The sequence below is a fragment of the Leptolyngbya sp. FACHB-541 genome (assembly GCF_014695875.1).
In the GTDB taxonomy this organism is placed as follows: Bacteria; Cyanobacteriota; Cyanobacteriia; order Elainellales; family Elainellaceae; genus JAAUTN01.
Window position 1 is genome coordinate 1 of record NZ_JACJPC010000102.1, and the last position, 56,975, is coordinate 56,975.

A 56,975-nucleotide genomic window follows, 5' to 3' on the forward strand; every position below is an offset into this window, starting at 1 on the left:
CGTCTAACAGCATTTCAGGCCCTCCAGAGTCAGCAGGGTTAGCATAATAGCAGAGTTGTTCCCGTACTCTACATCTCTAGAGTGACGGGTATGCTATTTTCCCGCAAGTCCCTAAATCACTGCTAGCATCCGTGTTGTAATACCCTCCTAGTTCAACGCTCCAGAGGAAGTCGTCAAATTCTGTTTGGAGTTTGACGGCGTGAGTGAGGTAGGAGGATTGCGGGTTAGGGAGGGCTTGGGTGGCTTGATCAAGGTCGAGTAGAGCTTTGATGAATAGGGCATAGTCTTCGGACTGAGCTAAGACTGCTGGTTTGCCGTTGTAGTTGAGCCGCTGGAAGCGATCGCCCACCCGTTGATGATTCAAAATAAAATCGGCTGCTTGACTCGCCAATTTCAAGTAATCCGGCTTTTGTAGCACCGCAGCGGCTCTTGCCAGTCCTGAAATCATCAGGCTGTTCCAGGCGACGATTATTTTTGTATCTGTCACTGAGGGAATGCGTCCTGCCCAGTTTTGGGATTTGGCTTCCTGGTTGTTTTGAGCAGGCGGGAAGGTAATTACGGTTTCCGGCAGTGCGCCATAGCGGACAGCAAATAGCTTCTTCAGAATTAGCTCTGTCGTGTCGCTGAGTTGTCGGTTGGCGACGTTGCAATACATTTTGTCCTTCAAAATTGCCATCGGCAGTGATGGTAAACTGCTCTGCTAGTTCATTCAGTTCCGCTTCACTGAGCAATTCTGATAGGTCTTGGTAGTGCCAGACGTAAAACACGCCTTCCTCTGGTTCTAGATCAGAGGGAGTGACGAAGCTGTCAGCATCCTGAGCGGCGTAGAAATAGCCTTGAGGGGAAGTCATTTCTCGCTTCAGCCATTCGACGGTTTGGGCGATCGCCCGCTCAAAGGCAGGTTCCTCAAACCCAGCCCCCCAAAGGTTTGCTAGATACTCAACAATCTGCCCGTTGTCGTAGAGCATCTTTTCAAAGTGGGGCACTGTCTAGGTCGAGTCAACGGTATAGCGATGAAATCCGCCTGCAACGTGATCAAAAATTCCACCTAGTGCCAGGTCTAGCCCTCGCTGCTGACAGGCTGTAGCTGCATCATATCTAGAGTCGGCAAAATGAAACCGCACGCCTCGCAAAGCTGCTTCGGCGTAGGGGATCATAGGGAAACTGTTGCCCATGCCTCTAGAGCTAAGAATTCCAGCGCTGTACTCCAACCCTAGCCGCAGCAGATCTTTTCCGAGTTCACCTGCCGCCGACTGCACCGCTGCACTCTGTAAATTTGCCAGGATTTCTGCTTTGACAGACTCTACTTTCTCCGTCTCGCTGTCATAAAAGCGGCGAATGGCTTGAAGCACCTGAAGGAATCCCGGTCGCCCGTACTTTGCCTCCAGCGGAAAGTAGGTGCCCCCATAAAAAGGCACGAGATCGCCTGGAGTGAGAAATATATTTAACGGCCAACCACCTTGCCCGACCATCATCTGCAGTGCTTGCATATAGATGCTGTCGAGGTCGGGACGCTCTTCCCGATCTACCTTGATCGGTAGGAAGTTAGCATTCATATAATCGGCGATCGCCTCATCCGAAAACGCCTCGCCCTCCATCACCGTGCACCAGTGGCAGCTAGAGTAGCCGATGGACAAGAAGATCGGTTTGTTTTCTCGCTTTGCCGTCTCCAGGGCTTCATCGTCCCAAGACCACCAGTTGATTGGATTTTCGGCGTGTTTGCGGAGGTAGAGGCTCTGTGCCTGAGCAAGACGATTTGGCATGGGGGCAGTTAGAACTCGTCGGGGGTGTCTTTTCCGAGTCTAAGAAATTTGACTCAATTCAACATGCATCCGACTTTGCTTGACACTATCCCTTTAAATTAGGCATTATGGTTAACTGGTTGTTTACTTGCTCGGATCAGGTTCTTCAAAGCCTTAAAACTGGTGTTTAGCTGAGAGATATAAGCCAGTTACCTGTACGGCATCCATTAGGACGAATTTTATGGCTTACGCAATTATTGAGACGGGCGGCAAACAGTTACGGGTTGAGCCGGGTCGCTTTTACGATGTCGAGCGCCTTGCAGTTGACGAAGATGAGCAGGTCACAATCGAGCAAGTTCTGTTTATCGATCAGGACGGAGATGCTTCCGTGGGTCAACCTCTAGTTGAGGGTGCCACAGTAGAAGCAACTGTGCTACGTCATCTGCGGGATCGCAAAATCATTGTCTACAAGATGCGTCCCAAGAAGAAAACGCGCAGAAAGCAAGGACATCGTCAAGAACTAACCCGCTTGATGATTCACTCCATCAGCTTGAATGGTTCTGTCATCGCAGGTGACAGTCCAAAGGCAACTTCTTCTAAAGAGACTGCTTCTAAGAGCGCTGAAGTTGAAGCAGATGCAGCAGAGGAAGAGGCACAGGATTCAGAATCCTGATAGCCCTTTAGTCTCTGATTTGCTTACGGGAAACTGGTTCGCCAGTTAAGCTTAAGTTAGATAAATACGTGTAGATAGCGATCGCAGGAACGATTATGGCTCATAAGAAAGGAACAGGTAGTACCCGTAACGGTCGTGACTCTAATGCTCAACGCCTGGGAGTCAAGCGTTATGGCGGACAGGTTGTCAGAGCAGGAAACATCTTAGTGCGTCAACGTGGCACTAAAGTTCATCCCGGTTCAAACGTAGGTCGAGGCAACGACGACACGCTGTTTGCTCTGATTGATGGAGTCGTCACATTTGAGCGTCGGGGTAAGAACCGCAAGAAGGTAAGCGTTTACCCAGTTGCAGTTTCCGAACCCGCAGCAGTATCAGCATAGGCTCGCGTAGTAAATACACTCGCGTAGCAAATACAATTCGATCAAGTCCGAGTCTGTCATGTCCTTTCATGGCAGACTCGGACTTTTTTATAGGTTGATGGCGATCGCTAAAATTCATTACATTTATGCAAACTATCCGGATGGGAACGTGAAGGGCAAGAATTCAGGAATTTATGGGTGAAATCCTGAATCTTCATTTACCTCTACCCGAACAAAAATGTTTGCAAACTTTGTCAGCAGCGCTTTACGGAACGACCTAGATGCCAACCTTGAATTTTGTGTACGCAATGCCCTAGCAACCGGAGAACTGTCTCCCGCTACCCATGCTTACATTCAGCAAGTAAGTGGCACAGCCAATTTGACAAGGCGCGATCGCACACTTCTAGCTATCTTGAAAGATGCAATCCGAGACGGTTGTGTGCAGCAGGTAGAACCAAATACTCAACCTTAATACTCAACCCTAGTGTTTCACTTTCCACATACAGCTTGAAATCAAATTCGTAGTGATATGAGCCACGATGGGAACCAGCAAGTTTCCTGTTTCTAGAGCGCTGATTCCCAGTACGCCCCCAATAACTGCCGCCCAAATGACGTAAGCCCACTGCTGTGAACCGCTGTAGTGAAGCACTCCAAAACAAACGCTAGAAACAAAAACCCCAAAAGGATTTAGCCCGATCGCAGGCAACATCACTCCACGAAACAGCAATTCCTCGCTTAAACCGGGCAGCAACCCCAGCCAGATCAAATCAAACCAAATTAATGGTTTAAGCACCAATTCTAGATAATAATCGGCACTCTTTTGATAGCTAGACCAGAGGCGATAAACAATCGCACTAGCGGTCGTGATCCCCAATCCTATCCCCAATCCTATCAGTAAGGCATTGACGGATAGATTTACCGCTAACAGGGAAACAGAGTCAAATAGTAGCCACAGTCGGGCGACAAGCAACAAAATGATAGCTGTCACCGCCATTGCTACCAGGATTTGCACACGGGTTAGAGACTCTACAGTTGGGTCTTGAGGAAGCTGCTCAGTCACAATAGATAGAAAAATTAAGAAAGTTGAGTGCTTACAAAGATAGAGTTTGCGAAGAACGTCTTTTCTATTTCAAATCTATTTCAAACGAAATCTATTTGAAGCAAAATCGCTCAACCCAATGACTTTACTCGCAGTACTCGCAAGATAGCGCAAGATCAGCCAGTTGGGACTCAAAACCAGGATTCAGAAAGTTTTCTTCTTAGCAATTTTTCAATCTGTTACGGGTAATAGACCTACTTTTCAAAGCAGCTCTATTGAGCCCATTTGAGGTTGCAAGGCAGCGGGGCTGATGCCAGCTCGATGGGACACCAGTACACCTAATGCTTCCAGATAAGAATTGACCTGAAGGGCTGAAATTCCTAAAGCGTCTGGATAAGACTGCATCCGAGTTTTGTTATCGTGAACTGCAATGATCTGGGCAGTGTGACTCAGACTGAGAACAGCGCTGCCACCACAGGCACTCGACGGAACAATCAGCGCATCCACCTGATCTGCCCACAGGTGATCGGGTTGAGCTAAGGATTGGGCTGAGGGTTTCACAAACTGTGGGGCACGGCTCAGACCCACTAAAACGCAGGGTAGGAAGGTGTAACCCAACTCCTCGGCAGCTGAGCGTGGAGACACCTTTGGGTCAAGCGGCAGGGGAGAAAGGGCCGGAGCATGGGCACAAGGGATGTGGAAGGTTCGTACTACCAGATGGCTAATCACTGCCTCTGCACCTGCCAGGGGGTCAACGCCCTGACCGTGACGATAGGCTTGCAAGGCTTCACTTCCTGTGTCATCGGGAAACCGAGCAACGACAGCGATCGCCTCTGCACCTGCCTGTTTGATCAACTTCTCCGTTGCTCGCAGCAAACTATCTGGATGCTGAATCGTTCCCCAAGTTGCGCCAGAGGCAGCCTGACGTAGCTCTACCCCCAATGGCATATCAGTCACAACATAATCAGTCAGAGATAGACCTAGTGTGGCTCTAGCGGCATCTGCAACTTGAAGGTGCCTTAGCCGCAATTCTGGTTCAATTCCCTGATCCAAAACCAACCCTACTCGGTTTTGATGGACGGGTCGCAATCCCCAGTTGCCTGCTGCAAACTGATCTAGCCCATACCCCTCTACATAGAAAGCGTTGGGTAAGGGCCAGTAAAGCTGTGCGCCATTGAGGACATTAGGATGAGTAATCAGGCGATCGCTGACCTGGGCGATCGCCCGAGCCACGGGCAGTGCATCCCCTGCGTATCCCCCAACAGATGCCCCGATCCCTGTCGGAACAATTAAAACAGTCGTATACAAACGCTGGCTCAAACAATCAGCCCTGTTGCGCTAGAGTTACATCCTCTGTCGTGACAACTGCTTCAACCCGTACCTTTTGGGTTGCTACATCTACAGCCGTCACAGCCCAACGCAGCGGCTCTCCCCGCTTTTGCAGCTCAGCCTCAATAGCTCGATGCATTTCAACAGGCGATTCTTGAATCGCAACCTCGGCGTCAATAAAATGAGTCGTCATATAGCTAGATCAACTGAATGAACTGAATTGAAAGATGAGTGAGTCAGCCGAGCCAATTATTGTCGAACGGTTACTCACTGTCAAATGTCGTTTACCATCCGTGTGCCATCGAGTAGCGATCAAACAGTCGGTCTACGACTGGTGATAGCAACTTATAGCAGCTACTTGCGCTGTTGAAACTGTCCAAACTGGAGGTGATAGACGACCTCTTCTTTTTCGGTCTCAATTTTTAGATCAGAACGAGGATAAGCTACACACAGCAGCGCATAGCCCTGCTCTCGGATCTCAGGACTGATCCCCATGCCGTCGCTTTGGTCTACCGTTCCTTCCAAAATTTGAGCCGCGCAGGTCGTACAGACTCCTGCACTGCAAGAATAGGGCAAATCTAGCCCTGAAGCCTGAGCAGCTTCCAAGATTGTTTGATTTTCGGGCACTGTCAGGGTTTTAGTTGCGCCTTGGTGGTAAATCTCGACAGTATGCGTCTTAGTCATAAATCATTAAATGGTCAGATTGAATTTTGCCTGTTGGTTGCGTCTTTTAAACTGCGGCTTCTCTATTCTTTCACGGAATTTCCAAGACTTGTCTTTATAATCCGTCCGTTAGGGTTTTAGACCTAGGGTTTTAGACTCGCATAAGCCAAGAATAGGCTGACTTAAATTTCAGCTCTTATGAACTTATAAATCTTAGATTTTTTGATAAAGAGTTCCACCAAAGAGTAGTCAAGAACGATTTGGCAGGCATATAATTCGGGCAAGTCGTAAGTAACTTTAGAGCGATTAACAGCCTATATTCTTGCTTTTTCTCTAGAAGCAGGCTTTTTTTCGCAAATTATCTCGCGTTTCAGCCAGGACTCAATACCGTGAAAGGATGAAGCCTACCTAGCTTGGTTCGCTCGAACGGTAGAGGGAGTTAGAGCTTTATTCTGCTTAAACTAATAGTTAAGTTATAAGCTCCAGCCGAGGTAGTTTAACGTCCTTCGAGTCCATTCATTCTATCGTGATGCTGCCCTACAAACATTCTAAGCTTCGTGTTCTTGTTGCTGATGACCATGAACTTGTGCGTTTTAGCCTAAAGCTGGCGCTACAAAGACAGCCTCATATTGAGTTAGTCGGTCTGGCTAGCAATGGTCAGGAGGCGATCGAGATGGTACAACAGCATCGACCCAATGTGGTAATTCTCGATCTCCAAATGCCGATTATGGATGGTCTAAGTGCCTCTAACCACATTAAAAGTCTGTATCCCAATGTCCAGATCCTTGCTTATTCATCAGTGAAAGATCCACAGGTGGAGGTGATGATTCAAACTGCTAAAATTGATGCCTTTTGTGAGAAGGCAGTACCGATTCAAGAGCTAGTTGATGTTGTTAATCAACTGGGTGAACGCGCTATTAATCGTTAACGCAGGGTCAAAAATATTAGAAAAGCACCATACTCTGCTAAATCTTTCAGCCTAAGGTTTGAAGGCTAAACTTCTTCAAATTTTAAGGTAGTATCCTTGAAGCATCAGGCGCGATCGCATTACAAGGCAGAAGTTATTTTGCTTGCTCTCTATATACCTGCGCTAATTCGTTAATTGATTCAAATTGATACTGTTCCTAGCAAAGCTGCATATTTTGGAGCCTAACTCGCGTAAACGGGTTAACCTCCAAAATATGCGGCTTTAAGCTTTAAGGGGAATTGAAATAACCTGAATTACGTTAATTAAGCTCACTTTCAGGAAAAGTTCGTTTGAATTCGTCAATCAGGTCGTCGATCTCTTCAAGTGCCTGATTAACGTCAATTCTCAACGTGCCTAAGTCTGGCTGTTCTAACAATCTCAGCAGAGATTCACGCTTACTTTCAATTAGCTTGATTCTTTCACGAAGGGTTTGGGGGTCTAACATCGATACTATTCTCCGCTGATGCTGTTCTGGGAATAAGTTGGATGCTTCTTTGAAAGAAGAACCTTTGGTAAAGGGCGATCGCCACATCAGGTTCCTAAGAAATCACATCCAGTGGTCATTGTAGCTGGGTTGCATTCATCCCGTCATTCAGAGACGATGAACAAGTGCATGGCAAACAACCGCTGAATTTATCTTAGGCTGCGAACTTACTAATTATGTTGCGTCAAGTTTCTCTAGGAACGTTAGGTTTAATTGTGGGCGGTATTTTATCTGTTACGGGGTTTGTGGCCTATTTCTCAGCCAATGCCACTCTAAATCTAGTTGGCTTCTTTTACGGCATTCCAATTTTGTTAGGCGGACTGGCGCTCAAAGCTGCTGAGCTAAAGCCTGTGCCGCTTGTTACTGCCTCACCGTCCGTTGTGGCATTACGAGAACAGCAGGCTACCTCGACTCAAAATCAGATTCGCAAAGATGTGACTCGCTTTCGCTATGGGCAAGAAGCGCATCTAGATAGCTCTCTGGAGCATTTAGGACTCAGTCCCACGGATGAAGAACGGCCTGTTCTCGAACGTTTGCGAGAGGAAGACATGGCAGGAGCCTATGCGCTGATTCTAGAGTTTGAGTCGCCGCTGATTTCGTTTGAAACTTGGCAGAAAAAGCAAGACAAGATGGAGCGTTTTTTTGGGCCGGGCTTACGGGTTGAGCTAACCCAGCCAGAGGAGGAACGGGTCGATGTAGCGCTCGTTGCTGCGACAGCCGAGCCCCCCACCCAGGCATAGTCTACTTCTCTAGACGCACTACGTACCATTGGAGAAATTCGTCTGGGCCGACATCCAGTTCACAAGAGGTTTCCATCAGGTATTGAGCCTGCGCGTCTACGCTATCGAACCGCTGTAAGTCTCTAGGCAAGTCGTCCTGCCGCTGTGCCAAAACTCCTTTGAGTTTTTCAAGTAGCTCTGCTGGCGTAAAAAACTGTTCAGGCTGGTTGGTTTCCAGTACGACATATGCGTCTTCCTGATACATGATTGGGTCTGGCATTTTGGCTCCTCTAAACTTCGAGGGTGTTCTTTAAAAATTTTGAGACGTGAAAACGAATCTTTCACGTCTCAAAATTTTTGTGGCTTCATCAATGCCTACTCATCTTCTGCAAAGACGTAGCGGTAGAGATCTTTGGGGTCAGGTTCGGGGCTATCCAATCCAAACTGCACCGCCTCTTCGATCGTTGCTTGAATGCGGCGATCGATTTCCTTTAGCTCGTCCTGATTAACCAAATTTTGCTCGATCAGGTGTGCCGCAAGTTTCTTGATCGGGTCGCGCGAAAACCAGAACTCTTTTTCGGCTTTAGAGCGCAGTTCGTCTGGATCTGCCAGGGAGTGTCCGCGAAAACGGTAGGTGAGCGCTTCGATCAGCGTCGGACCTTCGCCAGCACGGGCACGGGCAACTGCCTCTTGAGCGACAGCCCGCACCGCCAAAACATCCATACCGTCTACTTCCACCCCGTGCATTCCAAACACGCTAGCTTTTTTGTAGATCTCTGGCTGAGAAGTGGCTCGTTCGTGCGCCATGCCGATCGCCCACTTGTTGTTTTCCACCACGTATAAGATCGGCAACTTCCACAAAGCCGCCATATTCAGGCATTCAAAAAATTGACCGTTGTTGGCTGCACCGTCGCCAAAAAAGCAAGCTGTCACCTGATCAGCCGTGCGATCGCCCAACGCCTCTTTTCTATATTTAGATTGAAAAGCTGCGCCTGTAGCGACAGGAATTCCCTCAGCCACAAAAGCGTAGCCGCCTAGCAGGTTGTGTTCAGCAGAAAACAGGTGCATTGACCCGCCTCGACCTTTACTACAACCCGTCACTTTGCCAAATAGCTCAGCCATGATCTCACGGGGCGGAACTCCAGCACTGAGAGCATGAACGTGTTCTCGGTAGGTGCCGCAGACGTAATCATCTGAGCGCATCGACTTGATTACACCCGTCGAGACTGCTTCCTGCCCGTTGTACAAGTGGACAAACCCAAACATTTTGCCCCGATAGTACATTTCGGCGCACTTGTCCTCAAAGGTGCGCCCTAAAACCATATCTTCGTAGAGCCGCAGTCCTTCGTCACGGGTTACAGAGGTTGAAGCAGCCGAAATAACTGGTAATGTTCGTTCTTGAACCATTGATTTACAGTATCCTCGCGGAATAGCGCATTAATTCTTTATACCCTGACGGGTGGCTGATTTTAGAATGGGGATTAGAGGCTGAGGATTTAGGTGAAGAGTTGCGTGACCATCCTTCATTCGCGACATTTCTCTATCTTTCTCGATGTGCAATCTTCGTTTATATGCAATCCTCATTTATGTGCAATTTTAACTAGCCCTGCTCCCTAACCCCAAACCCCCAAGCCCCAAAAATCCAAGTTAACATCCCAACTGGGTAAAACTTATGTTAAATTTAGCCGTTTTTTGACTATGCTGAGGAGTAAATTTCTGCAAACGATGCCAGTTATGATAGTGACACTATCCTGATGGCACGTGATGCCCGTTTTAAAGGCATGTAGTGGTTGCTGATGGCTTGGATGCGATACCTTTATCTGATCGAGTTGCTCGTTGCTGGGGAAGTGGACTGTGCGAATTCCGCTCGACTATTACCGAATACTAGGCTTACCGATTCAGGCCACTGCTGAACAGTTGCGGCAGGCTCACCGCGATCGCGCGCTCCAGCTTCCTCGCCGGGAATATTCAGAGGCGGCGATCGCTGCCCGCAAGCAGCTTTTGGATGAGGCTTATGCCGTCTTGTCTGACTCCGACCAGCGGCGCGATTATGATGCAGGCTTTTTGGCAAAATCCTACGATTTGGAAGCGGGCAGAGTTGATGCGGCTGATGGGAATGTTGGGGGAACAGCGATCGCCACTGACCCTACTGCTGACCCTTACACTCCCAGCATTGAGATTCAAGACAGTGAACTGGTTGGCGCTCTGCTCATCTTGCTTGAGCTAGGCGAATATGAATTGGTGCTAAAGCTAGGTCGTCCTTACCTTAGCAGCGGCAGCGTTCCCCTTAAGAATGGACGGTTTGGCGAGCCCGATATCGTTTTAGCTGACATTGTGTTGACGGTTGCCTTCGCTTGCCTGGAACTAGGGCGAGAACAGTGGCAGCAAGGGCAATACGAAAATGCTGCAGAGTCACTTGAAACGGGACAGGAACTTTTGCTGCGAGAGGGCGTTTTTGCCAGCGTCCGGGGGGAAATGCAGTCTGACTTATTCAAGTTGCGCCCCTATCGCATCTTAGAGTTGTTAGCCCTGCCAGAGCATCACGAAACCGAGCGACGACAGGGGCTGAAGCTGCTGCGCGACATGCTGCAAGATCGAGGCGGCATTGATGGCACGGGTGACGACCAGTCAGGGCTAAACATTGACGACTTCCTGCGGTTTGTCCAGCAGTTGCGCGGTTATCTCACGGCAACTGAGCAGCAAACGCTATTTGAAGCCGAAGCACGTCGTCCTTCCGCAGTAGCCACCTACTTAGCAGTCTACGCATTGCTAGCAAGAGGATTTGCCCAACGTCAGCCCGCTTTGATTCGTCGAGCCAAGCTGATGCTCATTCGCCTGGGTGCCCGACAGGATGTGCATCTAGAGCAAGCGGTCTGTGCGCTGCTGCTGGGGCAAACTGAAGAAGCTAGCCGCGCTCTAGAACTGAGCCAGGAATATGAGTCGCTAGCCTTCATTCGCGAACATTCTCAAGGGTCGCCTGACTTACTGCCAGGGCTGTGTCTGTACGGCGAACGCTGGCTACAAAACGAAGTCTTTCCCCACTTTCGTGACCTGGCACGACAGCAAGCCTCCTTAAAGGATTACTTTGCCGATGAGCAGGTGCAGGCTTACCTGGAGGAATTGCCCAATGAGCCAGAACCCGCAAACCAGTGGACATCGGTTAAGACGGCTACTGTACCTTCCTATAGACAAACACCTGTCGGGCAGGCAGGCAGTATCTCTGATATTCGGACACGCACTGTTGGGCAAACAGTAGGGCAAACGGTAGGGCAGAATAGCATTTCGACTGCTACACCTGCGGCGACTGCGACCATCGACTCTAAAGCAGCCTACGCGGAGACAGGTACGAATGGGACAACGATGCCAGCAGCAGAGCGGGTTTCACAACTCTCACCAGACGCAAAAAACGGAAACGCCACTGCGAATGGGGGCAAGGGAGGGCGACCCCTTACGGGTATTGCTTCGCGATCGCCTTCTACCCCTAACCCTGCTGAGCGGAAGCGAGGGCTAATTTCAAATGGACTTTCATCCACTGAAGCAGAACTAACTCCAGCCCGCCGGATAGGAGGTAATCGCCGTCCCAAACTCGATCGCCTGCTATTCATCGCCGCGATTGGGCTGTTGAGTTTTGTTATTCTGGGATTTTTGCTTAGCCGAGTTTATGGCTTGCTGTTCAACCGAGGTCCCTCATTACAGGGAGAGCAGCTTCAAATCCAGATCAGTCAGCCACCCGTACCCATTCCAGAAGTAACGGCTGAAGCGCAAACGCCGAATGATCCGAATGCGCCGATGACTGAGGAAGTCGCCCAACAGGTGATTGCGACTTGGCTATCCACCAAGTCGCAGGCTCGTGGCTCAGACTATGCGATTGATCAACTCAGTCAGATCCTGACGGGAGAAGCGCTATCTCAACAGCAATACTTTGCGGAGGAACTACGGCAAACTAGCTCATATTGGGAATATGAGCATGAGATTGTCTCAGTACAGGTTGAGGGAGCCGAACAGAGTGGAGTCGGAAGCGCAACCGAAGGCGCAACCGAAGGAGAATCTAGTGCTACACCTGATGCATCCGCGGTCGGCAGCGCCAGCCCAACCGACACCGTTCCAGCGAGTAGTGCCAGTTCAGCCGAAGCTCAGATCGTGGCAGAGGTGTCTGAGGTCGGCGAACTTTATCAGAACGGTCGGGTTAACCTCAGCCAATCCTATGACAGCACGGTGCGGGTACGTTATGACCTGGTACGCCAGCCAGAAGGGTGGCGGATCGAAAGTATTGAGCAGCTTTGATTCGCGGGGCTTTTCTGAGTAAGCTACTTTGTAGCTGATATTCTGTATCTTTTACACGGCATGACAGATACCCTGTTTCAGGCTTACGTTCCGCTGCTGTTTTGGACTGGACTAGGGTTACTGTTATTTCGCTTTTTGCCTGATTCGCTGCCCCGTTTTTTGGGACGCAGCCTTTATTGGGTTGGTATTCCACTAGAAATTCTGGCTCTAGCACGGCAGACCAACTTTGCCGATCAGATTGGCTTAGCACCCCTGGCAACGATCGCCATTCTAATCTGCGGGTTAGTTTTAGCCTGGACTAGTCTTCAGATTGTCAGAAAAACTGCCTCTAACACGCGTTTGAATAGCGGTGAAACGGATGCTCCTGTACAGGAGGCGATCGCAGAAAAATCTCTACACGCGATCGCCACTTCCTCTATTACTGAACAACCCGCCGTCAATTTTTGGGAAGCGCGATCGCGTCAAGGCAGCTTCATTCTGTCATCCATGTTTGGTAATACAGGCTTTGTGGGACTGGCGATCGCCCCTGCTTTTGTCTCAGAGGATTATTTGGGCTGGATTGTGTTTTACAGCATTACCCACAATGTAGTCGGCACCTATGGAATCGGCGTGTTTCTGGCAAGCTATTTTGGGCGATCGGTGCATCAAATTAGTTGGCGCACCCTGGTTCGAGATATCTTAACCGTGCCGTCGCTCTGGGCATTCACAGTGGGATATCTGACTCGTGCGGTCGAGTTACCTTCCATCCTGGAGTCAGGGCTGCATTCCTGTATTTGGGTAATTATTCCAACCGCGCTGCTGCTGATGGGGATGCGGCTAAGCCAGCTTCAGGGGTGGAACAGTTTACGGCTAGCACTGGTGTCAGCCGTTCTTAAAGTGTTTGTAGTTCCGAGTTTAGTCGGTTTAGTCGCTACGCTAGCTGGATTGTCAGCCGAGCCACGACTGGCACTGGTGCTGATGTCAGGAATGCCAACAGCCTTTGCCGGTTTAATCTTGGCTGAGGAATATGAACTCGATCGCGATCTGATTGCGAGCAGCATTGTTCTAACAACAATTATGCTGTTTGTGACGATCCCCATTTGGCTATTTTTATTTGGCGATCGCCCTATTTTCTAAAGCAATCGAAACCTTAAACGTAACGATCTATGACAGAAGTTTATCGTGATCCCGTTCAGATAAACTTTCCTAACTAAGCGATTATGCCAAGTTAGGGTCGGGTTAATCTGAAGGTATAGCAGGAGACAGAAACTCCATTTATCAAGCTACAGACCAAACACAGATCTATTTCATGCATCAGCGCTTCAGCACCATTTTGCTGAGATTAGGTTTCTGTCAGGCTATTTAATTTGCAGTTAGGTTTGCTTCGTTTCAAATAGGCAGTGAAATAAATTCCTGCCTCACTTTCTGTACCCATTTTATTTAGAACGGGAGTGAGCATCCTATGAACGAAAGAGTATTTTCTGGCTCACGAAATGTGGCGATCGTCGGTCCCTATCTCAGCGGTAAAACCACACTATTAGAGAGTTTGCTATCAGTAACGGGAGCAATTTCTCGCAAAGGCAGGGTGGTTGATGGCAACACCGTCGGGGATAGCACTGCTGAAGCCCGCGATCGCCAGATGACTGTAGAAGTTAATGCCGCCAGTACTGAGTACGGCGGCATTAATTTTACGTTCCTCGATTGTCCAGGTTCGGTTGAGTTTGCTCAAGAAACTTACAACGCTTTGATTGGTGTGGATGCAGCGGTCGTTGTGTGTGAACCGGATTGCGATCGCGTCCTCAACCTTTCCCCCCTATTTCAATTTTTAGACGATTGGGAAATCCCCCACCTGATTTTCCTCAACAAGATGGATCGCGCCCACTCCAACATTGCCGAAGTGCTTCAGGCATTGCAGTCAGTTTCCAGCCGTCCATTGGTGCTGCACCAGTATCCAATCAAGCAGGGTGAGCAGATTACAGGCTTCATTGATTTGGTGAGCGAACAGGCTTACCAATATCATCCCGGTGCCCCTGCCGATCCAGTGCCGTTACCCGATGCCCTTAAAGAGCAGGAACGGGCAGCCCGTACTGAAATGCTGGAAACCCTAGCAAACTTTGACGATCACCTCTTAGAAGAACTCTTAGAAGAAATTGACCCACCCCAGGAAGAAATCTGGCAAGACCTGAAGATGGAACTGGGCGCAGACCTGATCGTGCCTGTGTTTGTCGGCATGGCAGAGCAAGATTTTGGCGTGCGGCCACTACTGGATGCCCTACTGCGTGAAGCCCCTGCCCCCGAAGCAACCACTAAACGGCGGGGCATCACGATGGCTGGAGCCAATCCATTAGCACAAGTGCTCAAAACCTATTGCACTCCCCAGGGCGGCAAGCTCTCTCTTGTCCGAGTTTGGCAGGGTGCTATCAATGATGGAGCAGTTCTTAACGGGGTACGAGTTGGCGGCATCTATCAGTTGATGGGACAGCAGCAACAAAGCCTAACCGAAGCAGCAGCAGGGGCGATCGTGGCGCTGGGTCGTTTGGAAGGCATTAAAACTGGGGATACGCTCAGCACTGACGCGCAACTAGCCAATGCCTTACCTAAAGCAGAACGAATTGACCCGGTCTATGCTTTAGCGCTAACTCCAGAAAAACGCAGTGACGAGGTAAAGCTGAGCAGTGCGATCAATAAACTGGTGGAGGAAGATCCCTCTCTGGTGTGGGAGCAGCACGGCGATACGCATGAGGTGATTCTCTGGGGACAAGGTGACATTCACCTGCTGGTGGCGCTCGATCGGCTGCGGCGCAAGTATGGCTTGCCGCTCTCAACCCATCTGCCTCAGGTGCCCTACAAAGAAACGATTCGGCGATCGGCTGCATCGGTGCATGGTCGCTATAAGCACCAAACGGGCGGTCACGGGCAATTTGGCGATGTTTACTTGGAAATCAAGCCGCTGGAAAGAGGTGAAGGGTTTAATTTCAATGAAACGATTGTTGGTGGAGTCGTGCCTAGACAGTACATTCCCGGAGTGGAAATGGGAGTGCGGGAATATTTGACGCACGGTCCACTAGGTTTCCCAGTGGTGGATGTAGCAGTGACGTTGACGAATGGTTCCTATCACTCTGTAGACAGTTCTGAGCAGGCGTTTAAGCAAGCGGCTCGAATTGCCATGCAGGAAGGGTTGCGACGCTGTGAACCCGCTTTGTTAGAACCCGTAGTGGCGATCGCCATCTCCGTTCCTACCGACTTCACCTCCAACGTGCTGCGCCTGATCAGCACCCGTCGGGGACAAATTTTAGGCTACGAGGCTAAACCCAACTGGCGCAGTTGGGATGAAGTATCTGCCTACCTGCCCCAAGCTGAAATGCATGACCTGATTGTGGAATTGCGATCGCTCACCCAGGGCGTTGGTTCTTTCCGCTGGCAGTTTGCCCACCTCCAGGAAGTACCCGATAAATTGATGGATCGAGTACTAGCAAAGAGTGGCAACGGCAACGGTAAGACAAATGGGAATGACAACGGTAACCACTAGTAAGGTTCAAGAGTCTTGTGGGATGGACATCCTGCTCATCTAAATCGAGCAGTTACCTTCTTATTTCTCTCGTTACCAGGACGGAGCCTGGTAACCCAATTCAGAAGCTCCAGATTCCTTTGACTAAGAGAAACTGGAGCTTCCTCCATTAATCGGCAAGGGTTCATTCGGGCTGCGATGCTCCAACGAGCGATCGCCAAGGCAATTCAAGAAAGGAACTATTGTACAACCGTTAATGCTTGGTAGGGGCAAACTGCCGTTCGCCCTTGAATTAGGGCTGCAATATTTTCTGAAAAAGCTGTTGCACTTTTTCCCAGGCATCAGCAGCGGCTTCAGGATTGTAGCTACCCCGCTGATCGCAAAAGAAACCATGATCAGCACCCGGATAGCGAAACACCTGATGAGCAATGCCGTGCTTCTGTAGCTCTGCCTCAACCTGATCGACCTGCTCAACCGGAATGCTGGCATCTTCCATGCCAAAAAAGGCGTAAAGGGTGCCATTAATTTCAGCAGTGCGACTGACTGTCGGAGCACCCCCACCTAGGGTCATTGTAGTCACCCCTGCCCCATAAAAGGAAGCTGTTGCTTTAATGTCGGGCAGCGTTGCTGCCAAGTAAGCCACATGCCCACCAAAGCAAAACCCGATACAGCCGATCGCCTCCGACTTAACTTGAGGCAGCATCTTTAAATAGTCGATCGTTGCCTGAATGTCTGCCAGTAACTCTGTCGCTTTAGTCTTGTCTTTATATCCTCTACCGACTTGAATCGCTTCGGCGGTGTAGCCGGTTTCAAAATTGGGTTTGAGGCGTTGATAGAGAGCGGGGGCGATCGCCACATATCCTAATCGAGCAAACCGCTCCGTCACATCGCGAATGTGGCTGTTTACCCCAAAAATCTCCTGCAATACAATCACCGCCGGAAACGAACCCATTCCAACTGGCTCAGCCTGATATGCTGAAATCTTTAAACCTTGACTTTGGACTTCCGCGTGAGAAGTCCGAATTTCTACACTGGTCACGGCATCTCCTACCTGCGTCATGGGAATCTAGAATAGAAGTGGCTCCACGTCTGCTCTCCTTGAAACAGACGCTACTGCCTCAAAAAAATGAACACCCCAACCAACAGGAATTGAGCATTACCCAAAACCACCTGTTTAGGGAGCTCAACTGGATGAGGTATTTATTCAACAACAGAGGTACGCTGGTCTACAAATCCCTTCTTCATTAGCTGCATTTTGCCGTAAATAGCTTTTGCAGCTTGAATCCACTCCTAAAATAAACCCCTTCTTACTCACAAGAATAGTAAGAATTACGATATCAAGCTTGCAGTGGTAGGGCGTTTCACTCTACTTCCCAAGCTCCTCGGAGGCTCTGCGATGGTTCAATTTCACATTCAGCCCGACAGCGAAATTCCGGCATCAACCCAACTCTACAACCAGATTCGGTTTGCGATCGCCTCACGGCAGTTTCCGCCTGGTCATCGTTTGCCCAGCACCCGCCAGTTGGCAATGCAAACCGGGCTACACCGCAACACAATCAGCAAAGTCTATCGCCAGCTTGAAGAATCAGGCGTAGTCGATGCTCAGGCAGGCTCAGGAATTTACGTGCGGGCACAAGGAGACGAGGGTGGCGCAAAATCCCGTTCTCCTATCTTGGAACAACATCCACAAGCTCACAAGCTAGTGCAAAAAAGCCTGGATGATCTATTGACTCAAGGTTGCTCTTTGAGCCAGGCAAGAGAGTTATTTTTGGCAGAAATTGATTGGCGGCTGCGCTGTAGCGCCAGAGTGCTAGTCACGGCTCCCAGCCAAGACATCGGTGCAGGGGAACTGATGGTTAGAGAACTAGAGCAAGCCCTGAAGATTCCAGTGCAGCTTGTTCCCTTGGAAGAACTGGGTCAGATTCTAGACCAGGCACGATCAGGGACAGTCGTCACCAGTCGCTATTTCATCGGAGAAGCAGAGGCGATCGCTGCCCCCAAGTCAGTCCGGGTCATTCCAGTAGACATTTATGATTACGGCAAAGAGCTGCACCTGCTGAGAGGCTTACCCAGAGATAGCTGCATCGGTCTGGTAAGTCTCAGTTCAGGTATTTTACGGGCAGCAGAGGTGATCCTCTACAGTCTACGAGGCGATGAATTGCTGGTCATGACTGCCCAAGCAGAAGACGCCTACAAGCTAAAAGCAGTAGTTCGCAGTGCCCAAGTAATCATCAGTGATCAGGCAAGTTTTGAGACGGTGAAAGCGGCTGTTCAGTCAAGCCGAGAGGATATCATCCGTCCGCCTCAGCTAATCTGCTGCGACAACTACATCGGCACAAAATCCATCAATCTGCTGAAGCGAGAGCTAGGTTTAGAGTGAAGCAAACTTGGGTGGGAGTAGGGGCGATCGCCACGCTTATCGTAGCCCTGACATTTACAGTTGCTCAGGCTCAGCAATCCTGCGACTCTAGCTATCCAAGTGTCTGCATTGCGCCTGCACCACCCGACCTGGACTGTAGCGATATTCCCCATCGTCGCTTTGAGGTACGCCCCCCAGATCCACACAGGTTTGACAGCGACTTGGATGGAATCGGCTGTGAGCAAGACTAGCTTGGGAGGGCGAACGGCTGTTCGCCCTCCCAAGCTAGAGAACAATTTCCTTCCTGGAAATGTTCTAAGCTAGCGTTGCTGAGCTATTGGGCAGTTTCAGAAACTCTCTCACGTGACGTAGGTAAGCTTCTGGGTCTTCCAACATTGGAAAATGGGAAGTCTCAGGCATAACAATCTGCTCTACCTTGTCGCTCAGAGCAGCCGCCTGTCTACCCATTTCTGCTGGAATAATCTGGTCGTATTGCCCTGAGATAATTAGCGTCGGTACGGTTAAGTGAGCAAACTCTTGAGGCATTACCTCAGTCGCCTTTTTACTCACCGCCGTATAGACTGTCCCGATCGCTGCCTCGTAGTCTGCCATCAGAAAGTCTTCCAAGAAAGCCCGGCTAACTAAATCAGGCAAAGAGCGATGGAGGAAACGCGCCATAAACAGGCGGTTCACAAACGGAATTTTAGCTAGCCAAGACGGGCGAAAACTAACAACATACCCGCCAAATTTATAGAAAGCGTTAAACGCCTTCTCGTCATACTCAAAGATACCGCTACAAGTCAGAATGGCCCGCTCAACCCGCTCTGGATAAAGGTTGAGGAAGAAAACGGCAACAGATGAACCCGTTGAATGAGCGTTGAGAAAAACTCGCTCAAGTCCTAAAGCATCCAGCAACAAAGCCAGGTCTTCTGCGTAGCTTTCTAGCTCATAGCCCAGATCTGTAACCGCTTGGACAGAGGGAGAAGGCAGGCGCGATCGCCCAAACCCTCGCATGTCATACAGTAAACAATCAAACTGTTCGACTAACTTTTGGGCTGTACTTTCCCAGTAGCGCCCCGAACCCGCCCAGCCGTGAATAAAAACCATCACAGGCTTAGTCGAAGCAGCAGTCCGTTCCAATTGGGTAATCCACTCGTAGTAGTGTGTAACCCCACGAATCTCGATATAAGACATTTTGAAATTTTGAACTGATCCTCATCCTCTATTCAAACAGGTTTGAGGCTCAGTATGACGTTCTAATGAGGTTCTATGCTGATTCTGGTTTGGGCAGAGAGGAAGGATGCAACAACAGCTCAGCGGTGGAGCGTTTTTCAACCATCTCGCGAGTAATCGTACATCGAGTTACGTCCTTGCGAGAGGGCAATTCATACATCACTTCCAGCATCAGTTCTTCGACGATGCCGCGCAGCGCTCTGGCTCCAGTTTTACGACGATAGGCTTCTTTGGCGATCGCCTTCACCGCTTCAATCTTAAACTCCAGATGCACATTGTCCATCTTCAGCAGCTTTTGATACTGCTTCACCAGAGCATTTCGGGGCTCAGTCAAGATTGCAGCCAAAGCTTCCTCATCCAGCGGATCAACTACCGCTACGACGGGGACTCGTCCGATAAACTCTGGGATCATGCCAAACTTAACCAGATCTTCCGGTTCAAGATGCTGAAGCACATCTGCCGCTCGTTTCTCTTTGGGCTGGCTTTCACCCGGCTGAATAAAGCCCATCGACTTTTTGCCGATCCGCTGTTCAACGGCTTTGTCTAACCCAACAAAGGCACCGCCACAGATAAACAGAATGTTACTCGTATCAATCTGAATGCAGTCCTGATAAGGATGCTTGCGTCCACCTTGAGGAGGCACATTGGCAATCGTGCCTTCCAGCATCTTCAGCAACGCTTGCTGCACCCCTTCACCAGAGACATCACGAGTAATCGAAGGATTTTCACTCTTGCGGGCAATCTTATCAATTTCATCAATGTAGATAATGCCACGCTGCGCTTCTTCCACGTCCAGATCAGCGACCTGTAGCAGACGCAGGAGAATATTTTCTACATCTTCACCGACATATCCAGCTTCGGTCAGCGTTGTAGCATCTGCGACCGCAAAAGGAACATCAAGGATTTCTGCCAGCGTCTGCGCCAAAAGTGTCTTTCCGCAGCCCGTCGGACCAATCAATAGAATGTTAGATTTTTGCAGCTCTACAGAATCATCTGCTTTGCTGCTGCCCTTTGCTTGAACAAAGCTAAGCCGTTTGTAATGGTTGTAAACTGCAACGGATAAAACCTTTTTCGCTTCATCCTGACCAATTACATGCTCGTCTAGATGCTTTTTGATCTCTCTGGGCTTAGGAATTTGATTGAGAGAAATGTTAGCTGAACGGGCCTGCCGCTTTTCGGGCTGCTGTTCCCTTCGCGGAGTAGGTTGAGGAACCGCTGAACTGGAGTCAAACAGTTCCTCATCCAGAATCTCGTTACAGAGATCTACGCACTCATCGCAAATGTAGACTCCTGGACCAGCAATCAATTTGCGGACTTGCTCCTGCGACTTACCACAGAAGGAACATTTGAGATGAGAGTCGTATTTAGACATAGTCGCCTCTTATTTCAATGCAGTAACAGTCTCTCTCGCCGCAGGCAGGTTCTGCCGAGAGATAACTTGATCGATTAGACCGTAGTCTTTAGCCTCTGCTGCTGACATGAAAAAGTCGCGTTCCGTATCAGCCTCAATTTTGTCGAAGGGTTGACCCGTGTGATGAGCCAACAACTCATTGAGCTTGCGCTTATGGTAAAGGATTTCCCTTGCCTGGATCTCGATGTCAACTGCTTGCCCCTGTGCTCCACCAAGAGGTTGGTGAATCATAATGCGAGAACTGGGAAGCGATAGACGCTTGCCTGCTGCACCACCTGTCAGGAGAAATGCGCCCATACTGGCAGCTAGACCAAAACAGATCGTAACAACGTCAGGGCGAACTTGCTGCATCGTGTCATAAATCGCCATACCTGCAGTTACAGAACCACCCGGAGAGTTGATATAGAGTTGAATATCTTTCTCGGGATCTTCAGCATCTAGGAACAGCAGTTGCGCCACGATGGAGTCAGCAACCTCGTCATTGACCTGAGTTCCTAGAAACACGATGCGCTCTCGCAGCAGCCGTGAATAGATGTCAAACGCCCGTTCACCTCGACCAGATTGCTCGACCACCATCGGAATCACAGAATCGATTTCTGGTGATCGAGTGCTGGTTAAAAGGGGATCGGAGAACTGAGATACAAGCATATAGAAGTAAGGCAGCGGTAGGTGATGTGATCAACACTAGGCAAATGAACGAGCAGAAATCGGACTTAGAGGGGTTCGATCGCCAGGTCGCCTATATTCGCCATTATGCCTCAACTAACCTAGGACTGACTGGAAAATCGGCAGAGGCGATTCAAAGGCTATTTAGATTTTGCTTTAGAAGCTTTGCCTGTCTTACCTGCTGAACCTTCGTCCTCAGCTGCTGAGTCAGTATTTGTTGCGGCTTCTTCCACTTCTGCCTCGTCTGTTACGACTTCAGCAGTTGTATCCACCGTTGTCGGACTGCCTGAAGCAGCTATTTCTTCAGACTGCTCATCAGATGCTTCTGCATCTGATTCTAGTGCGGTTTGCGCTGCTTCTAGGGTATCCGCATCTGCATCTGATTCAAGCGTCTCAGGAGGCGTTAATGACCCTTCTGGGACTAGCTCAACGGTAGCATTCTCTTCTAACCAGGACAGAATCTTCTCTCTCAGCAAGTCATCTTCAACCGACTGCCGAAGCCGATCCATATCAATGTCTTGAGTCTGGTCAGCATATTGCTCCAGGATCTCATCGACCTTTGCTACTACCTCTGCTTCCTCAACCTTAATAGACTCGCGCTTGGCAACTTCTCCCAAAGCAAGCGTTCGCTGGATGCGGGCGATCGCATCAGGGCGCGATCGCTCCCGTAACTGCGGAATCACTTCCTTCGTCATCAGTCGCTTAACGTCTAATCCCTGATTGCTCAACTGCATCGCAGTCTGAGTGATCATGTAATCCACTTCCTGCTTCGTCAGAGTTTCAGGAATTTCAACTTCAATGTGCTTGACTAACTCATCAAGCAACGCCTGCTCTTTGTTTGCCTTGGTCTTTTGCTCCGCTTCCTGCTTGAACCGAGATTCCAGAGATTCTCGCCACTCAGTCAGGGTTTCAAAATCGCTTACATCCTGAGCAAAATCATCATCCAGCTCGGGCAATTCTTTCTCTTTCAGTTCCTTCAGGGTGATAGTAAACACCGCTGCTTTACCCGCCAAATCTTGCTGCGGATAGTCGTCAGGGAAGGTAACAGAAACATCCTTTGTCTCTTCCAGGCTCATACCAATGATGCCATCTACAAAGCCTGCAATGAATTTGCCTTCCACAAGCTCAATTTGGAAATCTTCAGCACTGCCACCCGGAATTTCAGCAGATTCGGCTTCGACTTCCTCGCCCGTCAGCCGCCCTTTGAAATCAACAACTGCTACGTCTCCGGTTTGCGCTGCCCGTCCATCTACAGGCACTAGCGTTGCAGATTGGTTACGGTAATTTTCTAGTACCTCATCAACCCGCTCTGAGGCATAAGTTACTTCTTCTGCCTTGACTTGCAGCCCTTTGTACTGGCTGAGTGTCACTTCTGGCGGTACATCTACCACTGCAGAGAAAACGAGAGCAGAACCTGGCTCAAATTGGCTGACCAACTCTTCAAACGAGGAACGAAGTTGGAAATTGCCGAGCGCCTCAATTTTTTCCTGCTCGATTGCCTGCTTGAGGCTATTTTCAATCAACTCCTCAATTGCAGCGGCTTTGAGTCGGCTAGAGCCAAATCGTTGAACTAAGACCTGGCGCGGCACTTTACCTTTGCGGAACCCAGGAATGTTTGCAGCACGGGTGAACTCTTGCAGGGTTTTTTCGTAAGCCTGCTTTGACATTTCGGGGGGAATTTCAATCTCTAGACCAACCTGGCTAGCGGGAAGCTTTTCCTGAGTAACTTTCATCGAACCTCTTATGGCACAGTTGCAAGGATGCTGAAAACAGTTCAGCGCTGCTGCAATTAGCTATGTTAGCTGATCCTGAACAGACATAAATGTCGCAGGGACAAATCTCATTAACTCATTACACCTTAACTCTAGTAGCATCCTCACTTCTGTCATCAGGGTACTCTGCCAAAAAATTTCAATTACCAGGGAAATCCACTTACATTTATTCACATTTGTTAAGACTGATGCTCGATCCGCTATGATTCAGAAAATATTTTACTTTCTGATGCCCTTTCAAAGGGTTGATTTTTAGAAATAAAATTTTACAAAAGCCTTCTTCAGCTTGAATCGCTTCTACCTTGTCAAAAATTTTTATCTTTAAGAATCTTGCGGGTTACTTACTGTCGGTCTACAAAGCAGTAAAGCTTTTTCTCAGAATTTGTACAGGTACCTGCAATTCAGTAAGCACTTCGAGATCTAGACCGTTCGCATCATTTCGCCTTGAACAGGCTTGAACTGCAGATTCTTTTCTAAAAGCTTGGAATTACAGCTACATCACTTGGAGGAAGTTAACTTGCCACAAACTTATCGAGTTGCAATTTTGGGGGCAACTGGAGCGGTCGGAACTGAACTGTTGCAACTATTGGAAAGCCGCAACTTTCCGATCGCCCACCTGAAACTATTAGCCTCTCCCCGCTCTGCCGGACAAAAACTGTCCTTTAAGGGAGAAGAGCTAGACGTTGAGGCAGTAAGCGATCGCGCTTTTGACGACGTTGATCTGGTTTTGGCTTCGGCCGGAGGCTCTATTTCTAAAGCTTGGGCAGAGAAGGCGATCGCCGCTGGAGCAGTAATGATCGACAACTCTAGCGCCTTTCGGATGCAGCCTGACGTACCCTTGGTTGTGCCAGAGGTCAATCCAGCAGCAGTTGCCTCCCATCAGGGCATTATTGCCAACCCCAATTGCAGCACCATTTTGATGAACGTCGCCGTCTACCCATTACATCAGGTTCAACCTGTGCGGCGAATTGTTGTCTCGACCTACCAATCTGCAAGTGGAGCCGGCGCACGCGCCATGGAGGAGGTCAAGCAGCAGGCTCAAGCAATCTTGCGGGGGGAAGAGCCTGTCACCGAAATATTTCCGTATCCTCTCGCTTTCAACTTGTTTCCTCACAATACGCCGATTAACCAGCAGGGCTATTGTGAAGAAGAGATGAAAATGGTCAACGAAACTCGAAAAATCTTCGATGCCCCAGATCTACGGGTGACTGCTACCTGCATTCGGGTACCCGTTTTGCGAGCCCACTCGGAAGCGATTAATCTAGAATTTGACCAACCTTTTAGCGTTGCTGAGGCAAGAGAAATTCTGAGTCAAGCACCAGGTGTCAAACTAGTAGAAGATTGGCAGGCAAATTACTTCCCGATGCCAGCAGAAGCATCAGGGAAAGATGACGTTTTGGTCGGACGTATCCGGCAAGATATCTCCCATCCCTGTGCATTAGAGCTTTGGCTCAGCGGCGACCAGATCCGCAAAGGAGCAGCGCTCAATGCAGTGCAAATTGCCGAACTTTTAGTCGCTCAAAACCTGCTGCCGTCGGTGCAGCGCGAATTTGTAGGGTTTAGGGGATAGGAGTTGGGGTTTGGAGATGTTTCTACTTGAGTTCCCTTGTAAATCTCCTGCCCTGAATACCCCAATAGTTGAGGAGTGAGTCTGAGTGTGAGCAATTTTGGTAGGGTTTTGACGGCGATGATTACGCCGTTTAAGGCAGATGGCAGCGTGGACTATGCTGTAGCTGAAGCGTTGGCAGCGCATCTGGTAAACCACGGCACAGATAGTTTAGTGATATGTGGCACCACGGGCGAGTCACCTACGCTAAGCTGGGACGAAGAGTATGAGTTGTTTAAGGTTGTTCAACAAGCAACCGCAGGAAAAGCTAAGATAATAGCAGGGACGGGTTCAAATTCTACTCAAGAAGCGATCGCAGCTACCCAAAAAGCAGATAAGCTAGGTCTGGATGGGTCATTGCAAGTTGTTCCTTACTACAACAAGCCACCGCAAGCTGGGCTATATCAACACTTTCGGGCGATCGCTGAGGCAACCCCTGATTTGCCAATTATTTTGTACAATATCCCCGGTCGGACTGGACAAAATCTCCTTCCTGAAACCGTCGCTCGTCTGGCTGAAATCCCAAATATCATTGCAGTCAAGGAAGCGAGCGGAAATCTCGACCAGGTTAGCCAGGTACGGCGATTGACACCCGCAGAATTTAGCATTTACAGTGGCGATGACTCCCTTACCTTGCCGATGTTGGCAGTTGGCGGACAAGGGGTGATCAGTGTTGCTAGCCACTTGGTGGGCGACCTACTCCAGCAGATGATCCAATCCTTCGCAAACGGTCAAAGTCAAACTGCAATTCAAATTCATCTGCAACTTTTCCCTCTGTTTAAGGTTCTCTTTGCTACGACCAATCCCATTCCTGTAAAAGCTGCACTGAGGCTACAGGGCTGGCAGGTTGGCACTACCCGTCTACCGTTAGACGATGATTCGAATGAGATTGAGTCGCTGCTTCAGCCGGTGATGCATGAGCTGGCTCTATTGCAGGCTGATCGACGAACTAGTCAAATTGCCTAATCAAGTTTTCCGACAACTAAATAGCCCCGCTTAATTGTCATAGATACAGAGACTAGCTCATCATCCGGCTTGTCTACACCACTGTTGAACCTTAGCAACTGAGTCGTTTTGTGCAACTTAATGCACCGTCAGTATCGCTAATTCCTATACAAACTTCAGCGCCATACAAATTCTTCAAAACCTGTTCTTAAGGACCTACATGAGTCAAACCGAATCTTCAACAGCCCTTAAAATTATTCCTCTGGGCGGCCTACATGAAATTGGCAAAAACACCTGCGTATTTGAAATCAACGATGAAATCGTTTTGCTCGATGCAGGGCTGGCATTTCCGACAGATGGAATGCATGGGGTGAACATTGTTCTGCCTGACATGACCTATTTGCGTGAAAATCGCCACAAGATTAAGGGCATGATTGTCACCCACGGTCATGAGGACCACATTGGTGGCATTCCGTTTCACCTCAAGCAGTTTGACGTGCCGGTGATCTATGGACCTCGGCTAGCAATGGCTTTGCTAGAAGGCAAGTTAGAAGAAGCAGGAGTCAGCGATCGCACCGAGCTAAGAACAGTTCGCCCACGCGACATGGTGCGAATTGGTAATTCCTTCTTTGTTGAGTACATTCGCAACACTCACTCGATCGCTGACAGCTTCACGGTCGCTCTACACACCCCCGTCGGTGTAGTCATTCACACAGGAGACTTTAAGATTGACCACACCCCCGTTGATGGCGAGTTTTTCGACTTTCAAAGGCTCGCCGAGCATGGTGAAAAGGGTGTCCTTTGCCTCATCAGCGACTCAACTAACTCTGAAATACCCGGCAGCACTCCTTCTGAGCGATCGGTATTTCCCAACCTCGATCGTGTCTTTAATCAAGCAAAGGGACGGCTGCTGGTCACGACCTTTGCCTCATCCGTGCATCGCGTCAACATGATTTTGGAATTGGCGAAGAAGCATAAGCGGGTCGTCTCTGTTATCGGTCGCTCGATGCTGAATGTGATTGCTCATGCCCGCAACCTTGGCTATATCAAGTGTGAAGATGACCTGTTTGTGCCGCTCAACATGGTCAACAAGCTGCCTGACGATCAGGTGCTAATCCTCACGACTGGCTCTCAAGGTGAGCCAATGGCTGCGATGACGCGCATCGCTAATCAGGAGCACCGTCAGGTGAAGATCCGTAAGGGCGACACGGTTGTCTTCTCTGCTAACCCAATTCCTGGCAACACGATTGCTGTGGTCAACACCATTGACAAGCTAATGATGCAGGGAGCCAACGTTGTCTATGGTCGCGACAAAGGCATTCACGTCTCCGGTCATGGTGCGCAGGAAGACCAGAAGCTGATGATTGCACTCACCCGTCCTAAATTCTTCTTGCCAGTTCACGGTGAGCATCGGATGCTGGTCAAGCATTCGGAGACCGCTCAGAGCATGGGCATTCCAGCAGAGAATATGGTCATTATCAACAACGGCGACGTTGTTGAGCTAACTCCTGAGAGCATTGGCATTGGTGGCAAGGTTCCCTCTGGCATCGAATTGGTAGATGCTTCCCGCTCTGGTGTGGTGCATGAGCGTGTTCTTAAAGAGCGTCAGCAGCTAGCCGAAGATGGGATCGTCACCGTAGCGGCGGCTGTCGGCTGGGAAGGTAAGCTAATTGCGAGACCGGAAGTTCACCTACGGGGCGTGGTTACGTCTGTAGAAAAGTCCCGACTGGAGAAGGCGATTGTGCAGACGATTGAGGCTCTGTTGAGCGATCGCTGGAAAGAATTTATTCACAGCTTTGGCGATGGCGAAATCGACGTAGACTGGACAAAACTTCAGGCTCAGATCGAAACTGAACTGCGACGACTGCTTCGCAAAGAGCTTCAGAGCAACCCACTTCTTGTATTTTTGATGCAAAGCCCAACTGCATCCTCTAGACCAGCCAAACGAGAAAGAGAAACCGCCAAAGTCGCTTCATAGCGAACCTAATACCGGACAAATACTAGATAAAAAAAGGAGGTGGGGCAAAGCTCCACCTCCTTTTTTTGTCCTAATTTGGAGTGATTGGCACTATGCCTACTAGGCAACACTCTATCAAGCCTTCGTGAACTTCCTGAGATTCCCTTCTCTAGTCAGTAAAAGATGGGTGATATCACTCACTCAAAATCAGTTTGAGTTGGGCATGATGATCGCGTCACCCACAGGAATCCCAATTCCGTCTCTCCATTGGAATTAAGGAAGGCACAATGAAGGAATCAAACTCTTCTACTCAAAGCAGTCCTGAGCAAAGCATTTTTCTTCCAGGTTGGGTTTGGCTACCCGAAGCCGATTCTAGTCAGTCACAACACTCTACTCATGCAACCGAGATCTCCGCTCCTACTACAGAACTACTGCCAAACGCCAACAATAAGATTGACCTGTTCAAACCACTGAGGCAGTGGCTCGACCAGATCGAAATTCAGAACTCTAAACTAGCGCACCTGATTTGCAAACTGATCCCCGCCCAGTGCCCTTTTGAACGTGATGTTGTGTTGTTTGGGCGTAAGCTCCTACATATTCCACCCATGTGCAAACTCAACCCAGTTTATGAGCAGGTGGTGAGTCTGCGCTTCCGTGCGTTGTGCTACCTAGCTGACGAATGTGGTGAAGACGTAACACCGTATTGCTGAAATAGGGTTGAGTCAAAGGACGCTTGAAGATTCTGTATCACCGCTGGTTTGCTCTGCACTAGGTAGCTCTAAACAGTAACCCGCCCCGTAAACCGTTTTTATGTAGCGGGGATGGCGGGGATCAGGCTCCAATTTTGTTCTTAGATGTCGAACATGAACTCGAATGGTTTCAATATCATCATCTGGGTCATAGCCCCAAACTTCCCTCAAAATTTCGCTAGGAGACACCGTTTGTCCGTGGCGCTGAAGCAAGCAGTGTAACAGTTCAAATTCCAGGTGTGTTAGCTTGACAGTTTTGTCAAACCAAATCGCCTCAAGTCTTTCAGGCACTAAGGTAAGAGAACCATAGCTAAGAATCTCACTATGCTTAGCAGCCTGGGGAATGCGATCGGTTCGTCGCAGCAGCGCTCTAACCCGTGCCAGCATCTCCTCAACTTCAAAAGGCTTGGTCAAGTAGTCATCTGCGCCCGCATTAAACCCTTCAACTTTATCTCGGGTCTGTCCCAGCGCGGTCAACATTAACACAGGGATGTCAGCAGTACGCTCATCACGACGGAGACGTTGGCAGACTGTAAAACCATCTACTTTAGGCAGCATCAGATCTAGCATGATCAAGTCTGGCAGGAGCTGTAGCGCTAAGGCCTGACCTTTAATGCCATCTGATGCTTGACTGACATCATAACCAGCCATTTCCAGGTTGACTGCGACTAATTCTGAAATTGCAGGGTCATCGTCGATGACGAGTATCCGAGGCATCATTAAATAATTGCGATGGGTGGTTTTTTGTAAACTGATCCAGAGACTTATGTAGGAAAAAGAAGATTCCTGTACAGATTATAAGCAAGGATTCTAAATTCTTTCTAAGGAATATGGACCTAACTTAAAAGTTTTGATTTTCTAATAGAAGGATCTTGCTTCACTGTGCTTTTAGTTACTGAGAGTGGTAGCGATGGTAGTGTAGGCGATCAGATTTGAAGAAGCGACACCTCAGATTTGTCTGAGGTGAAACAGCAGCAAATTCTAGACTCAGGCAGAGACCTCGTCAACTCGTATACAGATAAGCTAGAAGCTGGAACACCAAACTCCAGACGATGTTGAGGTAAGTTTTTGATCCTTTTGATCCTATTGATTGCATCTGCTTTGGCTCTAATGGGAGCGCTAGCTTACTGGTCTAAGCTGCGCCATGCAATTCACGAAGCTCCTCAACTTCATAAGCGATTTAGAAGTAATGACAGAGAACTGGAGATTGTACAGAATGATCCTGTTCATGCTGACCTACTTGCACAGCCTAAACAGACAGAGGGCACTGTCGTTTCTGTCATCGTTCCAGCTTACAACGAGGTTGAGAATATTCAGGACTGCCTCACCTCTATTTTAGACAGTACGGTACTCTCGGCTGAAGTTTTGGAGGTTTGGGCTGTAGATGACCAGTCTACAGATGAGACGTTGGCGATCGCCCACGCTCTTCAGCAGCAGCGCCACGATCCCCGGCTCAAGGTGCTAGCCGGACAGCCTAAACCGGAAGGGGAAGTGTGGGTAGGGAAGAATTGGGCTTGTACTCAAGCAGCTGAGCAAGCCAGCGGAGATTTTCTGCTGTTCTTAGATGCAGATGTTCGACTTAAGCCAGGAGCGATTGAAACTGCCATTCATGAAGCTCAACAAGAACAAATTGATCTGTTGAGCTGTGGTCCCGCAATCATTTGCGGTTGTTTAGCAGAATGGCTGGTACAACCGCTAATTATCAGCACGATTTTAGTTGGATTTAACTTTCAAGCGGTCAATGATCCCCAAACTGAGACAGCTTTTGCAGCTGGTCCATTCATGTTTTTTCGACGTTCTGCTTACGAGAAAATTGGTGGACATCGAGCTGTTGCGGGTGAGGTAGTCGAAGATGTAGAGCTATCGCGGCGAGTCAAATCAAGTGGGCTGAAGCTGCGCTATCTGCTGGGATCAGAGCTTGCTGCTGTACGGATGTATCGCTCTTGGAATGCGCTGTGGGAAGGCTGGACGAAAAATCTGTATGCGGGTTCTGGGCGTAATTTGGGCGCAATGCTTTCCTTTATTGCCCTAATTTTGTTGGTTTGTACAGTGCCTTGGGCAGTGCTGCTGGTTGCGCTGGTGAAGTTTCTTTGGGTAGGTTTGAGTATTAGGGAAGGACTGGCGATCGCCCTCTCTGTCATCACAATCAGTTTGCAGTACGACGTGCGACGGCGCAGTGCGACGGTTTCTCAAATTCCGCCACGTTACTGGTGGTTGACTGGGGTGGGAGGAGCGCTGGTGGGGGCGATCGCCCTCGGCTCTATCATCAAAACTGAAACAGGATGGGGATGGACTTGGCGAGGCAGGTCTCTGAAGCAAATTTAGGAGATCGGACCTAAATTCAACTCCTCATTCATAGGTAAACGCAATTCGGCGATCGGATTCAATGCCTTGAGCCCTTCTTGAATCGCCCTCAGCACGTCCACGTCTGGAATTTTGTAGATTTTCGGCAGAAGCTTTAGTTCCTAAACCTGTTCTTTTTGAGCTTGGGCATTTAGTGCATATTCCTTAAAACGCTCTAAATCTGCCTGAATAGTAGACTCGACAACGCGTCCCAAAAAGAGGTTGTCCATCAGTCGCCCTAGCCAACCCGGAATTGCGTAGGCGACGGTTAGCTTCACGATGCTGCTGTCGCCCCGGTCATAAAAGCGGATTGCGCCTCGGTTGGGCAAGCCATCAACTGATTCCCACTCGATGATTTGGTGGGGTATGACTTTGAGAATTCGCGAAAGCCAGCTAAATTCCAAACCACCTGTGGCGAGTTTCCAGCGTGACAATTCGGGATTATCATCCAGTACTTTGACGGAATCGATCCATTTCATCCAGCGGGGCATTTGCTCCAGGTCAGACCAGAGACTCCACACCAATTCCATCGGTGTTTCTACTTCAACCTGGACGCTGTGTTCTAACCATTCAGGCATAGGGGGGAGGGAATGAAGGATGGGGGATGAAGGATGAAAGGCAACTGAAGATTCGGAACTAGAAGCTGTCGGCAGCGGGAAATTTTCAGTTCGGCACTTTCAAATTTTATGGTTCCAGAATTGCTTTTGCGGCTTGCCGACCTGAAATCGTTGCCCCTTCCATGCTATCGATGTAGTCTTGCTGGGTGTAACTGCCCGCAAGGAAGAAGTTAGAGATGGGAGTTTTTTGGGCTGGGCGATAAGGGTCCATACCGGGTGCTTCGCGGTAGAGCGATTGGGCTAGCTTGACGACACTATACCAGGTCATGTTTAGCTCGCGGGAGGAGGGGAAGAGGTCATGCACCTGTTTGAGGACGTGTTGGGCGATCGCTTCATTATTCTGCTTGATGAAGGGGTCACCCGGAGTTAATACCACCTGCAACAAGGAACCCTGACCTTCGCGGTAGTAATCTCCGGGGCTGGTTAGTGCCATATCTGCAAAGCAGGAAAAATCTGCGTCCGGCGTGTACAGCAAGTTGTCCACCCCAGCGGCATGGTCAAGCTGCTTGCGTTCAGCGTCGTTGTGCAGTTCTGTCACCCAGCCGTCGAAGCGAAGCTGCACTGTCGCGACTGGCACAGCATCTAATTTATAAATGTTGTCAAACTCAGACCACTGTCGCCACTCAGAAGGCAAAAGCCGTTGAATCCCAGGTACATCACAGGCGCAGACATATTTGTCGGCGGTGATTGTTTCCTGTTCTTCTCCTTTGGCAATAACCAAACCAGTCACTCGCGTCTGTGCGCCTTCTCCTTCAAATAAAATCTGTCGTACACTTCGGCGGGTATGAATTTTGGTGCCTCGTGCTTCTAAATAGTCAATGATGGGCTTGTGCAAATATTCGTAGGGTGACCCTTCCAGCATTCGCAAGATTGAGGCTTCCGTCTTGGCAGCAAAGAACTGGAAGATGGTCAGCATACAGCGGGCGGAAATGTTTTCGGTGTCGATGAAGCCCAACGCATAGGCGATCGGATTCCACAGGCGCTTGAGACTGCCATTGGAGCCACCGTGACTACGAAACCAGTCGGCAAAGCTGATTCTATCGAGGTCACGAATGGTTTTCATTGCGCCGTCAAAGTCGATTAAGCCGCGCACGAGGGGACTGGTGCCAAGGGCGATCGCATTCTGAGCCTTGTCTTGAAGCGAAAGCTGGGAGGTCGTGAAAAATGCTTTTAACCCGTTGAACGGTGCCCCGGTGATGAAGCGAAAGTCTAACGCTCCGGTTTGCCCGCCCCGGTTTACAAAGGTATGGGTGTGTTCCTTGAGGCGTAAGTTGGCGATCGCCCCTACCTTTTCCATCAGCGCAAACAGGTTGTAATAGCAGCCAAAGAAGACATGCAGCCCCATTTCAATATGGTTGCCGTCTGAGTCCACCCAGCTTCCGACTTTGCCGCCAACAAAGGGGCGTGATTCAAAAATTTCTACCTCATGCCCGGCATCTACTAAATCAATGGCAGTCGCCATGCCTGCCAGACCTGCTCCAACGATCGCAACTCGCATTCTGTTCATCTTTAAGATTCCTTTACATAGTGTAGTGGAAATGGGGATTAGGGATTAGGAGGCGGGTCAGGAAAGAGGGGGTGCAGGTAGCGGGTTAGTAGGGTTTTGGTTTCGGACATGACTTGTTGGCGAAAGGCTTCGGTTTGGGTGAGGGAGAGAATTTGAAGTGACCCAGCAGTTTCGACGCTAATCAAGGCTACTAGTCTGATCTGTTCGGGGGAAAGGGTAGATTGCCTTGCAGCCAGAAACTTCTCTAGGTGTAGGGCAATTTCGGAGTCGAGCCGTTTGTCTAACTTCTGCAAGTCTGGTGATAGGCGCGTTTGAGCGAATACGACCTGATACCCTGGCTGAGTAATGTAAAACTGCTCGAAATCGTCAACTGCCTGATTAATTACTTGAGTTAAGGGCAAATGCGACAGAGCGGGAGCAAACGCTTCTGCTAAAACTTCTCGTAGCTGCTCAGCGTAGGATTCGGCTAGGGCGTAGAGAATGGCGGACTTGTCTGGGAAGAAGCGGTAAAGGGAGCCGATTGAGGTGCTAGCTCGGGTGGCGATCGCCTCCGTAGAGGCTTTCTCATAGCCCACTTCGGCAAAGACCTGCGCCGCTGCTTCTAAAATACGGTTAAACCGTTCCTGACTCCGAGTTTGCTGAGGTAAATGGCGCAAGGATTCGGAGCCAGGTGACGGCGGAGTGGTCATGCCAAAATTTTGTGCTCATAAAAATTGTGAGGATTTTTCACGTTCTCAGCATACCACAAACATGAGAAATTCTCACTATCTAATTCTCGCTCCTCTAGTTCTCAACCCATCCCTTTACGGGTAAGTCTAAGAACTAGGGGAACGGTATTTCTACACGAAAAATTTATTCTGAAAGCTACCCAGGTTCAATTTTAATAAGCCAAACTAGTGGCGATCTATACCTATATTTTGGTGCTCACTTGTCACTATGAAGAAAAGCCAACCTGCACGTTACAGCACACCCGATCGCCAAGCTGCAACTCGCTCTCGGCAAAATATTACTGCGTTTGCTTATCTTGCCGGTGTATTTGTAGTGGGCGTAGTTGTGATTTTATTTGTTCAAGGGCGATTGGTAATTGGGGGCGTGCCCTCGGGCATCATCATGGAATTTTTACAGGATGACCTTGCTCGTTCGGCTTACTTCAGCGGCAACAGCACAGCACTCCACGATCGCCTGGATGAGATAGGCATCGAGGAAGCAATGAAAGATTATTACCGTCCCCAAATTTCCGATGAGGTGGTACTAGATCAACATATCCACCAAATTTTGTATGACCGCACGGGATATGTCGGTGAAGACTATCAGGTCAATGGCGGAGTTTTGGTGTTAAAGGACGATTAGAGACACGTGGGCGCTAACCACACGCCAGCCCTCAGGAGTTCTGAGCCAGGTTTGGCTTTGTCGCCCAATTTTGTCGGAGCCTTGCCGTTGAAATTCAGTGTTTGCAGTTGCAAAGTCTTGTCCGTATGTGGTGATCACCGTGTTTTTTAAGGTGCGACTAAGATTAGCATCAGGGCGATTAGCGCGGAAGGTGGCGATCGCCTCATAACCATACAAATTCTCAGCTACACCATAGCGAATAGTGTGAGCGCTATTCCAAAACAACTCATCTAATACAGCTACATTATTGCTAACAAGAGCAGCTTCATAGCGTTGAAAGGCTGCCGTCACTTCTGCAACCACTTCAGGGAGATTGATTTGCATGAATCCTTAAGGGTGAAAGTGATGACTAAAATATCATCATTCCTGTTTATAGATAGAACTGTGTGAACCGATTTTGATTAGTCAGAATCGATTCACACAGGAAGTGTTCTCAGAAAGTGTTCTAACGGTGCACAGTGCTCATGTCAGAGTAGCGATCGCCCGCTGCCACACCTTTTGGCGCAACTGCATCTATTCGCTTTAAATCATCAGCAGTGAGTGTAATCTCTGTAGCTCCGGCATTCTCTTCCAGATATTGCCGCCGCTTTGTGCCCGGAATGGGAACAATATCGTCGCCTTGCGCCAGCAGCCATGCTAGGGCAAGTTGACTAGGGGTGACACCTTTTTCCTGAGCGATCGCCTTCACCTGATCCACCACTTGCAGATTTTTCTGGAAATTCTCACCTTGAAAGCGAGGTGCTTGTCTGCGGTAATCATCTTCTGCCAGATCTTCCAGACGAGTGATTTGCCCTGAGAGAAAACCGCGACCGAGCGGGCTGTAAGGTACAAAGCCGATGCCCAGTTCACGCAAGGTTGGCAAAATTTCATCTTCAGGGTCACGACTCCAAAGTGAGTATTCAGTCTGGAGGGCGCTGATCGGATGCACTGCTTGAGCACGTCGAATTGTCGCTGGAGCAGCTTCAGAGAGTCCTAAATATCTTACTTTGCCCTGCTGCACTAGCTCTGCCATTGCGCCAACGGTATCCTCAATTGGAACGGTTGAGTCAACCCGGTGCTGATAGTAAAGGTCAATTACATCTACGCCCAATCGCTTCAGTGAAGCATCACAAGCCTGACGCACATATTCAGGTTTACCGCTAATGCCTGCCCAACCGCCATCCTCAGTGCGAACGTTGCCAAACTTGGTGGCGAGAATAACCTGATCGCGACAGTCTTTGATGGCTCTACCTACAAGTTTTTCATTGGTGAACGGGCCATACATATCGGCAGTGTCCAGGAAGGTGACACCGAGTTCAATGGCGCGGTGAAGAGTGGCGATCGCTTCCTCTTCGTCGCGTCCGCTATAAAACTCTGACATGCCCATGCAGCCGAGTCCGAGTTCTGAAACAGTGAGTCCTTGATTACCTAATTTGCGAGTTTTCATTGTTATGTTCCTATTATTTTCCTAATCGTTATGTTCCTAACTGACTCAACAACTGACTCAGTTAATTAGTGCAGTACCGCTAGTCCAGTTAACGTTTCACTCAGTTGCCAAAGTTTAGTTTGAGCTTCGCAATCATAGGCTTGAGCGATCGCTGGCTCCATATCTTTCTGGTCAAAATATTTGCCTGTCATGCCTTCCAATTCTGATGCAGTCGCAACGTAGACCACAGCATCTGCACCTGACTGTACGGTGCCCCAAGCTGAGTCAAACATCTCACGCACCATTTTGGTATCGAGACGTGATCCGGGATGTAGGCTATTGACTGTAACTTGTTCAGGCTTAAGCTGTTCAGCTAGATCAACAGTAAACATGATGAGTGCAAGTTTGCTCTGACAATAGGCTCGCATCGGGTCATACTGTCGCACCATCATGACATCATCAAAGTTGATAGGGCTTTGCCCTACAGAGGCAACATTGACAATTCGAGCAGGTGTTGTGCGGCGTAAACTGGGCAACAGCAAATGAGTCAGCAGGAAAGGGGCGAGATAATTCACTGCAAAGCGCAACTCATGACCATCCTGGCTTAATTCACGAGTGATATCTGTGCGTTTACCTGCACCTATTCCAGCGTTGTTGATGAGAACATCTAGCTGCTCATGATCAGACTGTACTGCTTCTGATAGCTGTCTCACTTCGGCAAGGGAGGACAAATCTGCCGCGTAATATTTCAGTTTGTTGTTTCCTGTTGCCGACTGAATCTCATGAAGTACAGATTCTGCCCGTTCTTGGTTGCGCCCGTGAAGCAGAACAGTTGCACCCATTTGGGCTAAATCATGAGCGGTTTGTTTACCAATGCCATCCGTTGCTCCAGTAATCAGAATTGTTTGATCGGCGATCGCCTTCATCTCTCATCCTCTTCTACAAATGTATTCGGCATATTCAGGCGTTAGGTAGTTCGCTGTTTCAATGGTGAATCCAGCATCAGTCAACATACGTTCAAGAATCCAGCCAAAAGTGGTGTATTCTTCACGAACGTGAGTGGCAAAATCTTGAGCAGTCCAACCTTCACCTAGAGGCTTTGCAACCCGTTGAATCCAAGCATCAATGCGGGTTTGATGTTCCGCTGGATGAAATGAAAACACAGTGTCCCACAGATAAAAGATGCCATTCTGTTTAAGCATGTTAGCCATGCGGAGAAATGCCACCATCTTCCAAAAATCTGGCAAGTGGTGTAAAGCGGCTTGGGTGACGATGACATCTACTGGAGCAGCGTGTTCGTAAGTTAAAAACCCACCATGATGAAATTCGATGCGGCTCAAAACGTTTGACAGTTGTGCTTTTTGTCGAGCGAAGGTGAGCATTGAATGAGAAACATCAATTGCATAAACATGGGCACCTGCGATCGCCGCTTGAATTGCAAAAGTCCCCGTTCCACAACCAAAGTCAATTACAGTTTGCCCTGTTGAAATGCCTAACTGCGTGACTAACTGTTGTTCTTCCTCCACACTCGAAGAAGTTTGATTGCGGTCGTAGGTTGCAACTTGAGTCATATCCTCAAAGTCAGTACCGACCTGCTGTATGTCGTTGTAATACCAGGCGGGATGGTCTGTCATGGGAATTTATTGAGCGAATTAACGTTCTTGCTCTGTAGGACGAATCAAGATCTCGTTCACATTAACGTGGGATGGTTGCGTCACGGCATAGGCGATCGCCACTGCAATATCCTCGCTTTCCAGGGCTTTCACTGAACCATAAAACTGGCGTGCCCGCCCCTTTGCACTCGGATCAGTAATATGTTGTGGTAATTCCGTTGCCACCAGTCCAGGTTCAATGATTGTGACCCGAATGTTGTTCTGATAAACTTCCTTTCGCAATGATTCTGAAAATGCTCCAACCGCCCATTTGGTAGCGTTGTAGACACCCGTCCCAGCATTGGCAAATCGACCTGCTACGGATGAGATATTTACAATATGTCCTGCCCCCTGCGCTTTCATGATTGGTAAAACAGCATGAGTGGCATACATCAACCCCAACACATTGATGTTGATCATGCGTCGCCAGTCTTCGGTGTTTGCTCCATCAATCATGCCTAGCAGCATTACCCCTGCATTGTTAACGAGGATATCAACCCTGCCATATTCGGCATGAGTTTTTTGCACCATTGCTTTCACCTGTGCTTCGTCTGATACATCTGCGGTGATGGATAAAACTTCTCCACCCTGGTCAAGAATACGCTTCGCTAAAGCTTCCAGGCGATCGCTTCGTCGGGCGGCGATCGCCACCGTTGCTCCCACATCGGCTAATGCCAGTGCCGTTGCCTCACCAATTCCCGAAGAAGCACCAGTCACGATCGCAACTTTACCCGCTAGTTTGTCGGACATCTATTTCTCCTAATGGCTCTATTAATGAATGGGTAACCAAGTTAATGGCTTGTGAACAGCTAGTTGTGAGGTTCCTCTTTATCCCGTTCAGCAAATACTTCTCCCGCTACAGCAATCCCACTTAGAGCAGCAGGAAATCCGGCGTACACTGCCATTTGCATCAGCACTTCAATCACTTCTTCGCGGCTGCATCCTACATTCAAAGCGCCATGAATGTGAACTTTGAGTTGAGGATGGGCATTGCCTAGCGCAGCCAGAGCAGCGATCGTAGCAATTTCTCTGGACTTCAAATCTAATCCCGGACGGGAGTAAATGTCTCCAAACGGAAACTCAATAATGTAACGCCCTAGATCGGGAGCAATCTGCTGCAAGCTTTCAATCACGCGATCGCCCGCAGCCCCGTCTATCTCTTTAAGCTTACTTAAACCTCGCTCAAATCGACTGGCTTCTGATAACGGTTTAGACAAGTGCTGAAAAGACACCATAGCTAGATACTCCAATGAAATGTTCACCCTTCCACAAGAACCTTGAAACCTGTGCTTTATCTCTTTATTTCCTTACAACCTTTACGTTAACGTCATACTTTGAATACAAAACAAACGTTGAAAAAATTGATAGGTAAAAGTTCAGTGAAAAGACTTCTCTACGTCAAGTTAGACTAACAGGTGAAAGATCTACTGACTCTCGCTATGCTCATCGATCCATTTTTGGATACGAGTGATGTTGGTCTGTAGCTCAGAGCGAAAACGGGTCAAGCCTTCTATCTTTTCATCCGTTTCCCGCAGATGGGCATTGAGAATTTCCACAATCTTGCGTTTGCCGCTCAGCCGAGTAGGGTCTTCAAAGTAAAGTGGAATCACTGTACCGATTTCTTCCAGGCTCAGCCCCAAACCCTTGAGGTTGTGAATCGTTTGCAGTCGAGATAGCTCAGCTTCGGTGTAATATCGAAACCCCGTCCCTTCGCGCTCACTTGGCCCAAGTAACCCCAGGCTTTCGTAATAGCGAATCGTGCGAGGCGTAACGCCAGCCCGTTCTGCAAGTTCTCCTATCCGCATCTTTTCGTTCACGATTTACTTGTATCACAACTTTGACGTTAACGTCAACTTACTGACAGGATTAGATTCTACGGAAGCTGCGATCGATCAAGCAACCAACCCAAGCTAATTTTGTGTCTTAGCATTGCTAGGATAATCAACATACCTGCTCCCAGGAGGCATGGCTACGATGACCATTGCATCCCAAAAAATGACGCTTGAGGAATACCTCAATTATGACGATGGTACAGACACTCAGTATGAGCTGGAGGATGGGGAACTAGTTGTAATGCCGCCAGAGAGCGATTTGAATCGACGAATTGCATCCTTGTTATTTGCTTTTTTCCTACAACAAAACATTCCGCCCTATCGGTTAAGGATTGGAACTGAAATTGTAGTTAGCGGTTCAAGAGCAACAACACGTTTCCCCGATTTGATGGTGCTGTCAGAAGAGTTAGCAGCAGCATTGGAAGGAGCCCGTCGGTCGACTGTAATGCCCGATATGCCTCCCCCGATGTTAGTCGTCGAGGTAGTGAGTCCAGGACAGGGAAATCGAGACTATCGCTACAAGCGATCGGAGTATGCAGCACGAGGTATTTCAGAATATTGGATTGTTGACCCAGCGCAGCAACGAGTCACAATTTTGGAATGGGTAGAAGGGCTGTACGAAGAGAAGGTGTATGAAGGAAATGTTCCGATCGCCTCTCCTCTTTTGGGAACATTGGAACTCACTGCTGCACAGGTTCTTCAAGGACGTTAAATTTGCGATTGCGATCGCTCCGCTTCATTTGGGAATACTGAATGTGTTAAGGCATAGTAAATCTCCTAATAGTGTAGAGAACCCGGCACGTCCGGGTTTTTCATTGAAATGTAAGCTCGGTTAATCGCAACATTTAACTGCAGGTGAAGGATTACTGCCAGTCTGATTGTTTCGACTTCCCGCTCCTTAGAATAAGAAAAACCCCTTTGTATAGGGAGGAAGCTGGGATGAGTGTAGCGATCGCCAAATGGACCCTAGATGAGTACCACCGCATGATTGAGGTCGGACTTCTGGAGCACCGACAGGTAGAGTTATTAAACGGAGAAATCGTTGAAATGTCGATTATCAGTCGGAACGTGTGTTAACGGCTGGAACAATTAACCCGTTAGCGTTTCTAGAAGTTGAAATTTCAGTCCAGCAGTTGTTAGAGGGATGACCTTTTTGGTATCAGGATCCCTTTTGGTTTTGCGATCGCAACCGTCCCACCAGAAAGTCCCGTTCCTTCAAATGTTTGGTTTTGCGACCACTCACTCGCTTACGCCACATCCTGAAACTTGACGCTTTCATCTTTTGCCGCATCAGTGCAATCACTTCTTTTTCTGATAGCCCAAACTGGTATTCGATCGCCTCAAATGGGGTACGGTCTTCCCATGCCATCTCAATAATGCGATCAATCGTTTCAGAATCAAGACTGGGAAAATCCATATCAGTATCAACAGATGTTTGTATCTCTAGATTTAGCCTAACGCGGTTTAGATGGCGATCGCATTTACACTTTGTCTACTAAACAATCAAAAACCACCCCAATTCTCACAAAGCAATTTTTTGATTTTAGGTATAGAATTTTACTCCACACCGAAAAAGCCGTAATTCCTCGCATATCAAACCGAATCCATTAGAAGTAGAACTGAAGAAGGTTTAGAAGGACATTTTCATGAAAAATCTACTTTTGATTGGCGGCATTGCTCTGTATAGTTTGGCTCTCAGCCTACCTGTAATGGCTCAAGATGTAGAAGTGTATGAGCATGAAGACGGAAGCGTAACAGCCGTAGATAGTGACGGTAATGCGGCTCACGTTGATGCAGAAGGCAGCACCACCGCTGTAGACAGCGAAGGTAATGTGGTTCACGAAGACGTAGACGGTAGCACAACCGTGCTTGACAGCGAGGGTAATGCTGTTTATGTAGATGAAGAAGGCAATGCCGTTTACATGGACGAAGAAGGCAACGCGACAGTCTTTGTAGAAGAGTAAGGTCCCGTACCGTCTTTAACAAAAACAAGCCACAAATGGAAGGGCACCCCGCGTCGCGGGGTGCCCTTCCATTTGTGGCTCTAATTTTTGGAAGTGGTATGAGACAAAATCTCTAAATAGGCTTTCACAGTATCCAATAACCCCATCTCTAAAGCCTCTGCCATCAGCGCATGACCAATTGATACTTCTAACACATTGGGCACAAGTTCACAGAACTTGCCCAGATTCTCTAGGTTCAAATCATGCCCTGCATTAATGCCCAATCCAGCTTCTAGAGCGGCTTTAGCTGCATCGATGTATTTGGGCAGAATTGCATCTGCTTGCCCCTCTCGAAAGGCAGTGGCATACGGTTCGGTGTACAGTTCAACCCGATCAGCCCCAATTTTTTTAGCTTGCGCCATGGGTGCAGGGTCAGCATCCATAAACAAGCTGACGCGAATGTTATTGTCTTTCAATTGCTGAATGATAGGAATGAGGCGATCGCTATCTCGCGTTAGATCCCAACCATGATCCGACGTTGCCTGATCGGGTGAATCGGGCACGAGCGTACACTGATCTGGCTTAACGCGACAGACAATATCCATAAAGGGCAGTTCCAGCGGATTCCCTTCAATGTTGTATTCCGCCTGCGGATAGTGCTGGCTTAACAGTTCCGATAAATCATCCACATCCGAAGGACGAATATGGCGCTGGTCAGGACGGGGGTGCACCGTAACGCCATAGGCACCTGCATCCAACACAATTCTCGCCGCTTTCACAACGCTGGGAATGCCAATGTTTCGTGAGTTTCGCAGTAGGGCAACTCGATTGAGGTTAACGCTGAGATCGGTCATGGATGTCCGCAAAGGTATTTTTTTTCATCATCATAGTTTTTTCAACTTTACTCAATCTTGTAGAAACGGGGAAGCGCCCCCAGTGGGGGCGCTTCCCCGTTTCATTTTTGACCATTCATCTCAGACGGTGGTTGAGGTTTTAGCAAGCTGATGTAGAGATATAATCCGAGGCCAATCAGGGTGACGCTACCAAATAGAAAAACTTGAAATGCAGTTGCTGCGGCAATTCCCTGGGCGGGTTCATAACCAAACAAGTCTAGCGTGAACGCATAGGCATACTGATAGGTGCCAACGTAACCCGGAGCCGAGGGAATTAGCGTACTCAGGCTGGTTACACCCAGGATGGTTAAAATTTGCTGCCATGCTAGCGAAACCTGAACAGACCTCAAGACTGCCCACAACGCCAGCCCTTCTAATAGCCAGATCACTAGGGAGAGGCCGATTGCTTTGCTAAAGCTGGAGGTACGGCGAACGCTTAAGCCTTTGCGAAAACTTTGAACGCGACTGGTGATAGCAGGTGGAAATCGGGTTAGCCATTTCACTCCATAGCCTCTGCCCAACAGCCAAAGCAAAAGGAAAATACTGCAAAAGGTCAGCATACCTGTAATGGACAGGGTGTTAAGCAGAACAGGCTGGTTGGGAATGAAGGCTCGGCCTAAAATCAGGCAGGAGACAACGACTAACCCATCTAGCACGCGCTCCAGGAGAATGGAGGCAGCGATCGCTGATCGAGAAACCCGATGTCGCCTTCCAACAAAATCCGCCCGAAAGATTTCGCCTAATCGAGCAGGCAAAAGGTTGTTAGCGGCATAGCCAATCAGCAAGGCTGTTCCCACCTTGCGAAAGGAAAATGCCTTAACGTCTTGAAGGAGAGTTTGCCAGCGAACTATTCTCACAACCATGCTGATGCTGTAGCAGCCTAAAGCCACCATCAGCCAACCCTCGTGTGACTGGGAGAGAATGCTGCTAACTTCGGTTAAACTCGTCTGACGGAGGGCTAGCCACAAGAAGAGCGCTCCAAACAGCAGCCCCAAAGTGCCCCGCACCCAGGTGCGCCAGTGTTTTTTGGTTGAGAAGGATTGCATTCTCACGCGAACCACAAAAATCCATTCTCAAAACCCTACCTTGCTGGGATGCAGGAAGTCTACTAATCACTCAGTTGATCTGCTCAAACGTGAATTTAGTAGGCGCTGTCGAATTGACTTGACCAAGCATTTGGCTACTTCAAATAAAGACAAATTTGAGTGTCACCACAAGGGCAAATGCCAGGAGAACTCCCCACAGTAAAAATAGAAAAATAGAGAGGGGGTATACCACATCGTCTTCTGCCTGCTGGCTGTAAGTAAATGGCAGAAATGCAAGGTGATTTAGATGTTCGAGATACTGTTCCTTATCTGGATGCTGTTTAGTGCAGGCTTTAGAGAAGGAGCCCTCCACTAAACAGACCAGGTTGCTGATTCGCTGAGCCAGACGAAATTCTAGACGAGAACCGGGCATTCCCACGTTCGTCTGATAAATTTCTAGATTCATGGGCATAGCCACTGAAGCCAGTTGAACCATGATGGCGATCGCCACTACAGTTTTCAGTAACCAGGCTTTCCAGGTTTTAGCTTGTCTCAGCGTTTGGATCAGAACTGCGACCAGCGGAATCAAAAGCAAGTGTACCGACGTGACGTGATATCTAGCGGCCCAGGCAGAGTCCCCGTGCCAGAAGACAAATCGGCTATAGGCTACCAGATGCAAACCCAGATTGACGGTCATAGTAACTAGATACCACTGAATGTAAGGAGTCAGCTTTTTCCAAAACACCACTGCCAAAATCAAACAGGGCAGCAGCAGCGGGTCGTAGATAAAGATGCTTTTTGACAGGGAAATTAAGGGACCGAGAATACCAACATGCGGATCATTAATCAGTGGGTATCCGTCAGGCAAATCGGGTAGTCCATTCCAAGCGGGGTCGGTCGTCAGTTGCTGTTGCTCAATGCTCTTGCCCGTGGCAAACAGACTGCCATAGCGGAAGTAGTCCATGATGCGACCCAGCAGCACAAAGGGAATAAAGCCTGCCACCCACAGCCCTAACCCATGCAGTACTTTGGTGAAGTCACGTCGCCTGTAAGCCAAACATCCGGTAAGAAAAAGGGCTACAGTTAACCCGTGAATGATGCTGGTAATGCGAATGAGAACTGTGCCGCCCAGAGCCAGACCACTGAGAAAGGCGAGCAGAGGGCGATCGCGCAAAACATAAGACAGAGCCGCGCCATACCCCAACGTCACCAGCAATAACACCTGATTGTTGTGCTGATGCACCTGAGCATAGTGCAACAGGGTAGTGCCTAGAAACCAGGCGATCGCAGCCAAAGCTGCTGTGCGTTGCTTAAAGCCAAACAGTTTGATCAGCCAGTAGCAGGCAGCGACAGCAGCGACATTCAGAGGCACAAAAATCAGGAAATTGACCGCCCAATCTCGCATCGTCTTCTGATCGGCGATGGGCAGCAAATGGTGTAACTGCGTTCCAACCCAGTCACCGGGCAACATCAGGATCGATTGCCCTTCCTCATAGGCGATATACCGCTTGCCATCAACTCCCATGACCCCAAACCGAATGTCACCCCGCACAATAGGCGTATCGTCTGGAGATACTTGAATTTCCTCCGTACCCGTCCACCAAGCATGAGCCATTTGAAGCCGCAGGTCGGTGTCCAAGGTGCCGAGGGTGCCGGAATTAATTACCGCTGTCCACAGCAAAGCGATCAAAAGAATGCTGCTAATTTTTTCTTTGAGAAATTTCATAAAAGAATGCCCCACCTGAGAACTGTTCGTTCCTAATAGAGAAATGCCAAATAGGAATCTTGAAGCTCTAGCTAATTTCCATATCGTTTAACAGGCTTGTTCACTGACAGATAGGTGTAGATTCCCAGCCCCACTAATGTGACCAATCCAAACAAAAACACCTGAAAGGCGGTTGCCGCCGCAATTCCCTGAGCCGGATCGTAGCCAAACAGCCCCAGAGTAAAGGAATAGGAATATTGATAGGTGCCGACGAAACCAGGAGCCGAGGGAATCAGCGTGCTAAGACTCGTCACTCCAATCATCAAAAGCATCGCCTGCCATCCCAAGGAGACATTGACCGACTTCAGCACGCACCACAGCGTGATTCCTTCTAGCAGCCACACCAGGAGCGATAGCCGGACTGCTCGCCCAAAACTAGAGCCAGGTCGAACGCTTAACCCCTGACGGAAACTTTGAAGCCGAGTGGCGATCGCCGACGGCAAGGGCAACCGCCCCACTCCTTCACCGCGTCCCACCACCCAAATCACGGCAAAGATGCCGCCAAAGAGCAATCCACCTGCGATCGTCAGCGTATCTAGCAAGACTACCGATTTGGCAAACAGGACTCTTCCCAGCAGCATACATAGCACTACGACCAGCCCATCTAGAACGCGCTCAACCAGAATTGAGCCAGCGATCGCCGTTCGCGACAGTTGATAGCGTCGTCCTACAAAGTTGGCTCGAAAGATTTCTCCCAGCCGAGCCGGAAAGATATTGTTTGCTGCATACCCAACTAGAAGGGCAATTCCCACAGCGGCAAACGGCAGGACTTTTACCTCACGTAGGAGCGATCGCCACCGCATAATTCTCACGACCATATTCATTGCGTAGAATGCTACAGCAGCGATTAGCCAATTCCCATGCGACTGAGCAAAGACGGTTGCCACTTTTTCCAGGCTGGTTTGGCGAAATGCTAACCACAGAAAAACAGCTCCAAACAGGAGTCCTACGCCCCCCCGAATCCAGCTACGCCACTGTTGGACTTGTTGCTTAGCCATGATGAAACTGTTCCAAAATCTGTCTCGCCTGAATCAGCGGGTAAGCGAGATAAACCATCCGCTTGGCTTCGCGACGACCCCGTGCTACCGAGTCGAGAATTAACCCGCAGGTCAGGCTCAGAAACGCCAGCAGCATAATTGAAGCCGCCAAAATTGCGGTCGGGAAGCGAGGCACCAGCCCAGTTTCCAGGAATGTTTTGACAATGGGAATAGCCAGGATTAAAGACAGGACTGCTAGTCCCAGAAAGATCAGCGTAAAAAATAGAAAGGGGCGAACCTCTTTAAACAACAGCAACGCCGTGCCCAAAATTCGCCATCCGTCTGTAAAGGTCTTGAGTTTGCTGGTCGAACCTGGAGGACGAGAGCCATAGCGGGTCGGCACTTCAGCAAACGGCATTTTCAATTCCAGGGCATGAATCGTAAATTCTGTTTCAATCTCAAACCCATTCGACAGAGCCGGAAACGACTTAACGTAGCGTCTGGAAAAGACTCGATAGCCAGACAACATATCGGTAAACTTTGCCCCAAATAGCATTCGCACGAAAGAGGTCAAAAACAGATTGCCACCCCGGTGTCCGCGCCGGTAAGCTGCTACATCTTCAGGCGCAATCCGACGCGCCCCAACAACCATATCCAGGTTTTCGGTGAGCAATCGGTCCACCAAATGTCTGATCGCTGCCGCCTCATAGGTATTGTCTCCGTCAGCAATCACGTAAATATCGGCATCAATATCCGCAAACATGCGGCGAACCACGTTGCCCTTACCCGGCTGGGGCTCATAGCGGATAAAGGCTCCTGCTTTTGAGGCTTGCTCTGCCGTATCGTCGGTTGAACGATTGTCGTACACATAAATCTCAGATTCGGGCAGGGCTGACTGAAATTCTGAAACGACCCGAGCAATGGTCAGGGTTTCATTTCGACAGGGTAATAAAACAGCGATTCTGTAGCTTTTTAGCGAAGACGTTTGGGCTTCAGCAATTTGGTCTAGCATGGCTTTAAATTCCTTCAGGTGAAAGTCATTTAGAACAGGTCTGTTGCCAACCCAATTCCTGCTCTACGGTTTGGGTTTCCCCTGGAGGAACAGTGCGTTCATTCATGAAGTAGACTTCCAGGGTTTCAATCTGCTGGGAAGCGCTGTGATTGGCGTTCCAGCTTTGGCAGAGATACTGACCGTAGCCGGGATAAAGCTTTTCACCGATCGCCCGATTGAGATTAATGAAATAGGTGCGCCACTGCATGTTTTGGTAAATCTCGCTGCGAGTGGCAAGACTCGGCTTCTCCCAATCCAGGGGGGCGTTCCTAAAAATATCGACCTCGCTACCGTCAGCTAATTGGGCTGGAATCACATGCCAGCCATCGTCTCTGGGCGGACTGGGCGCAAAAATACTCCACGACTGGTCAAGCCGAGTGACACGCCCCACAATTTCGGTTCTGTGCCAGGTTCTACGCTTGAAGGCATCGGGCGCATAGCTGCTGAGATTCCAGAGGAAGGTGTAAAACAACAGCACCAGCACGATCGCACTGATCGCTCGTGAGGGACGCAGCGTCAGCGGGCGAAACTTGAAGGGTTTGGTGAAGTTGCCTGCAAATTTGCGGTTGGTGGCGATCGCCTCATAAAACCTGTTTCCCGCAGCCTTTAATGGACTTAGAGAAAGAATAGGCGCAAGCCAACCCAACACCGGAGACAGGCTAACCACATAGATAATGCCTTCAAACTTAAAGCGGCGATTGCCCATCCAGTCCACGATTACCCAGGAGTTTTGCGCCTGCATATCAGCGTGAATGCTAGGGTCATCTTGTGCCATTAACAGAGGGGTTCCTGGCAGCACCAAAAAGGTGCGAAGCAGATAAACCACCTTTTTGCAGAAACCACAGTCTGCGTCGTAATAAATCTGTAGCCCCTGGCGTTCTGGAGTAGAAATGCGCTTCTGCCAGCGGTTCCAGGTTTCGCTGGGAATGAATGCTAGCCAGCTAAAGCAACTGAGGAAGGGAAAAATTCCCAGATTCAGGGTTAGCCCAAAGCCGATGTGCAATGAGATGAAGGTGATAATGGCAAGATTGCGAAAGAAGCTGGTGCGAAAGGGAAAGAAAATCAGCAGTGGCCCGAACCATTCCAAAATCATCGTGGAATGGGTAAACAGGCTCAGCAGCGGACGAAAGTTGAGCAGAAATGCGCCAAACGGGGTGACGTATTGGTCATAGCTGAGCGCATAGTAAACCGCGCTGCCATCCAGCCAAACGGGACTTTTTGCCTTAATCAGCGCCGAGAAGATGTAAATGAAACATTGCTGCACAATCAGGGCAACGGTTGCTCCTGTGAGAATGCGTTCTGGTAGTCGTTCTTTTGAAGTATTGAGGGCGCTGTCAATGGAGTAGCAAGCACCGAGCGGCAAAAACATTGCCCAAAACATCAGGGCCCGGAGGACATCATCGGCGGCAAAAATCAGAGCAGGGTTGCGGTTGTGCAGCGAGATCAACAGCACCCAGGAGGCGATTACGGCGATGCGAGTGCGGTAACCGACCAGCATCAGCAGGGCAAAGAAACCCGCTAGCAAAAACAGAAATCCTTGAAACAGAGGCGCGCCGCTAAGCGCATGAATTGACCAGTAGCCAGTTCGGGCAACTTCCTGAAGAAGCGATCGCGGCAGCACACCCGCGTCTGAGTAGTGAGCCGCCAGATCACCCGCTCGAATCGCCAAATCTGCCAGCAGAATTACCGCTAAACCCGTGCGAAACAGGGCAAGCGATCGCAAATCCAGCCCAAACATTTCCTCAAGCTTTTTATAAAAAACAGGTTTAGATTTAGGTGAGCTAAAGGTCATAAACATTGCACCTCAATCAAGGATGTTTTAGGGATTTGCAAAAGGAAGCGAAATTAACGATTAATCTGTTTTTTGTCTGGCGATCGCCAAGCTGACTTTTCTAAATCAATCGGCTCTGAGCGGACGGATGCTGTGCCCCTTTGAGTCGAATGGGTCTGTCCCACACCCGTTGGAGCAGAAGAATTCGCAGCTCTCTGCAAGCTCTTAGATTTTTTTCCTGGCAGCCATCGGGTCAACTGATGCTTAATTACTCGCAGGCGATGACGTAGCGTCGGCAACCGTTGCAGATACACCAGGCGACGCACCATACACGCCAATCGTCCTCTCAAGCTCATGCCAAAACTGAAAACCGCTGCCGCATCTGTGCCGAGCGTGATCATTTCGCCTAAATGCAGATAGCGGAACGGCTTAGGGCGACGATTTTGCAGGATTGCCCAGAGGTTTTTAGCAGCGCAGTCTGCCTGCTGGTATGCCACCTGTGCAGTCGCGGGCACCTGCTGCCCTCGCGCATTTCGCACATCTGCCAGGTCGCCCAGGACAAACACTTCGGGATAACCCTGAAGCTGAAGGGTAGGATGCGCGATTAACTGATCTTGTGAGTTGCGATCGCACTCCAGGTTGCGAATCCACTCAATTGGCTGATTTCCGGTTGTCCAAAGCACCAGATCTATCCCTATCCGGCTCGCTTCACCTTGCGTCTTGACAGCAATCCAATCTGCACCAATTTCAGCAATGGAAGTGTGCAAATCAACCTGAACTCCCTTTGCACCAAGAGTCCGATAGGCGGTGATGCGGCTGGCGCGTGAAAAAGATTTGAGAATGTCATCGCCGCGATCGATCAGGCGAATTTGCCCCCGTTTTTGCAAGCGATCGGCTAGCTTGCCTGCTAACTCCACACCGCTAGGTCCGCCACCCACGATCGCAATCCGAATTTGCTGTCGCTCAGAGGCTTCCAAAAATCGAAGCTGTTCCCGCAAATGTTGAGCATCGGCTAGTGTGCGAAATGGATAAGCATGTTCTGCTGCACCCGGAACGGCTCCCAGGTCAGTCTCTTTGCCGACTGCCAGCACCAGATAGTCGTAAGTCAGTGATTTCCCTGATTGAAGCTTGACTCGCCGTTCCCCTAAATCAACCGTTTCCACCGTGTCTCGGCGATGTTTCACATGGGTTCCCTGCAACAGGCTGTGAAATGAGGGTGCAATTTCCCACTGTTGAAGTTCACCTGTAACTAGCTCATACATCAGCGGCGTAAACAGAAAGTGCTGTTTGGGGTCAACCAGCGTCACCCGACATTTCTTCAAACCTGAGAACCGTTGCAAATACAAAGCGGTATAAAGACCTCCAAAACCGCCTCCAAGGATGCAAATATGCGTATTTGGGTTGAGCATGGAGATCCCTCGATTTCAAATTAGAGCTGACTTTCAGCGATCGTATCCAGGACGGGTTCAAGCTGTTGCGTTAACTCTCGCGATCGCAAGTTACGCGCATCCTGATTCAGGTGATAGTGTGTATCAGCAAACAGGCTGGAGTCAGTTTGCAGGTTTAAAGAGTCCGAGTTGTAAAGCACAGGAGCAATTTCAGCTAGCGCTGCGGCAGTTTCCTGCACGTTTTCGAGCGTTTCGGCATCTTGGCTGGCGTAGATCCAGGGCAATCCCAACACTAGAGTTGCGTCCTTGCTTTCAACCTGCTGGCGAAATTGGGAAATCTGCTCCAGAGCATGATCGGAAACGGTATCTTTAATCCGCATTTGCCACCAGGAGGAATTGGTGCGCTGCTTTAGCGCGGTGGGGTCACCATTCGCCGAAATCGGATCGGAGTAGTAGCCTCGCATTTCACCGTACTGCGCTACATCCCAGGTTGATTTAGTCACGGCTCGCAGGGTGGGAATTCCCAACAGCAGGGCATCATGAGTCAGTTGTTTGAGCGGAATGTCTCCTAAACCGGGTTGTCCGATCGCCATACCGAATGCACCAGAGCGATCGCCCAAACCATCCTCATCCAGCAAAATCAGGTACTCAGGAATCAGCAGCACCACATCTCCAGGTTGAATTACATCCATCACACTGGGCAACAGCACGTTCAAACCAATTGGCCCGTCGAGTCCCAGGTTGATTACCGGAATCCCCAATTCCTGCTGCATCAGTTCTGCATCGACCGTGTAGTGAGCGCCAGAGCCGCCCAGAATGATTACTCGTTGGGGAGCTTCGACTTCAGCAGCGATCGCCATTTTGCGCTCATACATCATCCGCAGCCAACTCAACTCGCCGCCATAGCGAACGTTGTAGAGATAGCCGATTGACCAGGCTAAACCCGCTGCCAAAATCCAGGTTGCAAAGCTAAGCTGCTTTCTCATGGGTCTAATCACTGCCTAAAAGTCAAAGTAGATGAATTCAGACGGAGTATTCGCTGCCAGCAAAATCGTCAAAGCCAGCAAAATTCTCGACATCCAGGGCGACAGCAGCAGGTCATATTCCCCTCGCTTCTGCCAGACGGCAACATGTTCAAACAGCAGTACCCCGGTCGCCAATGCCAGAGTCAGGAGTAAAGCGCTACCCTCGTTGAAACTAAAAGAGGCGATCGCCCCACCTAAATTGGAGAACGAATAGGTGAATGGATTAACTAGCGTTTGCAGCTTTTGCCCCAGTCGCCCGATATCAGTTTCCATGAAAAACAGACAGCCAAGAATCACAGAGCCGAAGGTCAGTGCCCAAGAGATAAACTGCGGCGTAGGAAAGTACTGTCCAACAAAGCGGTAGAAAGGACGACCGGCATATCTCAAAACCAGCAATAATAGCCCGTGATAGGCACCCCAAATGATAAAGTTCCACGCTGCCCCATGCCAGAAGCCCGAAAGGGTAAAAGTGATAAATAGAAAAAACGCCGCCCACTGCTTTTTAGACCCCATTAGCGGCAAAAACACATAGTCCCGAAACCAGGTGCTTAGGGTAACGTGCCAGCGTCGCCAAAACTCATTAATGCTCTGTGAAGTATAAGGCGCAAGAAAGTTGGGCGTCAGCCGCACGCCCACAATTCGAGCCAACCCCAGCGCAATAAAGCTATATCCAGCAAAGTCAAAGTAAATTCTGAGGGTAAATAAATAGGCAGAAAACCAGACGAGCCATGCGTTAGCGGTTTCTTCTAAGTTGATGAATGGAGAAATGTTATCCGCCAAAACAAACTTCATAAACAGACCCAGTGCCAACCAGCGAAAGCCTGCCTCAAAATTGTCGGCGGTGAACTTAAACCGGAAAGACTCAATCTGAGGAAGCAGGTCTGACCGTCGCTCAATCGGACCAGCAACCACTTGTGGAAAGAATGAGACGAAGTTGACGTAGTCAATAAATCCTAATGACTGCTTGCGTTTGCTGGTGTAGGAATCTACGACAAACGCCACCATTTGAAAGGTGTAAAACGACAGCCCAGGCGGAATTGCCCCTAATCCGGGAATGCTTTTGTCTTGCCAGGAGGTGGCGATCGCCGGAGCCACCAGCCCAACCACATCTTCAACAAAGAAGTTGAGGTATTTAAAATACGCCAGAATGGCTATGTCAAACCCAATTACAGCAGTGGCGATCGCCTTTGCCTGCCATCCTTGACGGCTAAACATCAGCCGCACCATCAGATAGTTAAAGACAATCTCAAACGAAAAGATAACAAAGCTAGAGGTGCTGGCATTCACAAAAAGCGTAAGCGACAGCGCCATCAATCCAATGCTGTCAAACACCCCTCGCCAGAGGTTAAGCTGCTTGCCGACATAGCGCACTGCAAAGAATGCTGACCCAACCAGCAACAAAACCCACCAAAAGGAGAATTCAGAGAAGTTCAATCGACTTCCTCCCCAGTCTCAAAAATTATCGGCTTACACTCACTTCAATCCAAATCTCTTCTGTAACTTGCGCTTAGAAACCACCGTGTAAACGCGAGTTATTCTGATCCTCACAGGCTTGCGCGTAACACACGCCTACAGCTATTTCCCGCGTCCCCACAGACTCCATTTCCCAGCAGTTTCCTTAGTGGGCTGAACGGGTGTTTCTGGCTCAGCAGCGATCGCTCCTGGAGCAATGTTCATTTCCTGCACCAGATAGGTAGCGGCTTTCTCAATCGTGGGATAGTCCCAAAGCAGGGTTGAAGGCAGGTCTACACCGAGCCAATCTTCCATATCACCCACAATCGTCACGGAATCGATCGAGTCCAGCCCATAACGGGTTAAAGGTTCCTCAACTTTGATCGATGGGGCAGAAAGTGAAAGCTGCTTTGCCAACTGATTGACGAGCCAGGTTTGAATCGTCTCAATGGCGATCGCCTCACTATTCTCCTGAGCTAGATCCGCTTGAACCAATACATCACTGGGCTTGGAGCTGGAGTTCTGTAATTGCATGAATAGGATTCTCCTGAACTTCTGATTTAGCTAATTGAAAAGGAACAATCGAAAACATCCGATCTTCGCCATAAAGCCTGAGCAATTCCTGGGCGAGCGGCTCATCGTCCAGGCGGGGCGGCAAGTCTAGAGCGGGGTTAACCGCTACCAACAGCCTTCGCAAGCTCAGCGCCAACCATCTGCCATTGGCAAAAAACTCACCTAACGTTTTGCGGTTATGCAACCACATGTGAACGCAGGCAGCAGCAGCATGGAGGGTGCAATACTTTTTCGCCAGTTCAAACGACTCCGGCGACTGGTCGTGACCATGTTCAAAGGCAGCAGTTCCCAGGAAATCATCCTGTGCGTTTAACTCTGCTAAAACAGCGTGAGTTAACGCTTCTATCTGCTCTAAAACTTCTGGTTCTAAGTCGGGCGGTTCGAGTGCCTGAAGCTGCTCCAAAGCGATTTCCAGTCCTTGAAGCACATCATCTGCACCTCGACTAAATAGCTCCAGCCGCTCTGGAGCAAATTGGGGAACAGGCTGATCGAGCGTGAATGTGGTTTGTAGGCGGGTGGCGATCGCCTCCATACTCTGAGCATCCCGCCGCGCACGGAATTTGGCTAAATGCCGTCGTTGCAGAATCAGAGAATGCAGATTCACAATGCTGCTGCCGTCAAACACGCTGATAATCGCGTTGTCCCGCATCACCTTTTGGAAAATGCCAAAGTCATGTTCCTCGCGCATGTAATAGCGTGCGCCCAACACCACCGAGACATCCTGCACCATCTTCTCTAGCGTCACGGTGACAAAATACTTCACCACTGCCGACCAAACGCTGAACTGTTCTGGAACAACGTGAAACCCTCTGCCTGCGCCGATATTGGCACAGTCGCAAATCAAAATATCTAGAAAAGCGTCTACCAGAGTGCGCCGAGGATGGGGAATATCAAATACGGTTTTGCCATACAGTTGCCGCCCTAACGTGAACTTCAGGGTGGTTTTCAGTGCAGTGTCAGCAGCCCCTTGAGAGAAGGCAGCACAAAGAGCACGAGTAATCTGAAACCCTTTGAGCGCCAGCTCTAGCCCTACTCCTTCTTTACCCAGTCGCATCTTTTCGGGAATAAAGCAGTCATCAAAACGGATACCGCTCATGTCAGAGCCGCGAATTCCGTGAGTTTTAATCTTGGGTAAATTGCTATAGGTTGCTGGGTCAAGCTCCGCTTTCTTCACCATGAACAAAGACAGGCTGCGGCTTCCTGCTTCTGCATCCGTTTTCGCCAATACGAAAGTGACTCCAGAAATGGTGGCGCGATTGATCGGCCACTTCTCACCATTCAACAAATAGCCACCAGGAACTTTAGTTGCGGTTACATCGCCAGCGAGGAGGTCACTCCCGTGTGCCCGCTCAGAATAGGAAAGACACATTGCCCCATTCGTGTCTTTCATAAACTGGGCTAGCTCTTGCTTTTGTGCCTCCGTCCCTGCCATCCAGGTGAGAAACGACCAAAACAGAGTGGTGAAAGAAATGGAAGTGGTCAGGTCACGCCGCGACATGACTCGCACAAAGGCGATGAATTCCTCAAAGGAGGTAAACTCTCCGCCACAGTTCGTTGGAATGTAGTAGTGATGCAGTTTCCAGTTATAAAGCCAGGTCAACTCAGCTTCAGGAAATGCTTCGAGTTCGTCCAGCTCAATCACCTGCTTAAACGACATCACGCTTTCTGGATTGCAGGGATCGCCCAGATCGCGTTCCAGTTCTTCAGCGAGCCAATATTGTTTGAGTGGATGCATTGATCTTTCCGGTGGATGCATTGATCTCTCCAACCAAGGATGAGGAGCAAAGGATGAGGAACAAAACTTCGAGAACTTGAAAACTTGAGATTTCAGGTGAAACGTTGCCAGGGAGGTGACAGGATTTTGAAACTTTTAGGCTTTGGCGACTTGCACTTGCTCTAGCAGCGAACTGACATCGCCCTGCAAGTTTCTGAAGCTGGCTCGAATTTGCGGGTTTTCGCTCCAGTCTTCTAGCACATCGAGCGTTCCGGCTAAGAAGCTAGTCCGGCAGGCACGACGCTGAATCTTGCCGCTGGAGGTTTTGAGAATATTTCCGGGCTTGGCTAGCACAACTGCATAAACCTGAAGCTCATGCTGTTCGGCGATCGCCTGTCGAATTTCGCCAATCACCTGATCAAAATCAATGTTTTGCTGCTGCCGTTCCACCTCTTGCACCACAACCAGTCGCTCTTCTCCGTCTATCTCAATGGAGAATGCCGCGCCATAGTCAGGGCGCAAAGCCGGATGGAGTTGCTGAACCGTCCATTCAATATCTTGGGGGTAGTGGTTTGTGCCACGAATGATGATTAAGTCTTTGATCCGTCCCGTGACAAATAGTTCTCCGTCTTGAAGGAAGCCGAGGTCGCCCGTTCGCAAAAACGGCCCTTCCTGGGAATCCGCAATCTGAGCGCGGAAGGTGCGATCGCTTTCCTCAGGACGCTGCCAGTAGCCCTTTGCCACACCAGCGTCAGCCACCCAAATTTCGCCCACCTCGTTTGGGGGACAGCGAGTCAGCGTATCAGGGTTCACAATCGCAATCTGAGTTTCACAGACCTGACGACCGCAGCCTGCGATGATTCGCACCACGTCCTGTTCATCTGAGGCTTCAACAATGCGATTGCGTTCCAGTGCGGCTGGGTCAAGCACACAGACTACAGGCTCTGAAGGACGTGGACTGGTGGTTACAAGCAGGGTTGCCTCTGCCAATCCATAGGCAGGCGCAAACGCATCCCATCGGAAGCCACTGGGTTCAAAATATTCAAAGAACTGCCGTAAAACCCTTGGGTTAATCGGTTCGGCTGCATTTCCTGCCGCCCGCCAACTGCTTAAATCTAAGGCATCTCGCTGTTCGAGCTTGACCCGTCGAATGCACTGCTCATAGGCAAAGTTTGGAGCCTGACTGTGAGTCGCCTGATAGCGCGAAATCGCCTGAAGCCAGCGAACCGGTTGCTTAATAAAGGCAAACGGAGACATCACATAGCAGGGAGTACCGTTGTAGAGCGGTTGGATCAACCCTTCGACCAAGCCATAGTCATGGAAGTAGGGCATCCAGGTGACTGTAACGCTGTTTGAGTCGTACCCACAGGCTCTCTGCAAATAAGCCGAATGATGCATCACATTCCTGTGCGTAATCATCACTCCTTTTGGCGTGGACGTTGAGCCAGAAGTGTATTGCAGGTAAGCAATATCGTCGCTGTTAATCGCTGGCTCCTGCCAAGATTCAGCTAGCTGAAGATCAACCTGTTCAGTGTCGAGCCAGCGTATTGTGGAAAATTCAGGAAACTCCAGCCCTGCTTCCTCAAAAATCGAAAGAATTCGGGCATTCGTCAGAACAACTGTCGCTTGAGCGTCTTGGACGATGGCTCGCAGTCGAGGCAGAGTTCGCTTCAGCCGACCCGCATCCGGCGGCGGCACCGGAATCGCAATTACGCCACCATAGAGGCATCCTAGAAATGCCGCCATTACTTCTAATCCTTGTGGGTAGAGCAATAGCACCCTTTCTCCTGATGCATTTTGCTGTTGCAGGAGAGCGGCGATCGCCCTTGCCTGGCGATCGAGATCGGCATAGCTCAAGGTGGAACTTTCAGTTTTTCCGTCCGTCAGGAAGGTGTAGGCTAGCCGTTCCGGTTGTTCAACGGACCTCCATCTAAGCAGTTGAACTAATGTATCAAGCTTGACTAAATGGTGAGGTAAACACTGAGTCATGTTTTCAACTCCGGGTCAGGAGAGGTGTAATTCTGAAAAGCTCAAGGTCGAATCCGTACAGAAAACTACGAGTTCAGTCAGCAGCAGACCTGGAACTCGGCTATCAATGTAATGAGACTGAAAGAATTCTGAATCGCCTCTTAGCGAAGTGACGAACTTTATTTGAATGTCAGAATAATTACATAGGTAGAATTATCCTGAAAAGTGTCAATCAGTATTT

At 49.3% G+C, this 56,975-nt stretch carries 54 protein-coding genes and 2 pseudogenes; 19 read left to right on the top strand and 37 right to left on the bottom strand.

Annotation, left to right across the window (positions count from 1 at the left end):
• Positions 1 to 112: 112 nt before the first annotated feature.
• Positions 113 to 1,763 (bottom strand): annotated as a pseudogene (locus H6G00_RS21340) (thioredoxin domain-containing protein); the annotation flags it as partial.
• Positions 1,764 to 1,983: 220 nt separating this feature from the next.
• Here H6G00_RS21340 and rplU point away from each other — a divergent pair.
• From rplU to H6G00_RS21355, 3 genes are all read left to right on the top strand, one after another.
• Positions 1,984 to 2,415 carry a 50S ribosomal protein L21 gene (gene rplU / locus H6G00_RS21345; RefSeq protein WP_190798294.1) on the top strand — a complete coding sequence of 144 codons (432 nt, stop codon included), beginning with the start codon at positions 1,984 to 1,986 and terminating at the stop codon, positions 2,413 to 2,415.
• 95 nt (positions 2,416 to 2,510) lie between these two features.
• The gene (rpmA, locus tag H6G00_RS21350) at positions 2,511 to 2,795 is read left to right on the top strand and encodes a 50S ribosomal protein L27 (RefSeq protein ID WP_190646125.1); all 285 of its coding nucleotides are present in this window, start codon (positions 2,511 to 2,513) and stop codon (positions 2,793 to 2,795) included.
• A 217-nt stretch (positions 2,796 to 3,012) separates the two neighbouring features.
• Entirely contained in the window at positions 3,013 to 3,246 is a 234-nt protein-coding gene (locus H6G00_RS21355) for a hypothetical protein (protein WP_190798295.1), read from the top strand.
• Between the two features lie 9 nt (positions 3,247 to 3,255).
• On the opposite strand, the gene H6G00_RS21360 is transcribed toward H6G00_RS21355, so the two are convergent.
• The 4 genes from H6G00_RS21360 to H6G00_RS21375 form a co-directional block, all read right to left on the bottom strand.
• Positions 3,256 to 3,834: a CPBP family glutamic-type intramembrane protease gene (locus tag H6G00_RS21360; RefSeq protein ID WP_190798296.1), complete on the bottom strand. Its 579-nt coding sequence runs from the start codon at positions 3,832 to 3,834 to the stop codon at positions 3,256 to 3,258.
• 240 nt (positions 3,835 to 4,074) lie between these two features.
• On the bottom strand, positions 4,075 to 5,133 hold the full coding sequence (locus tag H6G00_RS21365) for a DUF3326 domain-containing protein (RefSeq protein ID WP_190798297.1): 1,059 nt from the start codon (positions 5,131 to 5,133) through the stop codon (positions 4,075 to 4,077).
• Positions 5,134 to 5,137: 4 nt separating this feature from the next.
• A complete protein-coding gene (locus tag H6G00_RS21370) occupies positions 5,138 to 5,335 on the bottom strand; it encodes a hypothetical protein (RefSeq protein WP_190646121.1) in 198 nt (65 codons plus the stop codon).
• A gap of 161 nt (positions 5,336 to 5,496) precedes the next feature.
• Entirely contained in the window at positions 5,497 to 5,826 is a 330-nt protein-coding gene (locus tag H6G00_RS21375) for a 2Fe-2S iron-sulfur cluster-binding protein (RefSeq protein WP_190646120.1), read from the bottom strand.
• 508 nt (positions 5,827 to 6,334) lie between these two features.
• Here H6G00_RS21375 and H6G00_RS21380 point away from each other — a divergent pair.
• On the top strand, positions 6,335 to 6,733 hold the full coding sequence (locus H6G00_RS21380; protein ID WP_190646119.1) for a response regulator transcription factor: 399 nt from the start codon (positions 6,335 to 6,337) through the stop codon (positions 6,731 to 6,733).
• A gap of 298 nt (positions 6,734 to 7,031) precedes the next feature.
• Here the strand turns inward: H6G00_RS21380 and H6G00_RS21385 are convergent, their stop codons facing one another.
• Positions 7,032 to 7,217, bottom strand: a complete 186-nt coding sequence (locus H6G00_RS21385) for a hypothetical protein (protein ID WP_190646118.1) — start codon at positions 7,215 to 7,217, stop codon at positions 7,032 to 7,034.
• Positions 7,218 to 7,432: 215 nt separating this feature from the next.
• Between H6G00_RS21385 and H6G00_RS21390 the strand changes: the two genes are divergently transcribed.
• A complete protein-coding gene (locus tag H6G00_RS21390) occupies positions 7,433 to 7,996 on the top strand; it encodes a DUF2854 domain-containing protein (RefSeq protein ID WP_190687040.1) in 564 nt (187 codons plus the stop codon).
• Position 7,997: 1 nt separating this feature from the next.
• Here the strand turns inward: H6G00_RS21390 and H6G00_RS21395 are convergent, their stop codons facing one another.
• Together H6G00_RS21395 and pdhA are read right to left on the bottom strand one after the other, a co-directional pair.
• Positions 7,998 to 8,255, bottom strand: coding sequence for a chlororespiratory reduction protein 7 (locus H6G00_RS21395; RefSeq protein WP_190646116.1), 258 nt, complete (start codon positions 8,253 to 8,255; stop codon positions 7,998 to 8,000).
• A 95-nt stretch (positions 8,256 to 8,350) separates the two neighbouring features.
• Complete coding sequence (gene pdhA / locus H6G00_RS21400) at positions 8,351 to 9,382, bottom strand: pyruvate dehydrogenase (acetyl-transferring) E1 component subunit alpha (RefSeq protein ID WP_190646115.1); 1,032 nt, start codon at positions 9,380 to 9,382, stop codon at positions 8,351 to 8,353.
• A 447-nt stretch (positions 9,383 to 9,829) separates the two neighbouring features.
• Here pdhA and H6G00_RS21405 point away from each other — a divergent pair, with 447 nt between their 5' ends.
• From H6G00_RS21405 to H6G00_RS21415, 3 genes are all read left to right on the top strand, one after another.
• Positions 9,830 to 12,259: an IMS domain-containing protein gene (locus tag H6G00_RS21405; RefSeq protein ID WP_190646114.1), complete on the top strand. Its 2,430-nt coding sequence runs from the start codon at positions 9,830 to 9,832 to the stop codon at positions 12,257 to 12,259.
• A gap of 60 nt (positions 12,260 to 12,319) precedes the next feature.
• Positions 12,320 to 13,375 carry an AEC family transporter gene (locus tag H6G00_RS21410; protein WP_190798298.1) on the top strand — a complete coding sequence of 352 codons (1,056 nt, stop codon included), beginning with the start codon at positions 12,320 to 12,322 and terminating at the stop codon, positions 13,373 to 13,375.
• A gap of 325 nt (positions 13,376 to 13,700) precedes the next feature.
• On the top strand, positions 13,701 to 15,767 hold the full coding sequence (locus tag H6G00_RS21415) for an elongation factor G (RefSeq protein WP_190798299.1): 2,067 nt from the start codon (positions 13,701 to 13,703) through the stop codon (positions 15,765 to 15,767).
• A 271-nt stretch (positions 15,768 to 16,038) separates the two neighbouring features.
• Here H6G00_RS21415 and H6G00_RS21420 read toward each other — a convergent pair whose 3' ends face one another.
• Complete coding sequence (locus H6G00_RS21420) at positions 16,039 to 16,806, bottom strand: dienelactone hydrolase family protein (protein WP_190798300.1); 768 nt, start codon at positions 16,804 to 16,806, stop codon at positions 16,039 to 16,041.
• A gap of 336 nt (positions 16,807 to 17,142) precedes the next feature.
• Between H6G00_RS21420 and H6G00_RS21425 the strand changes: the two genes are divergently transcribed.
• Both H6G00_RS21425 and H6G00_RS21430 read left to right on the top strand, forming a co-directional pair.
• Entirely contained in the window at positions 17,143 to 18,126 is a 984-nt protein-coding gene (locus H6G00_RS21425) for a GntR family transcriptional regulator (RefSeq protein WP_190798301.1), read from the top strand.
• Positions 18,123 to 18,356: a hypothetical protein gene (locus H6G00_RS21430; protein WP_199318637.1), complete on the top strand. Its 234-nt coding sequence runs from the start codon at positions 18,123 to 18,125 to the stop codon at positions 18,354 to 18,356. The genes H6G00_RS21425 and H6G00_RS21430 overlap by 4 nt, the downstream gene beginning before the upstream one ends.
• Positions 18,357 to 18,420: 64 nt before the next feature.
• On the opposite strand, the gene H6G00_RS21435 is transcribed toward H6G00_RS21430, so the two are convergent.
• The 4 genes from H6G00_RS21435 to tig all read right to left on the bottom strand — a co-directional run bounded on the left by H6G00_RS21435 (position 18,421) and on the right by tig (position 23,148).
• Complete coding sequence (locus H6G00_RS21435; RefSeq protein WP_190798302.1) at positions 18,421 to 19,299, bottom strand: alpha/beta hydrolase; 879 nt, start codon at positions 19,297 to 19,299, stop codon at positions 18,421 to 18,423.
• Between the two features lie 73 nt (positions 19,300 to 19,372).
• Positions 19,373 to 20,710: an ATP-dependent protease ATP-binding subunit ClpX gene (gene clpX / locus H6G00_RS21440; protein ID WP_190687055.1), complete on the bottom strand. Its 1,338-nt coding sequence runs from the start codon at positions 20,708 to 20,710 to the stop codon at positions 19,373 to 19,375.
• Positions 20,711 to 20,719: 9 nt separating this feature from the next.
• The gene (gene clpP, locus H6G00_RS21445) at positions 20,720 to 21,397 is read right to left on the bottom strand and encodes an ATP-dependent Clp endopeptidase proteolytic subunit ClpP (RefSeq protein WP_190646108.1); all 678 of its coding nucleotides are present in this window, start codon (positions 21,395 to 21,397) and stop codon (positions 20,720 to 20,722) included.
• Between the two features lie 158 nt (positions 21,398 to 21,555).
• Entirely contained in the window at positions 21,556 to 23,148 is a 1,593-nt protein-coding gene (gene tig / locus H6G00_RS21450; protein ID WP_190798303.1) for a trigger factor, read from the bottom strand.
• Between the two features lie 556 nt (positions 23,149 to 23,704).
• Between tig and H6G00_RS21455 the strand changes: the two genes are divergently transcribed.
• The 4 genes from H6G00_RS21455 to H6G00_RS21470 all read left to right on the top strand — a co-directional run bounded on the left by H6G00_RS21455 (position 23,705) and on the right by H6G00_RS21470 (position 28,405).
• Positions 23,705 to 24,757 (top strand): aspartate-semialdehyde dehydrogenase, encoded by a 1,053-nt coding sequence (locus tag H6G00_RS21455; protein WP_190798304.1) that lies wholly within the window; start codon positions 23,705 to 23,707, stop codon positions 24,755 to 24,757.
• An 87-nt stretch (positions 24,758 to 24,844) separates the two neighbouring features.
• On the top strand, positions 24,845 to 25,759 hold the full coding sequence (dapA, locus tag H6G00_RS21460) for a 4-hydroxy-tetrahydrodipicolinate synthase (protein WP_190646106.1): 915 nt from the start codon (positions 24,845 to 24,847) through the stop codon (positions 25,757 to 25,759).
• A gap of 199 nt (positions 25,760 to 25,958) precedes the next feature.
• Positions 25,959 to 27,716: a ribonuclease J gene (locus H6G00_RS21465; protein WP_190646105.1), complete on the top strand. Its 1,758-nt coding sequence runs from the start codon at positions 25,959 to 25,961 to the stop codon at positions 27,714 to 27,716.
• Positions 27,717 to 28,126: 410 nt separating this feature from the next.
• Positions 28,127 to 28,405, top strand: a complete 279-nt coding sequence (locus H6G00_RS21470; RefSeq protein ID WP_347277364.1) for a Mo-dependent nitrogenase C-terminal domain-containing protein — start codon at positions 28,127 to 28,129, stop codon at positions 28,403 to 28,405.
• 12 nt (positions 28,406 to 28,417) lie between these two features.
• On the opposite strand, the gene H6G00_RS21475 is transcribed toward H6G00_RS21470, so the two are convergent.
• Positions 28,418 to 29,161, bottom strand: a complete 744-nt coding sequence (locus H6G00_RS21475) for a response regulator transcription factor (RefSeq protein WP_190646325.1) — start codon at positions 29,159 to 29,161, stop codon at positions 28,418 to 28,420.
• 351 nt (positions 29,162 to 29,512) lie between these two features.
• Between H6G00_RS21475 and H6G00_RS21480 the strand changes: the two genes are divergently transcribed.
• On the top strand, positions 29,513 to 30,769 hold the full coding sequence (locus H6G00_RS21480; protein WP_190798306.1) for a glycosyltransferase family 2 protein: 1,257 nt from the start codon (positions 29,513 to 29,515) through the stop codon (positions 30,767 to 30,769).
• Between the two features lie 140 nt (positions 30,770 to 30,909).
• Here H6G00_RS21480 and H6G00_RS21485 read toward each other — a convergent pair whose 3' ends face one another.
• From H6G00_RS21485 to H6G00_RS21495, 3 genes are all read right to left on the bottom strand, one after another.
• A complete protein-coding gene (locus H6G00_RS21485; RefSeq protein WP_190644181.1) occupies positions 30,910 to 31,365 on the bottom strand; it encodes an SRPBCC family protein in 456 nt (151 codons plus the stop codon).
• 106 nt (positions 31,366 to 31,471) lie between these two features.
• Entirely contained in the window at positions 31,472 to 32,902 is a 1,431-nt protein-coding gene (gene zds / locus H6G00_RS21490) for a 9,9'-di-cis-zeta-carotene desaturase (RefSeq protein WP_190798354.1), read from the bottom strand.
• Positions 32,903 to 32,949: 47 nt separating this feature from the next.
• Positions 32,950 to 33,600 (bottom strand): TetR/AcrR family transcriptional regulator, encoded by a 651-nt coding sequence (locus H6G00_RS21495; RefSeq protein WP_190644180.1) that lies wholly within the window; start codon positions 33,598 to 33,600, stop codon positions 32,950 to 32,952.
• Positions 33,601 to 33,847: 247 nt separating this feature from the next.
• On the opposite strand from H6G00_RS21495, the gene H6G00_RS21500 reads away from it, so the two are divergent.
• Positions 33,848 to 34,261 carry a hypothetical protein gene (locus H6G00_RS21500; RefSeq protein ID WP_190644179.1) on the top strand — a complete coding sequence of 138 codons (414 nt, stop codon included), beginning with the start codon at positions 33,848 to 33,850 and terminating at the stop codon, positions 34,259 to 34,261.
• Here the strand turns inward: H6G00_RS21500 and hpxZ are convergent.
• The 7 genes from hpxZ to H6G00_RS21535 all read right to left on the bottom strand — a co-directional run bounded on the left by hpxZ (position 34,247) and on the right by H6G00_RS21535 (position 39,162).
• A complete protein-coding gene (hpxZ, locus tag H6G00_RS21505; protein WP_190798307.1) occupies positions 34,247 to 34,624 on the bottom strand; it encodes an oxalurate catabolism protein HpxZ in 378 nt (125 codons plus the stop codon). The two genes, H6G00_RS21500 and hpxZ, sit on opposite strands and share 15 nt — an antisense overlap.
• Before the next feature lie 121 nt (positions 34,625 to 34,745).
• Positions 34,746 to 35,726, bottom strand: a complete 981-nt coding sequence (locus H6G00_RS21510) for an aldo/keto reductase (protein ID WP_190798308.1) — start codon at positions 35,724 to 35,726, stop codon at positions 34,746 to 34,748.
• Between the two features lie 65 nt (positions 35,727 to 35,791).
• Complete coding sequence (locus tag H6G00_RS21515; RefSeq protein ID WP_190798309.1) at positions 35,792 to 36,631, bottom strand: SDR family NAD(P)-dependent oxidoreductase; 840 nt, start codon at positions 36,629 to 36,631, stop codon at positions 35,792 to 35,794.
• 3 nt (positions 36,632 to 36,634) lie between these two features.
• Positions 36,635 to 37,339, bottom strand: coding sequence for a class I SAM-dependent methyltransferase (locus H6G00_RS21520; RefSeq protein ID WP_190798310.1), 705 nt, complete (start codon positions 37,337 to 37,339; stop codon positions 36,635 to 36,637).
• Between the two features lie 18 nt (positions 37,340 to 37,357).
• On the bottom strand, positions 37,358 to 38,107 hold the full coding sequence (locus H6G00_RS21525) for an SDR family NAD(P)-dependent oxidoreductase (protein WP_190798311.1): 750 nt from the start codon (positions 38,105 to 38,107) through the stop codon (positions 37,358 to 37,360).
• Positions 38,108 to 38,166: 59 nt separating this feature from the next.
• Entirely contained in the window at positions 38,167 to 38,592 is a 426-nt protein-coding gene (locus H6G00_RS21530; RefSeq protein WP_190798312.1) for a carboxymuconolactone decarboxylase family protein, read from the bottom strand.
• Between the two features lie 189 nt (positions 38,593 to 38,781).
• Positions 38,782 to 39,162 (bottom strand): MerR family transcriptional regulator, encoded by a 381-nt coding sequence (locus tag H6G00_RS21535; protein ID WP_190644183.1) that lies wholly within the window; start codon positions 39,160 to 39,162, stop codon positions 38,782 to 38,784.
• Positions 39,163 to 39,331: 169 nt separating this feature from the next.
• Between H6G00_RS21535 and H6G00_RS21540 the strand changes: the two genes are divergently transcribed.
• Both H6G00_RS21540 and H6G00_RS21545 read left to right on the top strand, forming a co-directional pair.
• Positions 39,332 to 39,901: a Uma2 family endonuclease gene (locus tag H6G00_RS21540; RefSeq protein WP_190644182.1), complete on the top strand. Its 570-nt coding sequence runs from the start codon at positions 39,332 to 39,334 to the stop codon at positions 39,899 to 39,901.
• Positions 39,902 to 40,128: 227 nt separating this feature from the next.
• Positions 40,129 to 40,242: pseudogene (locus H6G00_RS21545) on the top strand (Uma2 family endonuclease); the annotation flags it as partial.
• 106 nt (positions 40,243 to 40,348) lie between these two features.
• On the opposite strand, the gene H6G00_RS21550 reads toward H6G00_RS21545, so the two are convergent.
• Positions 40,349 to 40,606 carry a TIGR03643 family protein gene (locus tag H6G00_RS21550; protein WP_190644172.1) on the bottom strand — a complete coding sequence of 86 codons (258 nt, stop codon included), beginning with the start codon at positions 40,604 to 40,606 and terminating at the stop codon, positions 40,349 to 40,351.
• A 229-nt stretch (positions 40,607 to 40,835) separates the two neighbouring features.
• Here H6G00_RS21550 and H6G00_RS21555 point away from each other — a divergent pair, with 229 nt between their 5' ends.
• Entirely contained in the window at positions 40,836 to 41,153 is a 318-nt protein-coding gene (locus H6G00_RS21555; protein ID WP_190798313.1) for a hypothetical protein, read from the top strand.
• Positions 41,154 to 41,233: 80 nt separating this feature from the next.
• Here the strand turns inward: H6G00_RS21555 and H6G00_RS21560 are convergent, their stop codons facing one another.
• From H6G00_RS21560 to H6G00_RS21615, 12 genes are all read right to left on the bottom strand, one after another.
• Positions 41,234 to 41,986: a pyridoxine 5'-phosphate synthase gene (locus H6G00_RS21560; protein WP_190798314.1), complete on the bottom strand. Its 753-nt coding sequence runs from the start codon at positions 41,984 to 41,986 to the stop codon at positions 41,234 to 41,236.
• A gap of 101 nt (positions 41,987 to 42,087) precedes the next feature.
• Entirely contained in the window at positions 42,088 to 43,071 is a 984-nt protein-coding gene (locus H6G00_RS21565) for a lysylphosphatidylglycerol synthase transmembrane domain-containing protein (protein WP_190798315.1), read from the bottom strand.
• A 139-nt stretch (positions 43,072 to 43,210) separates the two neighbouring features.
• Positions 43,211 to 44,776: a hypothetical protein gene (locus tag H6G00_RS21570; protein WP_190798316.1), complete on the bottom strand. Its 1,566-nt coding sequence runs from the start codon at positions 44,774 to 44,776 to the stop codon at positions 43,211 to 43,213.
• Positions 44,777 to 44,847: 71 nt separating this feature from the next.
• Positions 44,848 to 45,813, bottom strand: coding sequence for a lysylphosphatidylglycerol synthase transmembrane domain-containing protein (locus H6G00_RS21575; RefSeq protein ID WP_190798317.1), 966 nt, complete (start codon positions 45,811 to 45,813; stop codon positions 44,848 to 44,850).
• The gene (locus H6G00_RS21580; protein ID WP_190798318.1) at positions 45,806 to 46,804 is read right to left on the bottom strand and encodes a glycosyltransferase family 2 protein; all 999 of its coding nucleotides are present in this window, start codon (positions 46,802 to 46,804) and stop codon (positions 45,806 to 45,808) included. Before H6G00_RS21580 ends, H6G00_RS21575 begins: the two co-directional genes overlap by 8 nt.
• A 25-nt stretch (positions 46,805 to 46,829) precedes the next feature.
• A complete protein-coding gene (locus tag H6G00_RS21585) occupies positions 46,830 to 48,635 on the bottom strand; it encodes an HTTM domain-containing protein (protein WP_190798319.1) in 1,806 nt (601 codons plus the stop codon).
• Positions 48,636 to 48,688: 53 nt separating this feature from the next.
• The gene (locus tag H6G00_RS21590) at positions 48,689 to 50,023 is read right to left on the bottom strand and encodes an NAD(P)/FAD-dependent oxidoreductase (RefSeq protein WP_190798320.1); all 1,335 of its coding nucleotides are present in this window, start codon (positions 50,021 to 50,023) and stop codon (positions 48,689 to 48,691) included.
• A gap of 20 nt (positions 50,024 to 50,043) precedes the next feature.
• Positions 50,044 to 50,988: a hypothetical protein gene (locus tag H6G00_RS21595; protein WP_190798321.1), complete on the bottom strand. Its 945-nt coding sequence runs from the start codon at positions 50,986 to 50,988 to the stop codon at positions 50,044 to 50,046.
• Between the two features lie 15 nt (positions 50,989 to 51,003).
• Positions 51,004 to 52,461: an MBOAT family protein gene (locus H6G00_RS21600; RefSeq protein ID WP_190798322.1), complete on the bottom strand. Its 1,458-nt coding sequence runs from the start codon at positions 52,459 to 52,461 to the stop codon at positions 51,004 to 51,006.
• A gap of 141 nt (positions 52,462 to 52,602) precedes the next feature.
• Positions 52,603 to 53,013, bottom strand: a complete 411-nt coding sequence (locus H6G00_RS21605; protein ID WP_190798323.1) for an acyl carrier protein — start codon at positions 53,011 to 53,013, stop codon at positions 52,603 to 52,605.
• On the bottom strand, positions 52,979 to 54,787 hold the full coding sequence (locus tag H6G00_RS21610; RefSeq protein WP_190798324.1) for an acyl-CoA dehydrogenase: 1,809 nt from the start codon (positions 54,785 to 54,787) through the stop codon (positions 52,979 to 52,981). Before H6G00_RS21610 ends, H6G00_RS21605 begins: the two co-directional genes overlap by 35 nt.
• 135 nt (positions 54,788 to 54,922) lie before the next feature.
• Positions 54,923 to 56,755 (bottom strand): fatty acyl-AMP ligase, encoded by a 1,833-nt coding sequence (locus tag H6G00_RS21615; protein ID WP_190798325.1) that lies wholly within the window; start codon positions 56,753 to 56,755, stop codon positions 54,923 to 54,925.
• Positions 56,756 to 56,975 lie beyond the last annotated feature (220 nt).

Excerpts from the sequence above, each read along its gene's own strand:
- H6G00_RS21500 (WP_190644179.1), top strand. The coding sequence starts at position 33,848 with ATGAAGAAAAGCCAACCTGCACGTTACAGCACACCCGATCGCCAAGCT.
- H6G00_RS21395 (WP_190646116.1), bottom strand. The coding sequence starts at position 8,255 with ATGCCAGACCCAATCATGTATCAGGAAGACGCATATGTCGTACTGGAA.
- H6G00_RS21410 (WP_190798298.1), top strand. The coding sequence starts at position 12,320 with ATGACAGATACCCTGTTTCAGGCTTACGTTCCGCTGCTGTTTTGGACT.
- H6G00_RS21555 (WP_190798313.1), top strand. The coding sequence starts at position 40,836 with ATGAAAAATCTACTTTTGATTGGCGGCATTGCTCTGTATAGTTTGGCT.
- H6G00_RS21575 (WP_190798317.1), bottom strand. The coding sequence starts at position 45,813 with ATGGCTAAGCAACAAGTCCAACAGTGGCGTAGCTGGATTCGGGGGGGC.
- H6G00_RS21535 (WP_190644183.1), bottom strand. The coding sequence starts at position 39,162 with ATGCGGATAGGAGAACTTGCAGAACGGGCTGGCGTTACGCCTCGCACG.
- H6G00_RS21380 (WP_190646119.1), top strand. The coding sequence starts at position 6,335 with ATGCTGCCCTACAAACATTCTAAGCTTCGTGTTCTTGTTGCTGATGAC.
- H6G00_RS21385 (WP_190646118.1), bottom strand. The coding sequence starts at position 7,217 with ATGTTAGACCCCCAAACCCTTCGTGAAAGAATCAAGCTAATTGAAAGT.
- H6G00_RS21595 (WP_190798321.1), bottom strand. The coding sequence starts at position 50,988 with ATGAGAAAGCAGCTTAGCTTTGCAACCTGGATTTTGGCAGCGGGTTTA.
- H6G00_RS21370 (WP_190646121.1), bottom strand. The coding sequence starts at position 5,335 with ATGACGACTCATTTTATTGACGCCGAGGTTGCGATTCAAGAATCGCCT.
- H6G00_RS21585 (WP_190798319.1), bottom strand. The coding sequence starts at position 48,635 with ATGACCTTTAGCTCACCTAAATCTAAACCTGTTTTTTATAAAAAGCTT.
- H6G00_RS21560 (WP_190798314.1), bottom strand. The coding sequence starts at position 41,986 with ATGACCGATCTCAGCGTTAACCTCAATCGAGTTGCCCTACTGCGAAAC.
- H6G00_RS21510 (WP_190798308.1), bottom strand. The coding sequence starts at position 35,726 with ATGAAAACTCGCAAATTAGGTAATCAAGGACTCACTGTTTCAGAACTC.
- zds (WP_190798354.1), bottom strand. The coding sequence starts at position 32,902 with ATGCGAGTTGCGATCGTTGGAGCAGGTCTGGCAGGCATGGCGACTGCC.
- H6G00_RS21615 (WP_190798325.1), bottom strand. The coding sequence starts at position 56,755 with ATGACTCAGTGTTTACCTCACCATTTAGTCAAGCTTGATACATTAGTT.
- H6G00_RS21520 (WP_190798310.1), bottom strand. The coding sequence starts at position 37,339 with ATGACAGACCATCCCGCCTGGTATTACAACGACATACAGCAGGTCGGT.
- H6G00_RS21465 (WP_190646105.1), top strand. The coding sequence starts at position 25,959 with ATGAGTCAAACCGAATCTTCAACAGCCCTTAAAATTATTCCTCTGGGC.
- H6G00_RS21390 (WP_190687040.1), top strand. The coding sequence starts at position 7,433 with ATGTTGCGTCAAGTTTCTCTAGGAACGTTAGGTTTAATTGTGGGCGGT.
- H6G00_RS21420 (WP_190798300.1), bottom strand. The coding sequence starts at position 16,806 with ATGACGCAGGTAGGAGATGCCGTGACCAGTGTAGAAATTCGGACTTCT.
- H6G00_RS21475 (WP_190646325.1), bottom strand. The coding sequence starts at position 29,161 with ATGCCTCGGATACTCGTCATCGACGATGACCCTGCAATTTCAGAATTA.
- rpmA (WP_190646125.1), top strand. The coding sequence starts at position 2,511 with ATGGCTCATAAGAAAGGAACAGGTAGTACCCGTAACGGTCGTGACTCT.
- H6G00_RS21415 (WP_190798299.1), top strand. The coding sequence starts at position 13,701 with ATGAACGAAAGAGTATTTTCTGGCTCACGAAATGTGGCGATCGTCGGT.
- H6G00_RS21530 (WP_190798312.1), bottom strand. The coding sequence starts at position 38,592 with ATGGTGTCTTTTCAGCACTTGTCTAAACCGTTATCAGAAGCCAGTCGA.
- H6G00_RS21590 (WP_190798320.1), bottom strand. The coding sequence starts at position 50,023 with ATGCTCAACCCAAATACGCATATTTGCATCCTTGGAGGCGGTTTTGGA.
- H6G00_RS21580 (WP_190798318.1), bottom strand. The coding sequence starts at position 46,804 with ATGCTAGACCAAATTGCTGAAGCCCAAACGTCTTCGCTAAAAAGCTAC.
- H6G00_RS21485 (WP_190644181.1), bottom strand. The coding sequence starts at position 31,365 with ATGCCTGAATGGTTAGAACACAGCGTCCAGGTTGAAGTAGAAACACCG.
- pdhA (WP_190646115.1), bottom strand. The coding sequence starts at position 9,382 with ATGGTTCAAGAACGAACATTACCAGTTATTTCGGCTGCTTCAACCTCT.
- H6G00_RS21605 (WP_190798323.1), bottom strand. The coding sequence starts at position 53,013 with ATGCAATTACAGAACTCCAGCTCCAAGCCCAGTGATGTATTGGTTCAA.
- clpX (WP_190687055.1), bottom strand. The coding sequence starts at position 20,710 with ATGTCTAAATACGACTCTCATCTCAAATGTTCCTTCTGTGGTAAGTCG.
- H6G00_RS21435 (WP_190798302.1), bottom strand. The coding sequence starts at position 19,299 with ATGTCTTATATCGAGATTCGTGGGGTTACACACTACTACGAGTGGATT.
- clpP (WP_190646108.1), bottom strand. The coding sequence starts at position 21,397 with ATGCTTGTATCTCAGTTCTCCGATCCCCTTTTAACCAGCACTCGATCA.
- rplU (WP_190798294.1), top strand. The coding sequence starts at position 1,984 with ATGGCTTACGCAATTATTGAGACGGGCGGCAAACAGTTACGGGTTGAG.
- H6G00_RS21540 (WP_190644182.1), top strand. The coding sequence starts at position 39,332 with ATGACCATTGCATCCCAAAAAATGACGCTTGAGGAATACCTCAATTAT.
- H6G00_RS21515 (WP_190798309.1), bottom strand. The coding sequence starts at position 36,631 with ATGAAGGCGATCGCCGATCAAACAATTCTGATTACTGGAGCAACGGAT.
- hpxZ (WP_190798307.1), bottom strand. The coding sequence starts at position 34,624 with ATGCAAATCAATCTCCCTGAAGTGGTTGCAGAAGTGACGGCAGCCTTT.
- H6G00_RS21550 (WP_190644172.1), bottom strand. The coding sequence starts at position 40,606 with ATGGATTTTCCCAGTCTTGATTCTGAAACGATTGATCGCATTATTGAG.
- tig (WP_190798303.1), bottom strand. The coding sequence starts at position 23,148 with ATGAAAGTTACTCAGGAAAAGCTTCCCGCTAGCCAGGTTGGTCTAGAG.
- H6G00_RS21375 (WP_190646120.1), bottom strand. The coding sequence starts at position 5,826 with ATGACTAAGACGCATACTGTCGAGATTTACCACCAAGGCGCAACTAAA.
- H6G00_RS21565 (WP_190798315.1), bottom strand. The coding sequence starts at position 43,071 with ATGCAATCCTTCTCAACCAAAAAACACTGGCGCACCTGGGTGCGGGGC.
- H6G00_RS21570 (WP_190798316.1), bottom strand. The coding sequence starts at position 44,776 with ATGAAATTTCTCAAAGAAAAAATTAGCAGCATTCTTTTGATCGCTTTG.
- H6G00_RS21355 (WP_190798295.1), top strand. The coding sequence starts at position 3,013 with ATGTTTGCAAACTTTGTCAGCAGCGCTTTACGGAACGACCTAGATGCC.
- H6G00_RS21495 (WP_190644180.1), bottom strand. The coding sequence starts at position 33,600 with ATGACCACTCCGCCGTCACCTGGCTCCGAATCCTTGCGCCATTTACCT.
- H6G00_RS21610 (WP_190798324.1), bottom strand. The coding sequence starts at position 54,787 with ATGCATCCACTCAAACAATATTGGCTCGCTGAAGAACTGGAACGCGAT.
- H6G00_RS21425 (WP_190798301.1), top strand. The coding sequence starts at position 17,143 with ATGGTTCAATTTCACATTCAGCCCGACAGCGAAATTCCGGCATCAACC.
- H6G00_RS21525 (WP_190798311.1), bottom strand. The coding sequence starts at position 38,107 with ATGTCCGACAAACTAGCGGGTAAAGTTGCGATCGTGACTGGTGCTTCT.